Here is a 57,671-nt window from a genome sequence, read left to right as displayed (position 1 = left end):
TTCGCCGGGAGCGTCCGGCCAGAGGGCGGCGCTGAGGGTTTCGCGTCGGCACCCGTCACGGTGTAGCGCCAGGTAGACCAGGATCTCGCGTTGCCGCGGAGCGAGAACGTCGATGAGGTCACGGGGTTCGGGGGTCGCTCTGGTCAGGTGCAGTCGGCCGAGCACCTGCAGGTGCAGCGGCGGGGCCGGGGCTGGATCTGTGGCCGGGCGCGGCGCGGTCGTTGGGTTGTCGTCGCGCCGGGCGGCCGAGGGGCGCGGGTGGTTGCTGACCTCCGGCGGGGATGGCTCGGGCGTTTCTGATTCAGCTGGTCCGGACGGTCCGGTTGTCGGGTTCTCGCCGCGGTTGTCGCTGGCGGTCTCCGTCGGTGGGGTCACGGCTGCGGCGTCGGGTGCCGTAGCGAACTCGTACTCGAAGACGAGTGGCTCGGCACTCGCCCTCGTGCTCTCAGCCCGGCTTTGCCGCTGTGTGCCCGGTTCCACGGCGCTGCAGGCGACGGTGCAGTCTCGGATCGGGCCGTCGCTGCCGGGCTCGGCCGCATGCAAGAGTGCGAGCAGGTCACGAGCATCGGCGTCCAGCAATGTGAAAAGTCGGGCGCCGGCCAAGTCTTCGCTCAGGGTGGGGCTGGTCGCTTCGACGGTGCCGTCGTCGCGAACGCGCACAGTGCCGCCGGGGCGCCAGGGGCCGAGGAACACGCCAGCCAGACCAAGGTGCGCGCCGTTGTCGAGGACGGCGTGCGCGCGCCGGTTCGTGTCCGCGGTGGGCGTGGCCACCACCACGGCAGGTCCAGTGTCTCCGCCCTGAAACGCTGTGTTCGCTGGTGGGTCGTCGCGCGTGAGGTCGCTAGTGTCGGTGCGGGCGACCAGCTCGGCCTCCAACGTCGCCAGCGCTGCGGGCAGATCATCGACGATGAGCAGCCGGTCCGGGACGGGATCGGCCAGGTCGTGTCCGAAGAGTGCGCGGGCATCGTCGGCGGGCATCACGATCATGGCGTCGAGGCCGTCGCTGGTGGCCTGCGCGAGCAGGGTCATGATCAAGGCTCGTGCGGCGGCATGGGCACCGGGACCGGTGAGTCCTAGTCCCCGCGTGCTGGCGAGGTCGAGTGCGATGGCGTGCCCGTCGCGTACGCCGAGCGCGGTGTTCTGGGGTGCCGGGAGCACAGCACGGACCGTGGCTCGGGCTCGGTCGCGGATGTGGATGTCGGCCAGTCGTGCGTGGCCGGGTGCTGCGGGTGCAGCGGTCGGGTTGTCGTCGCCAGCGGGCGTGCTCGTGGCGGTGTCGTGAGCGATGCGCAGTGCGCGGACGACTGGAAGGCCGGCAGGGTCAGCCTCGTCGCGTACGCCAGGGTGGTACCAGCGGCGGCGCCGAAGTCGGACGGTGATCATCGCGAGGGTGATCAGGGCAGCCAGTCCGAGGCCGACGAACGCACCGGTCGGCAGGGCGATACCGGTTCCGGGCTGTGCCTCGGGCAGGTCCGGCGGTTCTCCTCGAGGTGCGTCCGGCGAGGCGGGCTCCTCGGCGGAGGTAGCCGGGCTCTCTGGGGCGGGCGCGGGCGTCGGGCTGTTCGGTGGCGTCGCGGGCTGCTCTGGTGGCGGCGCCACTTGGGCGGGCAGGACGAGGTGCCAGCCGGGCAGGATCTGGTCGGGGTGGCGCAGCGCGCGGCCGTCGGGTTGGGTGCGGCCGGCGTTGAGGTCAAAGATCGCGGGCCAGGCATCTGGGTCGCCGAGTTCGCGTTCCGCAATCGCGGAGAGCGTGTCGGTGGGCTCGACGGTGACGGTGCGCCCGCTCGCTGTGATGATGCCCGCAGGACGGTGCAAGGCGATGGCGTCCGGCGGGAATAACAGCGTCCACCCCGGTTCCAGGTCTCCGGGGCTGTCGGCGAGCAGGGCGGGGTTGAGCCGCACGATCTCGTGGTAGCGGGTGCCACGGCCGAGGTGACGTTCGGCCAAGTCCCACAAGGTGTCGCCGTGTACCACCGTGTAGGGCACAGCGTCGTCTGTTCGCGCCGCCGCGAGAACCGGCGTGGTCGCGGCGCCGACGGTCCCCGCAGGCTGATCGGTCGCGGAGCCCCGTGCTGCCGCAACAGAGTGTTCGTGTGGCCATGGCGGCGCGGTGGCCGCAGCGGGTGTTGCCGAGGCTGTCGATGCCCCTGCGGTACCGGTGGAGGTGGCCACGAGAACGGCGGCCACAAGTCCGGCGATCCATCGGCCACGCGGTACTCGGCGCAGCAGACCGCGGGCGGTACGGACGCCGTGTCCGGTCTGGCGGATCACTTCGACGATCACGGACAGGGTGAGTGCCAGCCAGCCTGCCCATGCCACGGCGACGACCAGCCAGATCATGAGGTCACCGGTGATCCATGCCCAGCGCAGCGTGGCCCAGATCTGTTCGGGCCAGCGGTCGATCGGTACCGGGTCAGGCCAGCGGTCTGGAATCAGGCGGGCGGGATCAGCACCGAGGACGAAAAGTCCATTCGGGATGCCGGCGACGAAGGCGAGCAGCGCCAGCGCGGCGAGCACGCCGCGAACGCGCTGTGCCGTCGGGGAGGTCATGGGAAGCCGCCGTCGCGGGTGCCGACGCCGAGTTCGGCCAGCGCGGTTCCGGTGGCCTGGACGCTACGGCCGAGCAGTCCGATGGGCGCGGGCTCGGTGACGGTGACCGTCACGCGGACCGTGCGGGTTCCGCTGACGGTGACCTGGCCGGGGTGCCCGGCGCGGACAAGATAGTCGGCCGCGGTGCGGGCGGCTGTGCCGGTGTCGACGCCGACGTGCGGGCTGCGGGTGTCCACGGCGGTGTTCGCCGCGCGGGCGGCTTCGGCGGCCAGGGCGTCAGCGCGGGCGATGGTCCGCAGGCAGGCGGAGCCATCGACGACCAGGGCGAGCACGAACAGGAGCGCGGGCACCAGGATCGCGATCATCACGGTGACCGACCCGGCATCACGTGGCCGTGCCGGAGCGGTCATGGGGATCCTCGGTACGGATCAGTGGGGCTGGTGAAGGAACTGGTGATCGTGCGGGTCCCGCCAGGAAGAGGCAGCGCGAGATCGTGGAGCGCGACGCGGCATGTCACGCTGGCCCGCACCATGCCGGCGCGGCCGACGGCGATCTGGCTCGCGTCGACCGACACGCTGGTTTCCTGGCAGGTAACGCCTTCACGGCCGAGACGGTCGCGAGCCACAGCCGTTCCAGCTTGCTGTGCCGCGTGAGGGCTGCGGGCGATCGACGCGGCGCGTGCAGCCGCCGTAGCGGCGTTGTCGACTGCTTGCTGGGCGGAGCTGACACGAGCGCCGGCGATGATCAGCAGTCCGACGATGATGACGGCGGGCACCAGCACCGCGGCTTCGACGCTGACGGAACCCCTGTCTGTCCACAGTCGACCGATGCGATGCGCGCGTACCTGGCTGGTCACGAGCCACCCCCGGCAAGCGGCGTGGTGAAGCGCTCCTTGGCCGCCTGGGCGGTCACTTCGACCTCGATATCGAGGCCGGGGATCGGCAGCAGCCGGACGGTCTTACCGGAGACCGCGACCTGGACGATGTCAGCGGACACCGTGGCGCGGATCCCGGGTGTGGCGAGGACGCCGCGGCCGGCGCGTTCGGCGAACGACCGTGCGGCCGCGGCCGCGGTGGACTGGGTAGCGCCGACTGGACGTCCGGCGTCCACACCAGCCTGGGCTGCCTGAGCGGCCACGGAGTGCGCGTGCCACCATAACCCGCCTTGCACGGCCGCGAGAATCAGCAGCAGCACCAACGGGAACAGGACGGCCAGGCCGACAGACTCAGCTCCCCTGTCGTCGTACATCCGCGTTCGCCAGAATTCGCGACAGTGTGTCCACACTGGCCGCTCGCCTGCTCGCCGTGGAAGTGCTGGCGTGATCACGACGCCACCGCCGGTGTGGGCATGATGGCGTCGCGCGCGAGCGAAACATCTCGTGCTGTGGCGGGTTTTGGTTTCGCTGGCGAGTTGGGCGCATCCGGTTTCCGGGTTTGGACGGTCTTCGTGTGGCTCGTTCCGGCGTGTTTCTTCCGCTTGGTACGGCTGGGCTTGGTGTTGTCCAGCCAGCGGACAAGGTCGGAGGCGGGTATGTCGGTAAACACTGCCAGCTCTTCGATCTCAATGACGTCACCGGACTCTGACAGCACTTCACCCAGCTCTCGTTCGAGATCGCCGAGTTCCTCGGCGAGCTCGGCGTGACGCTCTGCCAAGTCGCCGACGCGTCGCGCCGCGGCAGACCTCCTCTCGCTCCGGGCAGCGTCGGCTGCTTCGACACGTCGTTCGATCTCCTCGGCGGTAGGCATGGTGGACTCCTTTGTTCTTCAGGGCTTCCGGTTGCGGAAGGTTCACTTGATCTGGCCCTGATAGGTCTGGACGGCGGCGCGGATCGCGAAGCCAAGCCCGATCGCCACAGCAAGGCCAATCGCAACGAGGACCGCTTTCTCCACGGACTCCGATCCGCGGTCTCGCGACGCGCGGGCTCGCGTGCACTGCTCTTCTGTAGCGATCACGAGAGCGAGCACCCACTTGGTCAGGATCAGTCCGAGCCGGGCGCCACGTCGCCGGACAGTGGTCACATAGCGGTTCACGATGTTGTGCATAGATATCGAACTCCCTCCCGACGATGCGGGTGTCTTGCAAAGCTTCTCTGTCTGGCAGGTGCTCATGGCCCTCTCCTGGCAGTCGGTGAGGTTGAGGATTCGTGTGATGGAAAGAGAGCGAGGTCGGTCCATCGGGACTGCGGCTGCTCCCACGGGAACGACCCAGCACGGGTGATATCCCGTGCTGCGGTTACGTGAGCGAACACGCTTAGCGGCAACACTTCGGAAGCTCGCGATAACCTGGCGAGGTGGTCCTGTCCTGGAACGGAGGCTAGCGTGTGGCCAGCCCGGGCAGCGAGGTCGTGTCGCCGCATTTTCTGTTCCCACGCGCGGCAGAGCACGACGCAACCACGCACATGCCGAGCTACCCCTCGCAGGCCGGCGTCGACGTCGTCGACCGCTCGTCGCGTGGCGGCGACCAGGTCGTCGCCCATGTCGAACTCGGAGTCGACTTCCCGAGCAAGAGCACGGGTCTCGCGGCTGCGGTCAAGGCAGTACAAGGCACGCCACACCACTGTGTGGACCTCACTCGGCAGAGCGGGGTCGAGCCAGGCGCGTGCCGGGCTGCGGTACAGCTCCTTTAGCCCCGTTAGCAATTCTGCTACCAGTTCACGAGAGCCGGTATCCAGGTCGTCGAAATCGTGGCACTGAAAGAACTCCCCTTTCCGGAGCCGAGGCCGTGGCGCTCCTTCGCGCTCGAACGGGTTCTCTCCAGCTGGGCGGCTAAGGACGCGCAATACACCCAGCACCAGGATCAAGGTCACCAGGCCGATGCCGAGTTTCTCACCGAATCCGTGGCCTGCGCTGAATATCTGCACGGCCAGACCAGCGGCGAAGAGTCCTTTGAGGATGGTCATGGGGCGGACGAGCCCGAGAGCTTGCCTGCGCCGCCACTGCCGCGGGGTAATCGAAGGATTGAGCAGCACGGTGTCGTAGCCGTCAGGGAGGACGCAGTCGAGCACCGGTGGCACCGTCGCAGGCGAATCGTGGTGGCGCATCAGTTTCTCCTTAACAAGAAACAGTTTTGTTCCCTGAGCGGGAAAGTTCGCGATGTCGGTGGCGTACCGGCTAGCCACCGCCTGCGGCCAGCCGGATCATGGCGGGGTACATGACCAGGAGCAGGAACGCGACCAGGAGCAGTGCGACGGGGAGTGCGAGGCGTTGGGATCGGGCGTTGGCGTCGGTTTTGTCGGTGGCCAGCGCGGCGGCGCGCAGGGAGCTCGATTTGGCGATCAGGGTGGTGTAGATGGCGGCGCCGTCGGCTGCGGTGGCGAGGATGTCGGCCAGGTCGCTGAGTTCGACGACTCCCATACGTTTCCCAAGCCGGGACAGGGCTTCCCACGGGGTGTGTCCGGCTCGTGTCGCGCGGCCGAGGGTGCGGCTGATCCGGGCGAATACCCACGAGTCCCCAACGGCGGCGGCCTCGCCCAGTGCCTGGCTGGGGGCGCGGCCGGTGGCGCGTTCCTGCGCGACGAGGTCGAGATAGGCGGCGGTGGCGCGACGGAATTCCTCCCGCGCCCGGGTGGCGTCCTCCTGCACGGCCAGGGCCGGCACCGCCGATCCGGCCGCCGCGCCGGCAATCACGGCCAGCACCACCACCGCGGCGGAAAGGTCGATGCCGCCGAACCAGCCAAGCCCGGCCACCGCGAACACAGTTCCGGCAGCTGCAGCACCCCAGGTCAGGCGGCGGGCCAGGTAGCGGTCGGCGGTCTGATCGAGGACGTCGAGGTCTGCGGCGGGAATGCCCCACCAGCGGTTCGACGAACGTCCGGAGACCCCGGCCAGGCGTTCGATCCGGGTCGACCAGCGGCTGCGTGGCGTTGCTCCGTCAGCACGGCGAGCGGCACGGTCGTCCAGCTCGGCGACCGCGGCGGCCACGTTGACCGGAGCCGGGCGCACCAGGGCCAGGAGCACGCAGACCAGAGCCAGCCCGCCCAGTGCGCCCAGCAGCGCAGCGGTGATCCCGGGATTCATCGTGGCACCTCCGCATCGAGGCGAGCGGCAGCGATCGGGCTGCGTCTCGGCTTCGGTGTCCCGGGCGGAATCCTCGAAGTCGCACCGAGCAACCGCGCCGGACGGCGAGTTCGGGTGAGCAGGTGCATCCACCACCCGGAAGCACCCAGCAGACCACCAATCCCGGCCATCACCAGCTGGCCGAGCAGGTCGTTGAACGGGGTGAGGAACTCGTGCGCGAAGACCACGAGGCCGGTGAGCAGGAGCGCGGTGATTCCGAGGATGGCGCGGACATCGGTACGGGGTTTAGCGCGGTCGGCTTCGATGTCGCGGCGGGCGACGACCTCGCGTTCCAGGGCGGTGGCCTTGCTGTCGAGAATGTCGACCAGTCCGCGTCCGCCCGCGCGGGCGCGCAGGATAAGGGCGAGCACGACTTCGTCGGCGGCTTCGTCGCCCACGTCCTCGGCGAAGGCACGGAGCGCGGCCTCAAGGCCACGGGTCCGCAGCCGTACCGCGAGGGTTTCGATCTCGCTGGCCAGGGCTTCGGGGGCGGTGCGGGCGGAGGTGGCGATCGCTTGCTCCAGTCCGCCGGCGCCGGAGGCAAGCACATCGGCGAGACGCCGGACCCAGCTCGCGAGGGCGTCCAGCCTCGCGATCACGCGGCGGGCGTCGTGTCCGCGGATCAGGATCGGCACCGTCAGCACCGCAGCGACGGTCAGAAGGATGGCGACCGGCCAGCCGGTGCCCCACCACACAACACCACCCGCGACGACCGCGACGACGACCCGCCGCCTCGGTATCCGCGCCGCGAACGTCCTCCAGCCCGCGCTGCGCGCCGTGGCCGGTGGCGTCGACCGCGCAGCGGGTGGGCGGAAAGCCGCGACGGCGCAGGCGATCGCCGCCACCGCGGCGACGCCGAGCACGCCGGCCCATACGCCCGTCATCGCCCGCCCCCGCCTGGCAGACCGTTGGCACGCCAGGTGTCTGCACCGGCGGTGTCGAACAGGTGGCGGTCGAACCCGTGCCTTGCCAAGCGTTCCAGCAGCTCACGAGTGGGTGCGTAGGCCGGGACGGCGCGGCCGTCGGCTGGGCGTGGGGCGAAGATTCTGGTGGTGTCCGGGCGGCCGGAATCGCCGACTGGGCCGACCTCGATGATCTCGGTGACGAACCGCTGCCTGCGCCGCCCGCTGGGTGTGTCGTGGTCGGCGCGGGCGACGTGCACAACGAGGTCGATCGCCGAGGCGGTCCACTGGTGAGCGGCGTCGATCGCCAACGGCGGATGAGCGAGCTGTCCGAGCGCGCCGATCCGGTCGAACACCGCGGAGGCGCTCGTGGCGTGCAGGGTGCACATACCGCCTGTGGCGCCGTTCCCGAGAGCGCGCAGCATCGCGGTGACTTCCCCTGCCCGGACCTCCCCGACGATCACCCTGCTCGGCGAGTGCCGCAGCGTCTGCTTCAGCAGGTCGTCCAAGGAGATCTCCCCGATGCCCTCCGAGTTCGCCGGGCGGGCCTCCAAGGGGGTGACCAAAGGCCGGGCGCCGATGTGCAGACCGAGCTCGTACTCCTCCTCGACCGTGACGACGTGCTCGTAGTCCGGGATCTCCGTGCACAACGCGCGCAGCAACGTCGTCTTGCCCGCGGCCGGGCCACCGGACACGATCACGTTGCAGCCCGCCCGCACGGCCGAGCGCAGGAAGGACGCGAGCAGCGGATCGAGCGTGCCGTTGGCCACGAGATCGTCCAGGCCGACATCGACCAGGCGGTGGCGGCGGATCGCCACTCGCGGCCGGTCGGAAACCTCCATCACCGCGGCCACCCTCGCCCCCAAGGGGCCACCGGCGCCGATCCGAAGGTTTCCCAACGGGCGGCCGGCGTTGAACTCCCGGGAGGTCTGGCCCTGGCGGGCGAACATCGCCGCCAGCATCTCCACCAGATCGGCATCGGTGTCGGCCACCGGGTGCGGCCACTGCTCGACCGAGCCGTCCGCCAGCTCCAACAGGACCCGGTCACAACCGTGCACATGAATGTTCTCGACATCGTCACGCTCCAACAGTTCCTCCAGTGCGCCCAGCCCGGATAGCGCCGCGACGACCGCTCGGTTCAACCGGCGTTCCTCGGCCACCGGCAGCGGCGCGTGTCCGGCGGTTGCGCGGCGTTGCACCCAGCCGGCGACCTCGTCGGCCACGTAGGCACGCATCCGCGCCTGCTGCTCCTCGCTCGTCAGCGGTGTGTCCACATGGGACTCGCCCGCGGCGATGCGCTCCAGCCGGGCAGCGACCGCTTCCCGGATCTCCCTGACAGCCTCGGGGTCGAGCCGCCCTGTCTGCACACTGTCCAGCTGCGGTGTCCGCGGTATCGCTGTTGCGGGTCCCGCCGAGGTGCTGCGCGGTGGCGGCAACGTCACTGGATATGGCGACACTGCCGGATCATGTGGTAAGCGGAACCCGTTGCGTGGCAACGTCATCGTGTTCCTCCGGAAAGTAGGCGGGACGGTGCGGCCGCGGCCGGAATGCGCGGCTCGCTTGGCGCGTAGCTGTGGTACGTGCTGTGGAGATGGCGTGCGACGCGGCGTGCGGTGCGCTGCAGCGGTGACCGGTGCGGAGGCGTTCCTCCGTCGATGCCGTCGGAGAACACCGCCGCCGTCCGCGGGGCCATCGGGACTTCCACCGCGGCTTCCCGTCCCAGCGCCACGCGGACTTCGCGGGTGCCTGCGGGCGTTGTCGCGCAGACGGCCAGGCCCAGCCGTTGAGGCAGAATCCTCTCGGCGAGCTCGGCCAGGACGGGGCGCGCGGCCAAAACATGCCTCTGCGTCGGGCGCACCGCCACCAACACGAGATCCGAAGCGAGCAGCACCGGCCACGGTGTCGCCGAGCTGAAGCGGCCAAGGTCGACCAGCGCGTCGGCCGGATGCCCGGCCGCGGTCCTGAACGCGGCCAGAGCGACGGTCAGACGGGTCCATCCGGCCGTGCCGATCGCGGTGTGCTGGCCCGGTGTACTCAGCCCGGCCAGCAGGCCGACATGCCGCGCCGACGGCACCGCCTGGACGTGCTCAATCAGCGACGCCGGATCCCCGGCCGTCGCGTGCCGGGTCGCGATGAAATGCGACAACACACCGACGTCAGTACGGAGAAACCCGTTCACCACCCAATGCCCCAACCAGCCCAGCGCCAGGTCACCCCCCGCCGGGTCGCAGTCGGCCAACAGCACCGGCACGGGCCAGGCCGCAGCCAACGCGGCCAGCGTCGTCGTCCCGCCCGGCGCCCCCTTGCCCGACACGATCGCGATCATCGCCATCTCACTCACCACTCCTTCGGAAGCCGATCTTTTTCACGCGCCCGGCCCGAGCTGGACCACGACGACCTGCTCAGCGGAGGCGCTGGTCGCGGCGTGCGCGGCATCAGCACCGACGACGACATCGACCGTGACCGCTCCGGCGGAATCCGGCGGGCCGACGCCGAGCACCCGCGCACGAAACGGACCGGACGTGTTCGCCGGAGCCTGCCCAACGTCCGGCCCGCTACTGGCCGCGATCGGGGTGACCTGCACCAGATCCCCAGCCGACAAACCACGGGCGGGCAGGTGGCCAGGCGAAACGGAAAGCCCCACCAGCCGCTCCCCAGGTCCCGGAATCGGCTGCCCGGACAGCTGCCCAGGCACCAGCACCGTCCCGGCGGGCAGAATCGACCGCGCGACCTGCCCGACGACGCTGGCTTTGTCACCGACCGGGATGAAGGCCAGCGGCTGGTCCGGGACGGCCTTGGCCACATCGAGATCGCCCTCTACGATCGTCTGCCCCCAACCCACCTCACGGGTGAGCACGAGGACATCGACCCGGTCGTCCTGCCCCGCGATCAAGGCGTAGTTGCCGAACGCGACGACCGCGGCCAGCACCACCGCGACCCCCAACAGCCACCAGCGCCGTCGCCGTGGCACCCGCGGCGGCTCGTCGTCCTCGGGCTGGCCGACGAACGCCGAATCACGGCCGTGCGCTTTCGGCGGAAGCGAAAAAGACAAAGCGGTACCCATAGCAGCATTCCTTCAATACCAAGAATTGCGTTCCGCTAACTCAGAACACAATTAAGTACGGTTTCCCAGAGCACGTTTCTAGTTCGCGCGCAAGGCCTGAACCTCGGCGACAGCGAACGTCGCCCTCGCCCGGGACTGCATCAGCGGGAAGTCACCGCCCACCGAACCAGTCCCGTCCGAGCCGATCCAGCTCACCGACCACTGAATCGCCCACTCCGCGGTGGTCTGATCATTCGGCTGCCCGACCGAGCTGCGGGTGTACACGAAACCGCAATCAGGGCTGGCGGCGTGCAGCCCGCGGGACCGGTCATACGGTGTTCCCGGCCCCGAGCAGGACATCGACCCGCCGTACCCCGAGTTGAAGGTCATCCCCGTTGGCGTCGCGGTCACCTCGGCCCACACCGGACCGGCCTGTACCCGCTCGACCGCCGGTTTCCACACGCTGCGATCGGTCCAGATCCAGGTGTTCTCCCCCACGATCGTGGCGGTCCTGCCATCGGGCAACCGCACATCCGGCGAATGCCGAGGAACGGGCAACGGTAACTGCAGCTGCTCGAATGCGCGCGCAGCAAGATCCGCCGGAGTCGGCAAGGGCGGAGCCGCCGGTCCACCTGACGCCGCGAGTTCGTCGACCGGCAGCGAGGGGACGCAGCGGATGCCGAACGCACTGCCACCCGGCCGACCAACGCCAGGTGCACCACCCACACCGAAACCACCGAGCGAACAGCCCGCAGGAAGCCCGTCCGACGACTCCGGTGATCCGCTCAAACCAGCCGCCTGCCGACCCTGACTGCTCGGCTTCCTCCCCGGTCCGCCTGGCCGCACAGGTGCCTGACCTCCTAGGTCTAACGCCCGCATGTCAACACGTGGCGGAGCGTACTGACCGAACTGATCCGTGTTGTTAGGGACGACAATGACTTGGCCGTCGTCCTGCGGACTGGGCTGACTAAGGGCAGCCTCTGCCGACGCTGCCGCATGTCCAACCGTGCCACCGACAACAGCGACAACCCCTGCCGCATAGGCAACTGCGTTCCGAATTCTCATCAGCACGGCCCGCCTGGGTAGTCAAGCTGTGACACTTTCCAACGCCCGTCCGCCATATCGCGAACCATCTGGGCGTGGATGGGGATACGAGGGGAACCGACGGTCTTGCGGTCACCGGTAGTCGCGTCGGCTTGCCCCGAGCGAGATCCGTCCTGGCAGTCCTGCACCGTAGCCCGATCGCCGCGAACATCAACGCTGTTGATTCGCGTGGTGACATCCCCATACGGCTTAACCCCAACCAGCTTGTTTCGGCGCATGGCTTCTAGGGTCGTAGATAGTTGCGGGTCTACCGCGAGCGCAGCCATTGCATCCCGCCACGTGTCCTCCGGAGAATTCGGCACGGCCAGCGACCGCGGCCAAAATTGGGTATAGGCCGCTTCGACAGCCTGCCGCTGATCCTGACCGGATGACGTCAGCGTCGAGGGCGCCTGTGTTGGAGCCGACAACGTGGGCGCGGTCGACGATGTCGGCTCGCCGTCGCCGCCACACCCTGCGGAGACCAGGACGACCATGCCGCTCGAGACGAGGGTTAGCCAACAACGCGGGCCGAGGTTGCTCACAGATTCCTCCCCTAGTGCTTCCGACGCCGTGCCAGACCTCGCCAGCACGGTCACAAGACTGTCTATGCCATGAGGACACTCACCAGCGCTCCGCCGAGCAGTGACGGTCCAGCAGCGAAGTTGGAATTCACGCTCTTGGACGACACCGCGACCACGAGAGCAACCGCTGCGGTAAGCCCGCTGGCGATCAGCAGGCCCCGCAGTAGGCCGTCCCAACCGAACCAACCGAGGAACAGCGCGAGCGCACCGTACAGCGCCGTATCGCCTCCGCCGGTGTGGTCCGGCGCGAAGACCTGGACTAGAGACGCAAGAGCGAACGCGACCACGGCGGACGCGCAGGCGAAACCGAATCTCGACCAAGCTCCGTCCATGAGCGCGATGCCGAGGAACGCCACGGCACAGCCGCCTGCCAGCGCCGTCACCATCGGAAACGGGAGTCGTCGGCACCGGAGATCCGTGAGCGCCAGGCCGCATCCCAGCGCGCAGACCCAGCACCAGACCAGCCAGTTCGGCGTCGTGCCCAGACGAAGCCAGCCGATCCAGCTGCCCGCCGCCGTAGCGACCGACATCGTGGCCGCGACCGCGAACCGTGTACGGGGCCTGGTCACCAGAACCGTGCTCGTCGAGCGCTCCGCAGCGGCAAGCAACGCCGGCCCTGCTGCGAAGCTCCCGACTCCGATTACGTACTCCACGATCGGCACTGTTGGCACTCCCCGGCGAGGTGCGCAAGCACGAGCGAATCGTCATGGCCTCGCCCTCCTTGTCGGTGATGGTGACCGGCTTGGCCCGGCGCGCTCGCCGGCTGCGGGCCGAGCCGGTCACCTACCTCCGTCCCCGGAGCGGAACGTCCGGGCCAGTCCGTTCTAGCTGGTCAGCCCCGACTATCTGCAAGGTAAGTACGTACTGAGCCTTGGCTCAGTACGTTGATCTTCACTCGAACAGTGGACATCGGACCGCATATTTGCACCGGCGCAAGTTCTCTCGTGGTAGGTAGGGGCCGTGACCAATGACTGGGACGTCCCGTACCGCCAAAGCCTGCACGAGGCACTGGCCGTGCTCTCCGGTCAATGGACGGTGGCGGTCTTGGCCACGCTCGCGCTGGGCGAGAGGCGCTACAAGGATCTGATGGCGGAGGTGAACGGCGTCGAGGAGCGCGTCGGATGGGTGTCGCACCCGAAGCCGGTCACGGACAAAGTGCTGACCGACACTCTTCAACGGGCTCGGGACAACGGGCTTGTCGTTCGCCGTGCCGAGGGAAGCCAGATCGGGGGCAGTGTCTGGTACCGGCTCACTCCCAGCGGCAAGGAGCTTCTGCGCGCCCTGCGGCCGTTGGCGACATGGGCACAGCAGAACCGCGACAGCCTGGCGAAAGACGCCTCCCCCAGCACGGACAGGACTTGATCAAGCAGTCGACGTCATCATGCGAACCTGGTTTCGCCCACCGTCCTTCGCGGCGAACAAGGCCAGATCGGCAGCCAGGAGCACATCCTCGAGACTCTTCCCGGTATCCGGGTATAAGGCGGCTCCGATCGACGCACTGAGTGGGTGCTGGTCGCCCGCGGCGTGATCGTGGATCCCGTCGACGCGCAAACCGAAGATGGCCTCGCACGTCCGGTCGGCAATGGCTCTGAGCTCGTCCTGAGTTACGTCGGGAAGAATCACGACGAACTCTTCGCCACCGAACCGACCGCTGCAGTCTTCCCCGCCGACGCTCTGGAGAACCTGGCCGACGGCGCGAAGTGCTCGATCTCCGGCTTGATGACCGAAGGCGTTGTTGATCCGGCGGAAGTGATCCAGGTCGATCATCAGGACACCGACCCTCGTGCCGTTGCGTTCAGCTCGCGCGAACTCAGCTTCAGCGAGGGCGTGCCAGGCGGTCGAGTTCAACAGGCCGGTCTTCGAGTCGATGGTGGCCGCGTGCTCGAATTGTCGGATCAGCACCGACCGGTGCAGCGCGTACAGCGGCACGAAGATCAGCACCACGAGCGTGGGGTGCATGCTGAGCAAGAGAGCGGTCACGACGCCCATGCACAACGTCGCGAGTTCGAGCGCGTTCTCGCTAAACGGTCCGAGGAGCCTCGTAGCCGTCCTGTCGGGACGCACGATCGCGATGGTGATCGCGGCGATCAGCGAGTTGACGGCGAAGTACACGACGACGACCGCGGCGCACGCCAGCGCGTCCGAGCCGTCGAACTCGTGCGTCATGGGCACCAATTGCATCTGCTTGGCGAGCCACCCAGCCACCTGGCAGGACAGGATCACGTTGGCCGCGTTGAAGGCGAACCTCGAGACGAAGGTCCCGGCCACGCCGCGCGAACAACGGAGCCAGAGGTGGACATAGAGAACGACGGCGAGGACGGCGGCGAGAGACGGGGAGAGGATAAGAGCACCAGCGAGCGTCCATACCGACGAGAAATTGACGTGCGGTGTGTCCGCGAAGCGCCGGCGACGCCGTTCGACGCTGCGCGCCAACTCGGCCGCGATCACCCCGAAGGCCATGACGAACAGACAGACGCGGACGTCCGCCCACGCGGGCGGATCAAGAGCCGCGCTGACGCCGACGGCCGCGATCGCGGCCATTTCGATGAACAAGATGAATCCACGCGCATACAGAGAGTGAGACCAAACAGACCAGCCTACGCGTCCGTTCGGGCTATCGCCATGCGCGCTCTGTGACTTCCCCGGCATACTGACCGCACTTCCGTTCCCTTCGGAGGAGGGGCCGGTCTCCGAAGTCGCCGCTTCCTGGCCGGTCGTGCCTCCTCCTTCAGCCGGACGTCCCGGGAGGAGGCCACGATGCGTAACAAGGAAGTCTGATGGTCTTCGCGCTGCCCTATCGGCCTGCGCAGGCTCGTCCTCGGTGACTCTGCCTCGTCGAGGGCGAGCCATCTTCCAGGCCGCTCCGATGGTCACGACCAAGGCCGTGGCCAGCAAGCCGGCCGCAGCGACGGTATAGGTCGGGCCGATGAGTTCGGCGACGACACCGCCGCTCAAGATCGCCACGCCTTGCCCGGCGTAGACGGTGGTGCTGAACCGTCCCATGACACTGCCACGCCGAGAATCAGGCACGAGGGAAACGATCATGGGCTGAAGGCGGATCAAATAGATCGTCGAGAAGACGCCGGATGCCGCCCACAACACGATCGACCACACGATTCCCGGGGCGAACGCGCAAGCAATGAGTGGCACTCCGGCGAGCGCGGCCGGCACTACGACGGCCCGTTGAGTCGGCGTGGTCGAGGTGCTGGTCTTGGCTGCCCACCAGGCCCCGATGACGCTGCCAACAGGATCCGCCGCCATCAAGAGACCGATCGCGACCGCTCCGAGTCCGAGAGCTTCCGCATATGGAGCTGCCAGGCCTTCGGGCACCACGAAGAGCCCGATCAACGCCCCCAAGATGAACGGCGCCGCCAATCTGAAATCGACCCCTCGGGGCTGCGCACCGCCATCAGCCTCGGCCGACGTGCGTTCCTTCGCGGCTCTGCCGGGTCTCACGCCTACTGCGATGATCATTGCGCTGAGTACGAAAGTGAAGGCATCGAAGACGAGGGCGCCGGACGGGCCGAGCACGCCGACCAAAATCCCGCCGAAGCCGAAGCCCACAACCTGAGCGATCTGGACCGTCATTTGGCGAAGGGCGAGGCCAGGTTGATACCGCTCACCTCCCAGCACGTCCGGCAAGAGCGCCAGCTGGGCCGCTTTGAACGGCGCCGAGGCCATGGTCAGCAGACCGACCAACGCCCAAAGCAGCCAGAGCGGCATACCGGGGACGGCCATCGCCGCGGCCAGTCCCGCACGCACCAGGTCGGTCAGCACGAGAACACGTTTGCGCGGGAATCTGTCGGCCAATCCGGACAAGAGAAATCCGCCGAGAACGGCAGGAACGAAGGTGAGCGCATAAGTCAGCGCTGTGAGCACAGCCGACGATGTCCGGTCGAAGACCAGAACCGCCAGAGCCACCCTCGCAAGCTGATCACCGAGGATCGAAACACCTTCGGCCGACCACAGCGCACGAAACTCGCCGACTCTCAATGAGTCGACAAAGCCCGCCCCTCCCACACGCCGCACTTGGTCCCTCCAACCGCGCGGTTGTGCCTATCCAGTCGCCTTAACGGCGTCACACGTCTGGACCAGCCACGGTATGCCCGGAGAGTCGCCATCTGGATACCATCGGCGAACTTTCACCCGATCGCAGGCACCCTGTCACCCATCGTGAGCGCGAGGTTGATCGGCTACAAAGGACCGGCGCCAGTTCGTCTGCCGATGCGGAAGGCACGATTGATTTCGGCCAGTTCCGCCGATAGCAAACGGCACGATTCGCAAGCACTGAGGTGCTCCTCAACCTGGCTGGCCTCGCGCTTCAGCAAGCCGTCCCGGGTCCAAGCCCCGAGGCGTTTGACCGTGGGAGCGCATCGTTTCGCGTTGTCGACAGCCAAATGGGCCTGAAGATAACCTTGACGAAGGCCTTCTCGTGCTCGGTAAGCCAAAGCCGAGACACCACTGGCTGTGAGCCCTAGTTCGGGCGCGATATCCGCGGGCGCCCTACCTTCGATTTCGGTGCGCCAGAGGACGTCTTGCCACCGCGCAGGCAACCGCGCGAACGCCCTGGCCGCAAAGCCTCGCTCCAGGCCGGCTATCGCCGTATCGCTGAAGGGCACGCTAACCAGCACAGGATCGACAGTCGCCGTGATGTCCTCCGACAGCTCGACTTTCCGATCTCTACGCGTCTTCTTATAGGCGGTGTAACGCAGCGCCGTGAGCAGGTACGAGCGAAAAGCGGTGCTAGGGCCTCGGCCAGAACGAATTATCTTGAGAACCTTGCTGAACGCCTCGGCCACCAAATCGTCAGCCTCGAAGCTCGAACGAGCAAGCTGCCGGGCCAGGTTCTGAGCCGACGCGACATGCCGCTCGTAGAGTTCGCCATACGCCGTAATGTCTCCGTTCCGGACCGCGAAAATCAGCCGGGAGTCGCTTCTCTCCGGAACTTCGCCGATCGACGCCCGAGCCCCTGAACTGCTACCGCGCGTACAGCAAACACGCCTACGCCAGCCGCCCTTCTCGCCAGAACGATCAATAAGTTGAACCACGTCTGCGTACCCCAATTCCGTTCTGTGTCAACAAAAGCGCGTTTCTGCCTGCCTGCTATCAGGGCGGCGAATCGCCAGGTTCAGCAAGCTCGTGTCGTCCCGGCCCGGACGAGTCGAGCAAGGAGACAGCGAAGGCCGGGAAGAGAGCAGCCATGGCGCGCACGCAGCACAGCGGGCACAAGGTGTCCGGGACCGGTGGCCGCTGTTCCCAGATCTCTTCGATCGGAAGTCCGCATAGCCCGAAGCACTCGTCGTTCGGCCAGACGACGTGGACACGACCGGCATAACGGTCCGCGGTCCCGCCCTGCTGGTTGGTACCCCAGAAAAGTAATGGCTGCACCTGCGTCTGCTGCATGGTTCACCGAACCCACGCGGTTCGACGGACATATTGGTGACACCCAGCCGCCTGAGCCCACGAAATCAGCGAAGGCATCACCGTTGATCTTTCCTTCCATGGCGCCGCTTTCGTGCGCGAAAGAGCGGCAGAAGTTGGAACCGGTGGCCCGATCCGGGTCGGGGGCCACATCGGGCCACCGGAGTTGCAAAGCGCCCGCGGTGCCGCGGGAGCAGGTCTGTCACCGAGCGACGGACGTCGCCATCGCTCTTGTGGTGGCGATTACCGCGGACTGAGGTGGGAAGTCACCTCGCGCCGTCGGCTTGCACTCCCAGCGCCAGAGATCGAGCCGTTCGTCGTCCGGAGATGGCAGGACGACGTGGTCTCCCAAGGGAGCGACGGACGCACCGAACCGGAGCAAATCGGCGAAGACAGTCTCGTTCGGCTTATGGCCGGGCCCGGTGATGAACGTCCACCGCTCGGTATGGGGCCGCTCGATCACAGGTCCTGCAAGCATTCGAACGCGCAGACCTGCGAGCACTCGGCGACCAAGGTCGCGGGGCATGCTGACTGCGCCGAACAACCCTCCCATGGGAAGGAGGATCCGCCGCGCGAAGGGATCAACGGCAGCAGGCAGGCAATACTCGTTGCGATAGAAGGCGCACCGCTCTTCCGGAGTTGAGCCCGAACGTGTAGCTGGGCCGCCAGGCGTCGAAGTTGTCACCGCAAGCCACCTCCTTCTGCACAGGGGCGGTCAGAGAGCGCGGGTCGCTCGTTGCTGACGGATTGCCGTGGGCTGCGCGGCCGGGCGACGAGGTGCTCGAAACCCCGGGAGGCGAGGGTCGAGTCCGACGTCGTCAGCGGTGCCTCGGGGGCTGGGCGCGATGGCAAATGACGACAGCGCTGAATCCGGCGCTTCTCAGCCACGTACCACCAGCCGACACCGACTCCGACCACGCAGCCCACTAGAAGAAGGAGCGCCACTGCGATCGCCACCCCAGACCCCCTGGACATTTCAACGGGGGCTTCTAAGGCACTGGGGAGAACCGCGGCCGTCGCAGCGGCGATGTTAACTTGTGTACACATCGCTTCACGCTCCTTCGGGACCTGGTGTTACCTGCCCTGCCTCTCGACTGTAACTTGTGTACTCAAATTAACTAGCCCACCGAATGAGTGAATTGCGGATACGCTCCGCGACAGGACACCCTGTGGAGGTGAAGGACTCCGTGACGCAACACCTGCAGTTGCCGCCGCCCGTCATGAAGGTCGTCCTCGGCAACCAGCTGGCCAGGCTGCGGGAAGCCGCTCATGCGACGCAAGACGACGCGGCGACGGTTCTGGGCTGCACTCAACAGAAGATCGCTCATATCGAAAGTGGCAGCGGGATCAAGCTGATCGAGCTCAACGCGCTTCTCGACCGCTATGACGCGAACGAGTCAGACCGGGTCTACACGCGAGACCTTCAAGCCGAGAGCAACCGCCGAACCAAGCGCGGCGCCTTCAGCACCAGGTTCCGCCAGTACCTGCGGCTGCTGGTCGACATGGAACCGAGCTGCACCAGGTACTCCTCATACCAAGCGCTCGTCGTCCACGGACTTCTGCAGACGGAGGACTACATGCGCACGAACGCGCGTGCCTGGCGACCTTCGCTGACTTCCGAGGAGATCGACAAGTACGCCGCCAATCGGCTGGCGCGGCAACGAGTGCTGGACAACACCGACCAGCAGTTCTGGTTCATCCTCGACGAGGCCGCGCTCCATCGGACCGAAGGCGGTCCGGTCATGAAGGCGCAGATCGCGAAGCTCATAGAGGCCATCGATCGCCCGAACATCGAACTGCAGATCGTGCCGTTCGCCGCTGGCTACTACATGGGCCAAGGGCACGACTACACCATCTTCGGTTACGACACGAACCCTGCGGTTGACATCATCTATCTCGAGCAACACGACGGCGGCGAATACGTCGACAACAGCAAGCGGACGGCGCGGTACCTGACGCTCTGGGATCACCAGAAGGCAGCTGCCAGCGGGCCAGAGCAGACGCGCCGCACCTTGCTCGACATCGCTTCGTCGCTGTAGCCGGTTGCGGCCTCGTCGAGAGCAGAAGGGCACGAGCAGGTAGATGGACATCCAAGACGCCCATAAAGACCACCTCGATACCGATTTCAAGGAGTGGCACAAGTCCCCCCTGAGCAATCCGCCGGACAACCAGTGCGTCGAGGTCTCGATCACCAAGGACGCCGTGGGCCTCAGGGACAGTCGGAACCCGGACGGCTTCGTGCTGGTCTTCGATCACGGTGAGTGGGAGGCGTTCGTCGGCGGCGTGGCCAACGGAAGCTTCCGGTTGCCGAGGCCGAGCTGATACCTGGCCGTAGATCCGCGGAGAACGGGCCAGATTCGGCCCGTTCTCCGAAGACCTCGGGCCTACGGTTTCGACGCCATCCGTTCCGCGAGGTTCGCGGCGACGTCGGCGAACGCGACCTGGCTCTGTTCGCCGGACTCCATGTCCCGCACGGTGACCGTCCCCCGTTCCTGCTCGTCCGGACCGTAGAGCAAGACCCAGCGGGAACGCTGCTCGTTGGCCCACTTCATCTGCTTCGCCAGCTTGCCGGAGGAGCCAAGGTAGACGGCCGTGCGCAACCCGCGGGCGCGGAGCTGGCCGGCCAAGCTCACGATCTCCCGTTCCGAGCCAAGGACGGTCAGGGCGACGTCGAGGCCCTGTTCCATCGGGGCTTCGGCCTCCTGGATCGCGAGGATGCGTTCCAGGCCGATCGAACCGCCGCAGGCCGGCATGTCCGGCCCGCCGAGCTTGGCGACCAGCTGGTCGTAGCGGCCTCCTGACGCGATCGAGCCGGGATACCCCGCTGCGGAGACTTCCCAGATGGGACCTGTGTAGTAGTCCAAGCCGCGCACCATGCGCGGGGTGAACCGGACACGGCCTGCCGGGAGATCCTCGGTCAAGGCGAGCAAGCGGTCGACCTCGGCCAGTCCGGCGCGGCCCCGCTCGGTGGCGCCAAGCTGCTGGCGCACCCGCTCGCTGTCCGGGGCGATCACGTCAGCGACCAAACTCTCGGCGACGGTCGCGGTCAAGCCGCGTTCGACCAGCTCGGCGATCACGGCCTCTGGGGCGGCCTTGTCCAGCTTGTCCAGTGAGCCGAGCACGCGCGTGCCCAGCTCGTCCGGGATGCCGTAGGCCTCCAGTAGACCTGCCAGGGCCAGCCGGGAGTTGAGCTGGAAGACGAACTCCTTGACGCCGAGTGCCTCGAGTCCGCTGTTGATCGCCCACACGATCTCGGCGTCGGCCAACGGAGACCCCGAGCCGAAGATGTCGATGTCGCATTGGACAAACTCACGGAATCGTCCGCGGGCGGCGCGATCCGCCCTCCACACGTTGTCGATGACGTACCGCTTGAACGGCAGCGACAACCGGCTCCCATGAGTGACCACCGCGCGGACGGCCGGGACGGTGTGGTCATAACGCAGGGCCAGGTCGGCTTCTCCGGTGGCCTCGTGGACACCGCGCTTGAGGATCTTGAAGATGAGGCTGCTCGCCTCCTCCCCGAGTTTCCCGGCGAAGACCTCGAGCCGCTCGAACACAGGCGTGGTCAAGGGCTGGAAACCATGATGCTCGAAGATCGTGCTCACCCGGTCGAATGCGAGCTTCCGGCGACGGACCTCGTCGCCCACGAAGTCGCGGGTACCTGATGGTGGCTCGACCTTCGCCATGAACCAGCCCTTCACACGTAGTGGATTGAGTGGTCATTCTCGCCGAACACCCGACCTGGTGACGGGACCGGCCCCAGTCAGAATGCTTCGTGCCAGTCCCCGAAGAACTCCCGCAGCAGGCCGAGCACCTGTCGCTCGCTGTTCTCGTCGCTGAGTCCGGTCCGCATCATCGGCGTGCCCTCGATCGGGTTCAGCGGTTCCCAGCCGCCGACGTCGTTCATGAGCTTCGAGACACCTTTGAGCAGGGACAACGACAGCTGCGGGTTGAGCGCGTCGAGAGCATGCGCCAGGACGTAGATCGCCGACCGCTGCGGTGTCGTGGAGTCCACCCGTTCCCGGTAGTTGCTCGCGCTGTAGCGCGGATAGCAGGCGTCCAGCAGGTACTTCGGGATCTCCCACAGCGGGAACAAGCAGTCCACCGTGCCCATCCGCCGAACCGGATACGGGAGGGGCTTACGGCCGTTGAATAGACAGAACAGGAGCTCGGCCGCCAGGTCCTCCCGGTTGTAGCCGACCGCCAGAGAGCGGGCTCCCCGATCCGTGCACAGGCGCCGGCCGACCAGGTTCACGAAGAACGTCCCGAAGAAGTGCACGGTGTCCGGGCCGAAATCCCTCCTGAACGACTCCCACAGCTCCGCCGGGGACTTCGTCATGCCGAGCAGATCTGCCATGTCCTGCGCGTACAGGACCACATGCTCGAACCCCGCGCTCTCGCACAGCTCCCGAGCACGATCGACCGCGGACTCCGGCCACAAAGGCTCCATCGCCAGCGTGAAGCAGACGACGTTCCCGGCCGACTGCCCGGTCGTGGAAACGAACTGCTTGAGTCCGTTCACCAAGGTATTGCTGTCCCCACCGCCGGAGATCCCGGCCAGGATCGGACCGGTGACTTCGTACTGGGCAAGGAAGTGCCCGATCCTGCTCGCCACTATCTCCCGCAACGTCGTTTCGTCGACCAGATACGCCCGGGCCATCGGCTCGTGACTGCCCACGTCGAGGTCGGGCAGGGCGACGACCGGACTCTCGTCGTGGGCGACGAGTTCGACTTGAGGGGCTCGAAGCGTCGTGATGTCGGTGTTCCGGATGCACCGCAGCACGACCCGGTGAGCCGCCGGCACCTCGTTCAGCACCGTCGTCATCGGCGTTGGCCGCAATCCCTCTTGATCGTCGACGACATAGGCTTGAAACAACGACGGCGGCAACTGGTTCGCCAACAGCATGTCCGCCAGCGACCAGGTCTCAGGTGGCTTGAGGGACCGCGGGCCGGCAGTGAACTCCAAGCTGACACGTTGCCGATCAATAGTCATCAGAAGAACGTCCTCCCAGCTCGCGGTCCCATCGCCCTACAGGTGCGCGGTCAGCGCGACCGGCGTCATGAACTCCTCGAGGCGCGACGGCGTCATCCGATCCAGACCGTTCCGGACGGGAATCGTCTCGGCGACCAGGGCCGCCAGCTCGGTCACTTCAAGCCGCTCGTCTGACGCAGCGACCGCCTCCGACTGGGTAACAAGGGATGCAGGCACAGCAGGACCTCCAATGGGCTCGGGAAAGCTCGACTCCATCGAAGGTAATGAGGCGATCACCACCTGTGAACACTGCGCAGTTGAAGCGAAATCAGTACGTCGGTGAGGCTTACGGCAAAGCACGCCAACCGGGCCAAGGGCGCTCTCCGTGCTTGCCCTGGAGACATTCGAGACGCCATACCGCCTGCTCCTGTGCCGTACGGTTCTGCGCTGCGACTTGCACCGCCATGCACGTCATCCGGAACTCACGGATGTCTCTGAACAGATCGAAACCGTCCCACTGACTCACGTCGTGTCCGTAGGTGGCGCAGAAGCCGTCATATTCTTCCCGGCTTATCCAAGCGAAGGATCGGTACTTGATCGCCGTGTGCACGAGGTCCCATTCGGGCGGACCGATCGCGGCCCGCTCGAGGTCGAGGAAGACGACGCGATCATCGGCGGTCGACACGACGTTGCCCACCCAGGCGTCGCCGTGTACGACACACCATGGCAAGCCGTCTGGACGACGGACCCAGCGGTCTTTGAGATCTCCGAGCAAGTCCCGCATCCAGTCCCGGTCCGACGAGTTGAGCGTCGTTGCCCGGTCGATCCGCTCGGCCAACCTCACGAAGGGCTGGATCTCGGAGAGTTCGAAGGTTCGGGGCGGGTCGGCATCATGGAGCCGCCGGAGCGCCTTGGCGACTTCTACGGGCGTTCCATGTTTGTGCGGCGGCAGTTCTCGCCAGAACGTCACCGCGTGGCCATCCACGACCACAGGCTGGTCTTGAGGGCCCGCCAGCTCGACAGCTGGGATGTGCGCCTCCTCCAGCCATCGAGCGACCTCGACCTCCTTGCGAGCTGAGGCGACCTGGCCGGTACGGGCGATTCGGGCGACCAGGCCGTGCGCCACGCTGATGATCGCGTTTTCGCCAAGGCGGATGACCTCTGCGTTCGACGTATCCAGTCCCGCGGTCGCGCACGCGCGTGTCAGCAGATTCAGGGCGTCCTGTTCGTCTGTCAGCTCGGTCACGCGACCCCGAGCCGATCACCGATTCCACTCTGCAGCTCAGCCACTTCGGACACTCGCCGGTGATCGTGTGCGAATGTGCGCAGCTCCCGCAGGTCGTCGGCGGCTCGTTTCGATGTAATCGTGCCTGCCTCCTGCAAGGCCCGGGTCCCGATCTGGGCCGCTTCAACAGGATCGCCCGCGCGCATCGTCAGCGAGGCCAGCTTGATCCCGGAGATAGCGCGCGACCGCGCGTACGGTTCAGAATGGCCGGCGACGGCGAGCGCGAGGCGATCGCGTGCCTCACCGACGAAACGCCCGTCGACAGCGAGATCGAAAAGAGCGTGGCCGGTGTCGCCAGCATGCTGAGCTTCGTCGTAGTACCGCATCCAGACAGGGTCGTTGTCAGGCGAGACATTGGCGAACTGCTCATCCGCGAGGCCCACCGTGTATGCGGCTTCAGAGACCCGGTGGAGCTTGGCGAGTGCTCGAGCGCGCGCGGTCAGCAGCATGGCTCGTTCGGATGCCGTGAGCCTGTCAGCACGGACCATGGCCAGCTCGACCAGCGTCAATCCGGCGTCGGGATCTCCACACCAAATTTCTTGCCTGGCCATACTGGACAACACCTTCGCGCGAAGATGCCAGTCGTTGGCTTCCTCGGCACAACCACGAGCGAACTCGAACATCCGGCGAGCGTCGTCGTGGGCGTAGGCATCGAACGCCATGAAGGCCGCGGTGTGGCCGAGAAATCCGACAGCTGAGTGCAGGTCGCTGTGGAGTCGCTCGCTGTATCGCGCGTTGAGAAGGCCGGCGGAGTACCGCAGCTGGGCTGCGACGGCTTCACGAACCAGACCGCCCCCATACGTATGGTCCCAGGTGCCGAAGAGCTGCGCGGCCGTCCGGACCTCTTCGATCTCCTTTTGGCCGACGACGGAGGGAACCGGTGTCGGCTGCCGCGTCAGCAGCGCCTCACCCAGCGGGGCCACCACGGCTCCGGCCGTGACCCCCAGAGCGGCACGCAAGAAGTCGGAGCGTTTCACGGTGTCCAGGCTAGCCAGCCGCGACCGCGACCGGCGAAAGCCGAGTTCGGCGTCCGTCGCGACGCCGAGCACAGCGCGAAGTCCGTCTCGGTAGTCCGCCTGCGGCCACCTGATCGCCCCGCGTTCAAGCTTGCCGATGTAGTTGCCATCGAGCTCGATCGTCCGGTTCAGATGATCATGCACCCAGGCATTGACCTGCTCGGCAAGCTCAGCCCGGCTCAGGAACTCGCCTGGCACTTGCGCCGATTCCGTGCGCATTCGAAGTTGCCGAAGTTGATCGTTCGGTCCAGACACGACCGCCTCCCCGGAGTGCTCGTCTCTCGTGATGATCGCACAGTAATCGGCCCATTACTCCTTTGAACTCTCCCTGTAAACCTCCCCCGATCCTCCCCTTGACATCCCAGGCATCCGGCGTTCCGCCAGGTGGCAACTCGAAACCAGGGTGGACGTATGACCACTCCGAGGACAAGAGCGATGGGTGAACAGCCGACCTGCACCCTGCTGACGCCTGCCTTCGAGCGGGGAGCGGACACGGGGCGTCGGCAGGATGGGATGCAGCCGTGCCCGCGGGCCTTGTCCTTGGCGGGCATATGAGCGCGCCCGAAGCGGAGCGCCGAGCAGTTGAGGAGTTCCCGGTACTGCGTAAGCTGATCGATCTTCGAAGTACCGCCCAGTGGTCCTTCTTCCCTGTCGTCACGGCGAGCGAAGTCACCGAGATCCGCGGAGTACGTGCCTGGGTGTACGGATGGGCCGACGCGCTTTTGGTTCGCTACAGCAGCGATGCTGCCGCGCTTCGGGTAAATCCCGACGACGAGATCGTCTGGCAGCAGGACGGCGGCCTCGCGGACATTGTGGACCGATTGAACGAACTGCCGCCCCCGGAATCTTCCCGGGCGCCCTCCCTCGCCATTGCCCACGCGGGCCGGCTCCTCTGGACACCAGGTCGAAGTCTGTAGCAACGCAGCGTTCGCGTTCACTTTCGCGCTGTCGTACGGACTCATCGAGAGGATCAATGTTCACCAGCGGAAACTCCTCGTCGACGCACTGCGCCGAGGCCCAACGACCAGACATTCAGGTGCCGAGCAGGACGCGTCCGACGTTCGACCTTGACTGGGCATTGGTGAACCTTCCGTCCCGCGAGGTACGAGCACACCACGTCTACGGCCCCCAATTACAGAAACGTGTTGCACGGGAGTACGAGCGCGACTACAACCTCACCGCGGCGAAACTCGCGAAGACTTACGGGACGTCGCCCTCATGGATACAGAGGGCAATTGAAAAGTCTGGCGTCGAACTCCGTCCCAAAGGAGCTAGACGCAAGCCCAGACCATACACCGACGCGCAACTACGAGCCGAGTACGAAATAGACCAGAAATCAGTTCTGGCCATTGCACAGAAGCACTCTGTCGGGCTCAACCTGGTATATCGCGATATGACCAGGCTGCAAATACCGCTTCGCAGCGTCAGAGAGCAGCGACGGTTGGATCAATCATGAACTGACACCCTGCGCACGTTCGGGCAGCAAAAGGAAAGACAGCTATGAGCAAAGATGACCCATCCCTCCCAAGCCGACTTCTCGGCAGCGAGCTACGTCGCATACGGAAGCGCGCAAAGTATCAAGCAGTCGACATTAGCCGCATGACCGGCATCGGGTCATCAAGCATTTCGAGACTTGAGAAGGGCGCCCGAAGCCTGGACAGTTTCGAGGTAGCGTTTATTCTCGGACTCATCAAAGCAACACCCAGGGAATTCTCAGACGCCATGGCCCTGACAGGGCTTGCATCCTCAAAGACCTGCACATTAAGGCACCCTGCAAGGTTCCCCGATCAAGTCGGCCCGCTGCTCGCGCTCGAGGAGCAAGCGGCGAACGCGATGATCTTCGACCCTGCCGGAGTACCAGACCTTCTCCAGACGGAGTCGTACATTCAAGCTGAACTCTCGATACTCAACACGCCTGTTTGCAACCATGAGCCCTTGCTTGAAGCACGAAAGCTCCGTCAGCGACGGTTCTCCAACGTCAACGGCATGCAAGCAACCTTCTATCTCGATGAGCGAAGCTTGTATCGTCATTCAAATGTCGCTTCGATGATGCGAGACCAGGTATTACACCTGACATTCATGGCATCGACTTCGCAATGTCACATCAGGATCGTGCCTGCCGAGATTCCCGTTCCAGCCATGCCCGGGACAGTAGGGCTTTTTGAAGACCCCGAACTCCCCACGCTTACGAAGGTCGAAACCCCCTTCGCGACCATATTTTCCCAGAACGAAAGCGATGTCCGGTACTGCAGCCAGGAGTTCAAGAAGCTCCAAAACTACGCGCTGGACGAAGACGAATCAATCGTATGGATGACCACACTGGCCGATAATCTCCAGCCGCTTACAGCCGATTGAGCCACACTCGACGTTGCAGCCAAGCCGGAAGCCGGCTTACGCGACCCCAGCTCGCCTCAGTGAGGTTTCGAACACTCACCAGCAAGAATGTCGCCGCGCCGCCAGGCTGGGGCGCAGCGGGCGCGGCCCGTCTCTGTCTCCATCGTCGAACGGCGCAGTCTCCGTCGCAGCCCTTCCGCCGCCCTCAACGTCCTCTAGCGAAACCCTCGGAGGACGTCAGGTCTGGGTAACCGTCCGGAGCGCCCACCACCCGTTCACCGATGACGTGGACTTCGAAACGCCGGAGGTCGTAGCCTCCGGCTTCCCACGCCATGTCACTTGTCTCGACGCGCCACTCACGCCCGGTGACACGCTCCCGCACCAGCCAGCTCAGCCCGCCCACCTCCTTGACCTGCACGTCACGCTGCGCTTGACCACGAAACCTAGCACGACAATAGAACATATGTTCGCATCCCGGTTCGGGAGGGCGGCCCGCCGACGGACACCTCGGCGGCCCGACATGCTCGAAGGCTGACGGAAAACATGACACCCAGCGCCGGATCCCTCTGACGCTAAGTCCCCCGGGGCGCGACGTCGTCTTCAGCCATGGTGACGTGCCATTCCGCGCGAGCAAGGAGCTCGTCGAAGGTCACGACTTCGGGTTCGTGGAGCTGTCGCCGATACAGCTCGAAGGAGCGGATGCGGTCGCGATGATGCCCGCCGTCGCGCCCGAGGAGTTGGTCAAGGGAACCGATGACCAGGAAGGCCCGGGGCTTGAGCATGTAGGTGAACCCGCCTGGCACATCCGAGCCGTCAGGAGCGACGTCACCGAGGCGTTCACCGATCTCGTTCACCGCTCGATGCACCGTGCCCTGCACCTGTGCCACCCCGCCTGCCAACTCGTCGGAGGGCGGCCAGCACCCTGACCTGTACTCGGTGGCGGACAGCAGTGCGGTGCGATGGGTCTTGATCTCGGCGAACACCATCGACTTGATCCGGCCGGAGGTACGGAGCAGCGCGTCGGCCCGCTTACCCACACTTACGACCGATGCGCCGGCGACGACCTGTTCCAGCTTCTGGTCACTCCATGACGTGAGCAACTGGCCGGCGAGCGGCACTCCGAGTATCCACGGATTGTCTTCGAAGAACCGTTGCCACACTGCCTCCCGCCGTGTCCCAGGTGCTTGCTCGACCTCGGCGTCGAAATAGTCGTCGTCACTCAGCAGGCGTCGGAACTTCTGTAGCTGACCGCAGCGATGCGACAACGCGATCACATCGCGCGCGGACTCGTCGTCGGAGATCAACTGCCGCAGCTGCGATGGGTCTTCGCGGTAGATCCGCGTCAACGACTCCGGATTGGCGAACAGCTCCCGTACCAGGGAGTCATCAACCCGTACGGATTGCTCACCGTCGACCGGGATGCACTCGAGGGTGCGCAGCAACTCCACCAGCCGTCCCGCCTCCGGCTGCCTCAGGTTCAGCCTCGTCTCCACTTTTCCCTGACCTTTGACCGGCACCCGCTGCACCCAGAGCTCACGAACATTGCCAGCTTCCCGCGCAATCAGCAGCTTGACCTGATACCGGCCAGCCGGCGACTCGGAGACCAGCCACTGCTCTCCATCAAGTTCCGCAGTTGTCTCTACCTCGGGATCGAACACCTTGTACACGAACCGGGCAGGTTGACCGTTGTCTGCGGAATTCGGCCATGAGATCGGGAAGCTGGCCGACGCGTAAGTCCTGCTTGGAAGCCTGCCCTGCGCGTACATCGTCTCGTCGACGTCTTCGCCCCACGGGTCCACATCCACTAGTCGCACCCCGCTCTCTGCCCGGCCTCGAGTGACCTCTGGCGACCGCTAGACCATTGCCCACAGGGGTCGGCGGCCCGCTACCCGCCGTTACGGCGGTTACTTCACCGAGACCAGATGTGCGACAGCGAGACCGGAGCTGATGGAGGACAGGGCCCGGCTCGTGTCGCTGACCCACGTGCCGACCAACGGCGGCCTGGTCAACAGCCGGCCGAGGTCGGCAGGGTGACCCGCGCGACCGGCGTCCTGCATCTGCTCAAAACATTCCCGACGCGTCGTCATCACCGCATCCACCAGCCCTCGGCAGGGATCACGTCGACTGCCAGGGTCTGTCACCAGAATAGGCGGAGTAGCTGCCTCATCGGGCTCACTGGACTGGAAGTAGGGCATCCCGGATCGCCTTGTTTCGGCTGTGTCGCGCTTAGGAGCTTGGCGGCAGGTAGCCGTGGAGGAAGGCGTGTACTCCGGCGGTGATGAGTTCGTTCTTCTCGGTGTCGTCGAGGGGCGGGAGCCCGGTGTGGGCTCGGCTGTTGACTTCGCCGAGGACGAGCCAGATGTAGTGATTCGCGGCGCGCTGTGGGTTGTCGAGCTGGAGCAGGCCGCGGTCGGCCAGGTGCTGGAAGTGGCGGGCGAGGGCGTCTTCGGTGCGTCGTGGGCCGTTGTCGTGCCAGGCGGCGAGCAGGGCGCTGGGGAGGTTGGTGGACTCGGCGGTGAGGTGGCGGACCATGGCGAAGTGGTCCGCGAAGTCCGGTCGCGGCGTGACCCAGTCAGTGCCGAGCTGGACGAGAGCGGCCTGCAGGTCCGTCACGTGGTCGAGATGGCGTTGCATGATCTCGGCGAGCGCGGCGGTCACGTGGTGCGCGCTGTCCTGGACCACGGTGGCGCAGAGGTGTTCTTTGCCGGCGAAGTGGTTGTAAATCGTGCGGGTGGAGACCTCAGCATCCGCAGCGATCGTCTCGATGCTCGCGCGGAGGTAGCCGTCGCGGCCGAACACGGTGCGCGCGGCTCCGAGGATCGCGTCGCGTTTGGCGACACGTCCTCGCGCCTGGCGTACAGCATCGTCCTGATCGGTCATGACACCTCAAAGTGCAATCGCTGTTGTACAAACTTGCCATGCCGATTGTACTTTGGTGGGTATGGGGTCAGGACTGGGGATCGGGAAGCCGTCCGACGTCGGCGTGCGCACCCGTTGGGGCGCGGTGGGGTTGCTGGCGGTGGCATCGTTGATCGTGGGGAGCGAAGTCAGTCTGGCCGGGTTCGCGCTTCCCTTGGTCGGCACGGAGTTCGGGGTCGGCGCCGGGGCGACGGCATGGGTGCTGCTGGCGTATTCGTTGCCGATGGCGGCGTTGGCGATTCCGGCCGGGCGGTGGGTGGACCGGGCCGCGCCTCGGCAGGTGTTCCTGCTGTCGCTGGCGGCGGTCGGCGTGACTGGGGTGGTGTCGGCGGTGGCGCCGTGGTGGTGGCTCGTGCTGGCGAGCAGGGCACTGCAGGGGGTGGCGGCGGCGGCGTATCTGGCGGTCTACCTGCCTCTGGTGACGGCGACGGTGCGAGAGAATCAGCGGGGCCGCGCGTTGAGCGTGATCGCCACGGTGATGATGATCGGCAGCATGGCGGTCGCGCCGCTGGGCGGGCTGGTCGCCGAGGCCTGGGGATGGCGTGGGCTGTTCGTGGCGAAGGTTCCCCTGTTGATGCTACTGATCGGCCTCGGCCGCCTAGGCCTCCCCCGCGATCCGGAGCGCGGGGGTCACGCGTTGCCGGTGCCCGACCGTTCCCTTTTGGGCGATGCCGCCCTGGTGGGCGTGGCGGTGACGGCCGGGCTGCTGGCCGTGGAACAAGGCACGGACCGGTGGTGGCTCGGGGCCGGTCTCGCCGTGATCGCCGTTGTCGCCGCGGCGTGGTGGTGCCGGCTGCGCACCTCCCGTCCCGTGCTCGTCTTGGTGCGGCGGCGGACCTTCGGCTTCCCGGTGGTGTCGCTGATGATGATGGCCTCGGCCGGCGGTCTGGTGGGATTCTCGCTGCCGTTCCTGATCTCCGAGGTCTGGCGACGCGGACCGGAGGTGCTGGGCGTGGCGATCCTGGTCTTCGTCGCGACGGCATCGGTCGTGTCACCGCTGGCCGGTGTGCTGGCCGACCGGTGTGGGGCACGGCCGGTCGCGGCGGTCGGCGTGACGATCACGGTGGCGGGCATGCTGACCATGCTCAGCGTGGACGGCGCCACCGATATCGGCGGGCTGAGTTGGCGGATGGTCGTGATCGGGGTCGGAATGGCGCTGGCCAACTCGCCGATCATGACGCTGATCCTCGCCGCCGCACCAGCCGACCAGACCGGCACCGCCGGCGGCGTCGCCAATCTGGGGCGCACCCTCGGCAGCACGATCGGCCCGGCCGCTGCCGCGATGGCCTGGAGCCTCACCGGCGGTGGCCTCGGCGGATTCTATGCCGGAGTCGTGGCACTCTCGATCCTGGTGCTGACCGGGTTCGCCACGCTGCTCGCCGCCCGTGCCAGCACGGCAAGGGGCCGGGCGGCTGCGTCCTGACTCAGTGAAACCGGTGGAGACCGAGCGGTTGTCGGTCGGTCCGAAGCTGGTGCCGCAGCATTTCGTAGGTCGCGGCTCGGCTCAGGTCTTTCGTGCGGGGGCGGGTGGGCAGTCTGTCCAGCACTTCGTCCGGATCGCAAACCCGCACGGGCACCCCGAAAAGGTTCAACCTGGTCGCTCCGAGTCGCAGCCGGCCGTGGGTTCCGGTGATCTCCGGTGGCACGTCGAGCATGCCCAGCCGTGTGACGAACAGGTGGTCCAGCTGCTGCAGGGTCGGTGGTTCGGGCAGCCAGGCACGACACTGCTCCACGCTGGGGCTGTCGGCCCAGTCCGGGAAGTAGGCCGGTACTGCGTCGAGCTCCACCAGCAACGCAGCGAGACGGCGCAGATTCGCCGGTTCCGGAGACGGAACCACGTCGAGGTCGTTGGGTTCGAGGTCGGCACCGTACACAGCCAGCACCGTGGACCCGCTGAGCACCCAATCGATCTCGCGATCGTGCAGCGACCTCAGCAACTCCGGCATCCGGAGCGACGGTCGAGCCAGTGGATCCAGCACGTTCACCACACTAGCCGGGCGGGCGCGGCACCACCCCGGAGATTTCGCGTAGCCGGTAATTCCGTTGCCCTGCCAGGAATACCGGTGTGAGATGAGAATTCCGCAGGCACCAGACTTCGAGGAGACGCCCCGTGGCCGCCGGGTTCCCCGTGATCAACCGCCCCGAGCTGAAGACCGTTCTGGTCTCCACCCACGACGTGGACACCGCGGACCATCAACGAGTCACAGCCGATTCCCTTGTCGCAGCATGGAAGGAGAGTCCGTGGCCGCCGGATGTCCTGTCCTGGAGCTGTTTTGTCAGCACGGATGGCGCGCATGTTCTGAGCTACACGCAAAGCACGGCCGACCATCCGCACGCCGCGCTACCCGGCCTGAGCGGCACCAGCGAGCAGCCGACCGTGTACCGGTTGTACCGCAGCCTCATCACCGCGGAGGAAACGCGGGTTCCAGGCTGTTTGGTGACCGCGTTGTTCGCCACCGACGGCCCGCGCCGGCAGCGCGAATTCGTCGACACGCTACTCGCCGCCCTACCCGAGGACGAGGGCCATCCCGGTGCCATCTCGGCGCATTTCCACCTCAGCGTCGACGGTGCCCACCTGCTCAACTACACCGAATGGACCTCGCAGGACGCACACAGCGAGGCCGCGGCCAGCGGCGCCCACGACGAGCTTCACGACCTCTTCGCCAACACCCCAGGAGTGCGCCCACTCGGCGGTCGGCGCTACCACCTCCACCACAGCCGGTCGGCTACCGGATGACGCCGTCTCGTTGTGACGGCAGGGTGTAGGCGAGCGCGGCCACGATGACCATGAGTGCCGCGATCACCACGAACGCGCGGCTGTAGGCGGCGGAAAGCGCTTCGGGGGTCGAGGTGTGGTTGCCCGCGACGGTGACCAGGACGGCCAGGCCGAGCGCACCTCCGACCTGTTTGGTGGTGTTCATCAGCCCTGAGGCGGCCCCGGCGTCCGCCGTGTCGACGCCGGAGGTGACGGTGGTGGTGATCGGTGTGTTGAGCAGGCCGCCGCCGATCGAGAAGACGATCGCCGGGCCCAGGATCCCGGTCAGGTAGCCGCTGTCCGGTGTCAGCAGGCTCTGCCAAGCGAATCCGGTGGCGGCGAGGAGAGCGCCGATCGCGATCAGGGTCCGGCTGTCGACGTGCCGCATCAGCCACGGGGTGACGCGGGCGGCGACCAGGATGGTGACGACGGTGTGCGGCAGGAACGCGAGACCGGTCAGCAGCGGGCTGTAGTGCAGGACGTTCTGCATCGACAGGGTCAGGAAGAACCACATCGGGTTGAGGCAGGCCCCGGCCAGCAGCATCACCACGTTGCCGAGACTGATCGCCCGTGCCCGGAACAGGCGCAACGGAATGACCGGGACGGCGGCGAAGCGTGCCTCGACCACGACGAATCCCGCCAGCGCCGCGCCCCCTGCCAGCAGGCTCGCCACCGTCACCGGGGCGTCCCAGCCCGCGTCATGGAACTGCGTGATGCCGTAGGTCAGCGCGGTCAGGCCCAGTGTCGCCAGGACCGCGCCCGCCAGGTCGAGCCGTGGGCGTGCCGCCGGACGGTCGCCACCGGAGAGGTACCGCAGAGCGAGCACGATGGCTCCGGCGCCGATCGGGACGTTGATCAACAGGATCGATCGCCAGGAGAGGTACTCGGTGAGCACCCCGCCGAGGAGGTTCCCCGCGGTACCGCCGGCGACTCCCACCGCGGTCCACAGCGCCAGCGCACGAGTACGCCCAGGGCCTTCGGGAAAGGTGGCGGTAAGCACCGTCAACGTGGCCGGAGCAAGGACGGCGGCACCCACGCCTTGCACCGCGCGAGCGGCGATCAGCAGCCCCGCGGTGTCCGCCAGCCCGCCCGCCAGACTCGCACCGGAGAACAACGCGAGCCCGACCAGGAAAACCCGCCGGCGGCCGTAGAGATCCGCCAGCCGCCCGCCGAGCAGAAGAAGCCCGGCGAACGTCAGCGCGTAGGCATTGACCACCCACTGCTGATCCGCGTTGCCGAAACCGAGCGACCGCTGGATCGACGGCAGGGCGACGTTCACCACCGAGATGTCGAGCACGACCATGAACTGGGCCGCACACGCCAGCGCGAGAACCACCTGCGGCCCGGCAGTCCTTACCGCCGGGCCACTCGGATCGACATCACGAAAACCCACCGCGCCTCCCGGCCTCATCGTGATACATGGGTATCATATACGCTTGTATCATAACTCGTTCGCGAAGGAGGCCGCCTGGTGCCGAGGACCGTCGACCATGAGGAACGGCGTGCTCAGATCGCCGATGCGCTGGTCCGCGTCGCCGCGCGAGAAGGGCTGCACGCGGTCACGATGCGAGCGGTGGCCGCCGAGTCCGGAGTGTCGCTGAGGCTCGTTCAGTACTACTTCGACACCAAAGAACAGCTGCTGCTGGGTGCGTTGAGGCACCTCGAACGACGGAGCCGTCAGCGGTGGGCAGCGCGTCTCGCCGGCTTACCGGATCCGGTGCCACCGCGGTACTTCGTCGAGGCGTTCCTCGCCGAAGCGCTGCCGTCGGACGAGGAAAGCCGTGTCTTCCATCTGGTCGGCGCCTCGTACGCGGTACTGGCGATGACCGATCCCCAGCTGAGCGCCGAGCCCTTCGCCTCCAGTGTGGACGACCTCCACCGGCAGCTCGCTGACGCGCTGCGGCGAGCGCAGGACGACGGACAGCTGACCCCGGGCGTGGACGTGTCGCTGGAGGCCGCACGGTTGGTGACGCTCAGCCATGGCCTGGGCACCAGTGTCCTGATCGGACAACAGGATGTGGACGGCGCGACCGCGGTGTTGCGGTATCACCTGGACACCCTGTTTTCGACCCACAGCGGGGAAACCGTGGCGGCTTTGCCTCACTCGACCGCCGCATCGGACCAGTGAGGGGCGGAGCCGTGACGGCTCCGCCCTCACTGTCCGGCCTGTGTCAGTGGCTGCCGGCGAGTTCGCCGGTGAGCTTTCCGTGCATGCGTGCGCTGTGCTTGTTCAAGCCGACGATCTCGACGGTCTTGCCCCGTGACTCGTACTTGGTGGTGATCGCGTCGAGCGCGGCGACGGTGGAGGCGTCCCAGATGTGGGCGTCGGTCAGGTCGATGACGACCTTGCCCGGGTCGTTGGCGTAGTCGAACTGATAGACCAAGTCGTTGCTGGACGCGAAGAACAGCTCTCCGGTGACGGCGTAGACGACCTCGGTGCCATCCGGATCGACGACGGCGGTGACCTCGACCAGGTGCGCGACCCGGCGCGCGAAGATCACCATCGCGGTGAGGCAGCCGACGATCACGCCGATCGCGAGGTTGTGGGTGATCACGACGACGGCCACGGTGACGACCATGACGGCGATCTCGCCCGTGGGCATCCGCTTGAGTGTGGCGGGAGCGACGCTGTGCCAGTCGAAGGTACTGAAGGCCACGAGCACCATGACCGCCACCAGCGCGGCCATCGGGATCTGCGAGACCAACGGCCCGAAAGCGATGCACAGGACCATGAGGAACACGCCGGACAGGAACGTCGAGAGCCGGGTCCGGGCTCCGGCGGTCTTCACGTTGATCATGGTCTGACCGATCATCGCGCAGCCACCCATGCCACCGAAGAACCCGGTGACGACGTTGGCGACGCCCTGACCGATCGCCTCACGGGTCTTGTTGGAATGCGTGTCGGTGATGTCGTCGACCAGCTTCGCCGTCATCAGCGATTCCATCAGCCCGACCAGCGCGAACGCGAACGCATACGGGGCGATCAGTGTGAGGGTGTCGAAGGTGAACGGGATACCCGGGACGCCCGGCGTCGGGAGCGAGGACGGCAGCGAACCCTTGTCACCGACCATCGGAACCGCGATCCCCGCAGCGATCGTCAGCGCGGTCAAAGCCACGATGGAGACCAGCGGCGCCGGAATCGCCTTGGTCACCTTCGGGAACAGCACCATCAGCGCGAGACCGCCCGCGAACAACGGGTACACCGGCCACGGCACGTCGATCAGCTCCGGCACCTGCGCCATGAAGATCAGGATCGCCAGTGCGTTGACGAAGCCGACCATGACACTGCGCGGCACGAACCGCATCAGCCGGGCGACACCCAGTGAGCCGAGCACGATTTGGAAGAGGCCGCCCAGGATCACCGCGGCGATCAGGTAGTTCAGCCCGTGTTCACGTGCCAGGGGCGCGACCACGAGGGCCATTGCGCCGGTCGCGGCGGAGATCATCGCCGCACGGCCGCCGACGACTGAGATCACCACGGCCATGGTGAAGGACGCGAACAGCCCGACGCTGGGGTCCACGCCGGCGATGATGGAGAAGGAGATCGCCTCGGGGATCAGCGCGAGCGCGACCACGAGGCCGGCCAGGACCTCGGTGCGGGCGACCTTGGGTGACAACCAGGACGGACGAGTGCGCAGGCGCGCGGACGCCATGGACAACAGATTCGACACAGACGAACAACCTGACATGATCGGGCGCCACGCAGGCGCGTTACAACGTCACGCCCTCATGGCGTGCTGGAAGGACAGTGGCGGGCGAGGCGCGCAAGCGCGGGCATCGGCCCGGGGCATTGCTCGACGGGCGCGGACTAGCTCGGGTCGGTCACAGCACCTGCTCGATAGGCAAGGGAAGCTCCTCGGCTCGGACAAGGGAGTCGGGGGCTTCGGTGACCCCGGCGGCCCGGCGGCAAGATCGCCGCCGTCGTCGGCAACTCTCACCTAACGTTAGACGAGAGATCACCACTCCGCGGAGCCCCTGCCGCCAAATGAGTGCGGGATCACGTCCACGCCAGCCCCTATCCACGGACATGCCTTCAACTCTTCCCTAACGTGAGTGTAGGGTTTGGAGGAGGTCGCCGCTCGTCGTTTTATCGCGACATGTCCGACGGGAGCCGTGAACGAGTGAGTACCGACGGCGTGGTGCAGGCATCGGCATCACTGACGTTGCCGGAGTTCTGCGTCCATGTGGAAAACGCGTTCCTCGCCGATCGGCCGGGGATAGCGGACCTGCGCGAGGCGGCATTGGCCAGCCACGCGTCACCCGCGGTGTTCGCGGCCCTGAACAGTCTGCCGGATCGCCGGTTCGAGTCCTTGATGGACGTGCTGGCCGAGTTGCCCGAACTGTCCTTCGACGGTGGCGCCGAATGAGGGGCCGTCGCTACGCCACTTGGTCGGAAACCTCTCACTGGCGTGGGCAAGCGCATGATCGCGGCCGGGCGATCCGCACGGCGTTGACACAGTTGGTGGGCAACGGCCAGCCACCGGCCGCGTCGGCGCCACGGATCGCGTTGATCGGCGGGTTCGACCGTGGCAGCCGCACGATCCGTGCCGCGGTCACGTCCGTGGTGACGGAGCACGGCTGGAGCCTGCTTGATCTGCCGGCTGTTCCGGCGTTCGGTGCCATTCCCGCGGGCGGTGACATCACCATCGTCGTTCCGGCGAATCACAGAATGCGGGCCGCGGCACGCCGGTGCGCGGCAGCCTGGGCGTGCCGTGTCGTCGATCCTGCCGACGTCGTGGCCCATCCGTCCCCTCTCGCGGCCCGGGCTTGTCCGGCGGTGGCCATCACGACTGCGGACGGCCTGTCGGACCATTGCGCGTCGCGCTGGGAGATCCGGGGTTCGTTGACGTACCGCACCCGGACCGGGCCTGAGACGCCGGTGACGACGCTCGCCCTCGAACCTGCCGACGACGGGATCGTGCTGGACCAGGTGCGGGACCACGACCACAAGCACGCCCGTCTGGGGAGTACCTCCGTGATCTTGCGTCTCGACCTGCCGACCGAGGGAACGATCGATGGCCACGCGCAGATGTTCCCCGCCGGCAGGTACACGTTCACCGCGCAGCCGCGGCGCTACGAGCACCTCACCGGCACGGACGGACTCGACTGACCCACTCAGGCAAGGCGGTCGGCCAGTGACCGCAGTCGCCCGGCGACGTCCAGCCGCCGGAGCCACTTCTCGGGCAGAGAGCCGGCTCCGGAGCGGGCGCCCGCGAGCGCTCCGGCCATGGCGGCGATGGTGTCGGTGTCACCTCCGGCCCGCACGGCGTAACGGATGGCCTCATCCGGCCGGTCGGGATAGGTGAGGAAGGCCAGCAGGGCCGTCGGGACCGAACCCAGCGCCGAGGCGTCATTGCCGAGCGCCCGACCGGCGTGCTCGGGATCGGGGCGGTGGCGGACGAGTTCGGCGACGCGGTCGAATTTCTCGTGCCATGGGGCCGAGCGCACCACGCGGGCGAGGTCGTGCAGGAAGGCGGGCACGGCGAGCGCCCGCGTCGGATCGCTGTGCAGCGCCAGGTAGGTCGCGGCGGCCTGGCACGCGGCGCCGTGTTGTCCATGTTTGTGGGCGTGAGTGACCGCCGCGGTGCGGCTGGCGAGTTCGGCGGTGTGGTGCAGGCTCGTTCCCACGAGGGCGACCGGGGCGACGCGCATCGCCGCGCCGTTGCCGAACGATCCCTGTCCTTGATAGAAGGCGCGAGCGGCGTCGGGCCACGGGACACCCGCGTTGATCAGTCCGAACACCTTCGGGGTGCCTTCGCCGTAGCCGCGCCACGGTTCGGCGCGCCACGCCTCGGCGAATTCCCGGGCGAGGACGTCCTCGTCGAGCAGGGTGGTGTCACGGTGCTCGGCGAGGTGGCCGGCCAGGACGAGGGCGAGCGCGGTGTCGTCGGTGTGGACGAGTCGGCTGGGCGCGCGCTCCTCGGCAAGGACATCGTGGGCGCCGACGCTGGCCCTGCCTTCGAAGGGAGCGCCCAGGGCATCTCCCAGCGCGAGGCCGAGGAGCAGTCCGCGTGCTTGGTCGCGGGTGATGGGGTTCATGGCGATCGTCATCTGGTTCGTCCGGTCTCGGGTCGGGGGACCGACTCGGCGTGGAGCCGGTACAGAGGTGGCTGGGCCAGAGCGATGCGGTAAGTCCCTGGCTTCAGGGTCCGGGAGACGCCGTCGACGGTCGCCACGGCCGGAGCGGGTATGCGCACTGTTCGCGGGCCGGGGCAGAAGCTGACCGCCGCGCCGATGTCACCGGTGACGCCGAGCAGCAGACCGTTTTCCGAGGGGCGCGCGAATACCTCCGCGAGAGCCGGATGCTCCTCGGCGAGCACACCGCGAAGGTGAAGGTCGTGCAGGATGATCAGCTGCCGATGGCTTGGGCCGGTGAGCGTGAGCGTCGGAACGGGTCGCAGCCACAGGCGCAGGGGGCCGGGCGGGCTACAGCGGCTGTCCGGGAGCAGGACCGGGGCATGGCATGACATCGCACGGCGTTGTGCGGCTGATGCGACGGAATGGTGCGTGGCGAGAACCAGGCTTACCCGGCCTACCGGCAGGCTCCCGGGAGAGTCGTCGATCACGGTGACGCCGGCGTTTGTCGCACTCTCGAGTAGTGCGTCGCGGGTCAGGGCGCTACCTCGATCGCCGCCGCTCACCACGACGACCACGTCGCCTGCCCCCAGCGCGAGCGGACTCGGACAGGGCGGCGTGGGATCAGCGGCACGGAAGAGGCAGCGGAAGGCGAGCAGCAACCCTTCCTGCAAGGAGCCCAGCTGCTGAGTGATGACCTCTGTCCGCGCACCGGCCATCACCACCTCCATACCACTACCCTACTCTAACGTGACAGTAGACTCTAGCGAGGAGTCCGAACCGGAGGTGGCTTTGACGGACGTGCAGACACGCGACGAACAGCACGAGCGTGCACATCTGGCCGAGACGGTGCGTCTGCTGACGGCCGAGCTGGAGCGTCTCATCGGTTCGATCGACAAGTCCGCCAGCTCCATCCAAGAGCGGAAGGAGTTCATGTGGGAGAACTGGCGTGACATGGACAGCGCCGAGAAGGCCGGTTTCCGCACCGACGTGAACATGTCCGTCGTTCTGGGCGAGCACGCGGTGATGCTCCGGAAACGTATCGAGCGGCTGCTGCAGTCCCCCTATTTCGGGCGCGTCGACTTCCGCACGGACGGCGATGAGCACGCCAGGGACTACTACATCGGCGTGCACAATCTCTCGGATCCCGAGACTCAGGAGGTCGTGATCCACGACTGGCGGGCTCCGGTGTCGAGTCTCTATTACGACTTCGAGTCCGGCGAAGCGCATTTCGAGGCGCCCCAGGGCATCGTGCGCGGCGACATCACCGGTAAGCGCCAGTATAAGATCCAGGGCGGGCGCCTGGAGTACATGTTCGACAGCTCGCTCAACATCGGCGACGACGTCCTGCAGCGGGAACTGAGTCAGTCCGCCGACGACAAGATGAAGAACATCGTCGCGACCATTCAGCGGGAACAGAACGCGGTGATCCGCAACGAGACGGCGCAGGTTCTCATCCTGCAGGGTGTCGCGGGGTCGGGGAAGACGTCGATCGCGCTGCACCGGGTGGCGTTCCTGCTCTATCGCTTCAAGGACACCCTGTCCTCCGACAACGTCATGATCCTCTCGCCGAACAAGGTCTTCGGTGACTACATCGCCGATGTGCTTCCCGAGCTGGGTGAGGAGCAGGTCGCGGAGATCGATTTCGACAAGATCGCCGGCAGGTTCCTCGCCAAGGTCACCGGCTACGAGACGTTCAGCGAGCAGGTGGTCAGCCTGCTCGACCACACCGATGAGGCGGCAGCCGAGCGGATGCGTTACAAGGCGACGCCGGAATTCGTCACCTGCCTGGAGAACTGGCTCGCCGAGCGGGCGGAGAAAGACTTCGTGCCGACCGACATCGAGCACAAGAGCACCCGGCTCTCCGCGGATTGGGTCGCGGACGCCTTCGACGAGTCCCGGGCGCTTCCGGTCTTCACCCGGCTCGACCACGTGGCCAACACCGCTGTCCACCTGCTCAAGAACCAGGTCGTGGACAAGGGCGGCAAGTGGTCGGCTGCCGACACCGCCAAACTCCGCAAACAGGTCCGCGCCATGTTCCCGCACAAAGACCCGTTCGGGATGTACAAGGCGTTCTACGCCGATCCCGCGCGCCGCGGCCTGTTTCAGCCGCTCGGCCGGAAAAAGATCGAGTACGCCGACGTGTTCCCGTTGATCTACACCATGATCAGAACCGCGCGGCAGGAAAGCTACGGCCACATTCGCCACCTGCTGGTCGACGAGATGCAGGACTACACACCGATCCAGTACGCCGTGCTGCGCGAGCTCTTCTCGTGCAAGATGACGATCCTGGGTGACTCCAACCAGTCGGTCAACCCGTTCAGCTCCTCGTCACTATCGGCAATCCGCGACATCTTCCCGGACGCCGACTGCCTGGAGTTGTGCAAGAGCTACCGCTCCACGAGCGAGATCACCGACTTCGCCCAGAACATTTCCCGCAACGACAAGCTCGTCCCGATCGAACGCCACGGCCTGCCGCCCCAGGTCATCGCCTGCGCCAGCCCGCGAGACGAGACAGCGCGGATCGTGGACCTCATCGAGCGGCACCGGCACAGCGATCAGCGATCTCTCGGCATCATCTGCAAGACCGTCGCCCAGGCACGAACGCTCCACCGGGCCTTGTCCGAGGCCGGCGTCGAGCTGACTTTCCTGGACTACGACAGCACGGCCTTCGCCGCCGGCGTCGTCATCACTTCGGCGCACATCTCCAAGGGTCTGGAGTTCGACGCCGTGATCGTGCCGCACGTGGACGAGGAGAACTACGCGAGCGACATGGACAAGAGCATGCTCTACATCGCCTGCACCCGGGCCATGCACGAGCTCCACCTGACCCACACCGGACCGCTCTCGCACCTCCTGGCGTTCGCCGGGAAACCCGAACACCGTGTCGGCGCCGCCGAAGCGCGCGTCGGTTGACCCGGCGAAGTACAGCCACGACCACCACACTGAGCGAAACTTCACCGAATACAAGGGATCACGATGAGCAGGCGTTTCCAGGAACTTGATTGGCGCCCGACCCTGATGGGCGAACTCGTCCTGCGCCGTCGCTGGGATCCCACCGCGGACCGGGACGTACTGGAGATCAAACTCGGCGACGAGTTCCTGATGTCGAACCTGTTCACCGTCGCCGAGGAGGAACTCGCACGGCGGGGACTGGCCGAAGTGGACGGCCCGGACCTCGACATCGCCGTCGGCGGCCTCGGGCTCGGCTACACCGCGCAGACCGCGCTGGCCGACCCGCGAGTGCGGTCCTTGTCGGTGGTGGAGGCGCTTGAGCCAGTGGTCGAGTGGCACCGCAACGGCCTCATCCCCACCGACCCTGCCTTGACCGCGGACACCCGGTGCACCTTCGTAAACGGTGACTTCTTCGCACTGCTGCGGTCACCGGGCGGACTCGATCCGAATACACCGGAACGGCGGTTCCACGCCATCCTCCTCGACATCGACCACTCCCCCCGCCACGTCCTGCACCCGAGCCACCAGGAGTTCTACCAACCGGCCGGTCTCCGCCGCCTCACCCGCTGGCTGCACCCCGGCGGAGTATTCGGGCTCTGGTCCAACGACCCGCCCGACGAACAGTTCCTCACCGCACTGGCATCCGCCTTCACCCAGGTACGCGCCGACGTCATCACCTTCGCCAATCCGTTGCAGGACAACGAAGCGACAGCCACCGTCTACGTGGCATCGACCGGCTCCGACACGCCGGGCTCCGTCTGACCCGCGGCCTGGGGCGGCCTTGCTCAGTCCAGTGATTCCAGCGCCGCCCGCACTCCGGTGAGTTGTGTCGGCCAGGCGTCGATGATCGCCCGCCACGCCGCGCGCAGGGACACGTTCTCAGCCAGCACGAAAACGGGGCCCTGGCCCCAGCGGGTCGCCACGACCGTGCCGACACGATCCGCCCCGCCAGGCAGCGGAGCACCTCCCGGCAGGAAGTCCACGATCAGCGAGTACTCGGATTCGTCCACATCGTCCTGCACACCGGCCATCGCGGCGTGATAGCACCGAAGCCCGTTGAAGCCGGCCGGATCGGTCGGAATGGACCGCTTCGGGAAGGCCGCGTTGTACGCCTGCACGGAGAGGAATCTCGCCGGCCTCCGCCGCTCTGCCCTGGTCGCGGTGCCCGTGCCGGCCACCGGCCGGGGTGAACTGTCACTGTTCAGCATGCGCCAACTCTACCCTCACGTCACAGAAGAGTCGCCGGTCATTTTCGGCGCCGGACCGGTCAGGCGAGCTGGACGAGGTCGAGGTAGTCATCGGACCAGTGGTCCTCGGTGCCGTCGGGGAGCAGGATGACCCGTTCGGGCGTGAGGGCTTCGACAGCGCCCGGATCGTGGGTGACGAGCACGACCGCGCCCGGATAGCGACGTAACGCGTCGAGGACCTGCTGGCGACTGGCCGGGTCGAGGTTGTTGGTGGGTTCGTCCAGCAGCAGCACGTTCGCGGCGCCGCAGACCAGTCCTGCCAGCGCGAGGCGGGTCTTTTCCCCGCCGGAGAGGGTTCCGGCGGGCTGGTCCAATTGTCCGCCGGCCAGCAGGAACGCGCCGAGCAGACTGCGTAGTTCCGGAGCTGAGGCCTCCGGGGCCGCGTGGCGCACGTTCTGCCACACCGTGGCGTCGGGGTCGAGGGTTTCGTGTTCCTGGGCGTAGTAGCCGATGCGTAGCCCGTGGCCGGCGACCACCTCGCCGCTGTCGGGATCTTCCTGTCCGCTGAGCAGACGCAGCAGCGTGGTCTTTCCGGCGCCGTTGAGCCCGAGCACCACCACCCGGGAGCCTCGGTCGATGGCGAGGTCGACACCGGTGAAGATCTCCAAGGAGCCGTAGGACTTCGACAGTCCCCTTGCTGTCAGCGGGGTTCTTCCGCACGGCGCGGGTGCGGGGAAGGCGATCTTGGCGACCTTGTCGGAGCGTCGGGTCTCGTCGAGGCCAGCGAGCATCCTGTCGGCGCGTCGCACCATGTTCTTCGCCGCGGTGGCCTTGGTGGCTTTCGCGCCGAGCTTCGCGGCTTGCTGGTGCAGTGCCGAGGCTTTCTTCTCCGCGTTCGCGCGTTCCCTGCGTCGGCGTGCTTCGTCACCGGCGCGGGCGGAGAGATAGCGTTTCCAGTCCATGTTGTACACGTCGACCTCGCCGCGCACGGCGTCGAGGAACCACACTTTGTTCACCACGTCGGCCAGCAGTTCCACGTCGTGACTGATCACGACGAGGCCGCCGGTGTGGTTGCGCAGGAAACCGCGCAGCCACGACAGGGAGTCGGCGTCGAGGTGATTGGTGGGCTCGTCCAGCAGCAGTGTGGTGCCCGAGGGCCCTCCGGCGCCGGTCTCCGACGCGGCGAACAGGATTCGAGCCAGTTCCACGCGGCGGCGCTGCCCGCCTGAGAGGGTCCGCAGGGTCTGCTCCAGAACACGGTCGTCGAGGCCCAGGTTGGCGCAGATTCGGGCGGCGTCGCTTTCGGCCGCGTAGCCGCCGAGCGCGGAGAAGCGCTCTTCGAGTCGTCCGTAGGCGCGCACGGCGTTGTCCCGCTCGCGCTCGCTGGCCAGTTCCGCCATGGCGGTCTGGGCTTTCGTCATTCCGGTGAGCAGTTCGTCGAGCCCGCGCGCCGAGAGCACCCGGTTTCGCGCGGTCGTCGACAGGTCGCCTTCGCGGGGGTCCTGGGGCAGATACCCCGGTTCGGTCGCGGCGTGGACCTGCCCGGCGTAGGGCATGCCCTCACCTGCGAGCACGCGCAGGGTGGTGGTCTTCCCGGCACCGTTGCGCCCGACCAGTCCGATGCGGTCGCCCGGCTGGACGCGCAGCGTGGCATCGGACAGCAGGACGCGTGGGCCCGCACGCAGTTCGAGGTTGGTCGCGGTGATCACACCGAACTCCCAGGGGATCGGAGAAGTGCAAATACTGATGAGCTGAGCCGGTGCTCGAGGGCTGATCGCGATTCAGGCGTCGATGATGACGGGGATGACGACCGGCTGACGGCGCAGCGTCTTGCGTGTCCAGCTTTCGGTGGCACGCACGATCCGTCGTTCGAGGTCAGCGTTGGCGGTGACGTTGCGTTCGGCTGCTCCGGCGAGAATCTTTTCCAGGACCGCTCCGAGGGTGTCGAAGGCGGAGTCGTCGTGCGCGAACCCGCGGGCTATGTAGTCGGGCTCCTCGGCCAGCAGCCCGGTGTCGCGGTCGATCAGGGTGATGACGGTGAGCACACCGTCCTGGCCAAGAGTGCGGCGTTCGGCCAGGGAGTCTTCGGTCAGGACGCCGACGGTGTGGCCGTCGACATAGACCTCGCGAACCGCGACCGCACCGACGGCCGTGGCACGGCCGTCGCGCAGATCGATGACGTCGCCGTTGCCCGCGACAAGCACACGGTCACCAGCGATTCCAGTACTGCGGGCCAGATCCGCGTTCGCCTTGAGGTGCCGTGCTTCGCCGTGCACCGGCAGGACGTTGGCCGGACGCACGATGTTGTAGCAGTAGACCAGTTCCCCCGCGCTCGCGTGACCGGACACGTGCACTTTGGCGTTTCCCTTGTGCACGACGTTGGCGCCTCGCCGTGTCAGACCGTTGATGATGCGGTAGACGGCGTTCTCGTTGCCGGGTATCAGCGAGCTCGCCAGTAGAACGGTGTCGCCGTCACCGACATCGATGGTGTGCCGGCCGCTGGCCATCCGCGCGAGCGCGGCCATCGGCTCCCCTTGCGATCCGGTGCAGATCAGGGTCTGTTCGACCTCCGGAACACGGTCCAGCTCACCGGCCTCGACGATCAGCCCGTCGGGCGCGGTGAGATATCCCAGTTCGCGGGCGACACCCATGTTGCGGACCATCGATCTGCCGACGAAGGCCGCCTTCCGGCCGTGGGCGTGGGCCGCGTCGAGGATCTGCTGGATGCGATGCACGTGGCTGGCGAAACTGGACACGATGATCCGGCGCGGCGCGGTGCGGAACACGGCGTCGATGGCAGGCGCCAGCTCGCGTTCGGAGGTGGTGAAACCGGGCACGTCGGCATTGGTGGAGTCCACGATGAACAGATCGACACCCTCCTCCCCGAGGCGGGCGAACCCGCGCAGGTCGGTGATGCGTCTGTCCAAGGGAAACTGATCCATCTTGAAGTCACCGGTGTGCAGGACCAGACCCGCCGTCGTCCGCACCGCGACCGCGAGACCGTCCGGGATGGAGTGGTTGACCGCCAGGAACTCCAGCGCGAACGGGCCGCGGTCAAGCCGGTCCCCTTCCCGGACTTCGACCGTGGTCGGGGTGATGCGGTGCTCGGCGAGCTTGGCGGACAGGAGACTCAGGGTGAGCCGGGAACCGATCACGGGAATATCGGGTCGCTCCCGCAACAGGTACGGCACCGCGCCGATGTGGTCTTCGTGCCCGTGCGTCAGCACGATCGCCTCGATGCCGGGGAGCCGGTCCCTGATCGCGGACCAGTCAGGCAGGATCACGTCCACCCCGGGCTGATGCTCCTCGGGAAAGAGAACCCCGCAGTCGACGACGAGCAGCGCTCCCCGATGCTCGAACACGGTCATGTTCCGGCCGATCTCACCGAGCCCGCCGAACGCGACGATACGCAAGGCATCGTCGGCCAGGCTCGGAAGCGAGACGACCGGAGGGCGATCCACAGAATTCATACTCTCACGTTACGGTAGGGTTTGACTGCGCCGCGTGGGCCGGGGTCCAGTCAGTCACCAAGCGGCACCTCCGGCAGGTGATCCCAGAGGTCGCGAACGTGGCCGAAGGTGCGCACGGGGAGCCGATCGAGCAGTTGCAACACCTCGTCGCGACTTCCACGTTCGACCGCCGCGGCGACGATCTCCTGTTTCGTCGCCGACGAATCGACAAAAGCGCCACTCACGGCGTCGATGATCTCGATCCTCGTCACTTCAGCCGCGTGTTTCTCGCTAAGGTCAGTCACATCGCGCACACTACCCTGACGTTAGGGTAGGGTCGCGAGGGCGGCCGGTACTTCCGCGGGCACTGCCCCGACGGTGGCCGCGGGTCGCGTTCAACCCCCAGCGCGACGTACCGGCCGTCACCCACAGCCCACCTGCCGCGGTGGCGGCCGATCGCGGGCAGGGAAGGAGACTCGATGTGAGCGACCACATGCAGATCGGCGAGGTCGCCGAGCGCACCGGCCTGTCCCTGCGAACGATCCGGCGATACGAGCAGGTCGGTCTCGTCACCCCCGACACGCGAAGTCAGGGCGGGTTCCGGCTCTACACGGCGGCCGACGTGGACCGGCTGCGCCTCATCCGGCAAATGCGGGCGCTCGGCTTCGACGTCGAGGAGATGCGGGACCTCATCGCCCTGCTGCCACCGGATACGACCGGGTCCGAGCTGGCGCGTGAGCAGCGGCTCACGTTGCTGCACGATTTCAGTGTTCTCACCGATCATCGGTGCGCTGATCTGCGCGCCAGGCTCGATGCCGCGTGCGAATTCGTCACGACCTTGCGTGAACGCCGGGCCGCGCTCGTCGCCGACACCCACGAGGACAAGGTGCGCCACAGCCTCGTGACAAGACAAGGACACGGTTGAGCACATCGAATCCCATGGTCGAGATCCCCTCGATAAGCGTGTCGTGGTACCGCGAGATGACCGAGTTCGCCATGGCCATGCCCGCCTGGGCGCGACTCATCACCGCAATCGGGACCGACGTCGTCCTCATCGCGTTAGCCGCCAGAATGGTGTGGTCGTGGTGGCGCGCGCGACGGGATGACACCAGCGCGCTGTCCCTGACTCTGCTGGGCCCAGTCGCCACCGTGGCGGCGTATGCGGTGAGCGAGGGGATCAAAGCCGCGCTACAAGAGGAACGCCCCTGTCGTTCCTTGTCACAGGCGACGATCGTCGCCTGTCCCGTGCAGGGTGATTGGTCGTTTCCCAGCAACCACTCGGTGATCGCGGGCGCCGCCGGGGCCGCGGTCGTGCTTGCCCGCCACTCCGCCGTGTTCTGGGTCGTTCCGACAGCGTTGCTCGCGGCGGCATCGCGCGTGCTCGTCGGCGTCCACTACCCACACGATGCGGTGGCCGGCCTGGCATGTGGTGTAGGCATCGCACTTCTGGTCATGCTGCCGCTGCAGAGGCCGATGGCCCGGCTTGTCAGCCATCAGCGCTCGCGTCAGCGCTACCAGTGGCTCATGGCGGCGCCCCGAGCGCAGCACGTCAACGACGACAGGAGACCCGCCATGACCGGTAGCGATCCCCCGACCGTGCACACGAGAGAAATGGCGCTGGCGAGCAGCCGAACCGTTGAATCGCCCGCGGAGCCCGAACCGGCCGGCCCACCCCGGCCCGCACAGGGACGAAACGAGGACGGTTCCCGATGACGATCCGACTGCACGTGGCCTGGTCCGACGCCGGACGCAACCGCCACCTTCATCTTCAGGCCATCACGCGCGCCGTATCCCTGCTATTGAAGGCCGAGCCGGACCATGCGGTGTGGCCGCCGGGCATCGGGTCCGGCCGTGTCGCGGTCGTCCGGGGCCACGACCGCGACAGCCGCCAGGTCCGCGACGCCGTACGCGCGGCCGTGCTCCATCACGAGTGGTCACTGCTCGATGTGCCGGCAGTGCCGGAGTTCGGCCGGATCCCTGTCGCCGGTGACATCCGTTTCGTGGTCGCCGGACATATGTCCCTGCTCGCCGCCGCTCGGCGGTGCGCCGCCTTCTGGCGGTGCGGGGTGCTCACTCCCGCCACGGCCGCGGCGATCGCGACCACGGAGACTCTCACCCTGCAGCCGACTCCGGCCGCAGCCATCTCCACCTCGTTCGACTGGTACGACCATTGCGCCGACAGCTGGACACTCACGGGCGACATCGGCCTCCGCCCGGCCACCGGCGAGTGGACACGAGCCACCGATGTTCTCCTGGGCCCGAGCGCTGAAGGACTCCTCGTCACGACGTCAAACGACGACACCGTCCAGCAGATACGTGAGCCACTGACGATCCAGATCGAGCACTCCACCAGCGGGACGCTCGACGGCCACCAACAGACGTTTCCCAGCGGGGAATACACCTGCGCACCCCAGACTGCTCGGTTCTACCAGCTTCTCGGACCCGCCGAACAGGCCTGGGATTCCGACGGGAAGCCGGTGAGGTGAAGGATCACCTCACCGGCAGGTGCTCCCGTCATGAGCAGACCCAACCTACAATACTCTAACGTGAGGGTAGATTCTGGGTGTCGGGAGAAACCCTTGATCGAGACCCGGAGGAGCGAGTGTGACGACAGGTAACGCAGTCCAGGCCGAACGGTCCGAGGTGGTCGCCGAGGCGGGCCGTCGCCGGACGTTCGCGGTCATCAGCCACCCCGACGCCGGCAAGTCGACGCTGACCGAGGCGCTGGCGCTGCATGCCCAGGTGATCTCGGAGGCGGGCGCGGTGCACGGTAAGGCCGGACGGCGCGGGGTGACCTCGGACTGGATGGAGATGGAACGCGCACGCGGGATCTCCATCACCTCCGCCGCGCTGCAGTTCGTCTACGGCGACACCGTGATCAACCTGCTGGACACCCCGGGGCACGCGGACTTCTCCGAAGACACCTACCGGGTCCTCTCGGCCGTCGACTCCGCCGTCATGCTGCTCGACGCCGCCAAGGGCCTGGAGCCGCAGACGCTGAAGCTGTTCGACGTCTGCCGCTACCGCGGGATCCCGGTGATCACCTTCATCAACAAATGGGACCGGCCCGGCCGGGAAGCCCTGCAGTTGTGCGACGAGCTCACCGACCGGATCGGCCTGCAACCCATGCCGCTGACCTGGCCGGTCGGGACGGCCGGACACCTGCGCGGCGTCCTCGACGTCTCGAACGGGGAGTTCGTCCGGTATCGCCCCACCGCCGGCGGGGCGACCGTGGCGCCGGAGGAGCGGTTCAGCGCGTCGCAAGCGGCGACAGATCTCGAGACCGAGTGGGCACAAGCCGAGGAGGAGTCGGAGTTGCTGCGCTCCGCGGGAGGCGAGTTCGATGTCTCCCGGTTCTTCACCGCCACCGCGACCCCGGTGCTGTTCGGCGCGGCCGTCCGTAACTTCGGTGTCCGCCATCTGCTGGATCTGCTGGTCGAGCTCGCGCCGCGGCCTGCACCGCGCGCGGACGCCGACAGCCGGATCCGCGCCTTGGACGCGCCGTTCTCGGCGTTCGTGTTCAAGGTCCAGACCGGAATGGACCCCGCGCACCGCGACCAGGTGGCGTTCGCCCGGGTGTGCTCCGGGGTGTTCGAGCGCGGCATGGTCGTCACCAACGCCACCACCGGCAAGCCCTTCGCCACCAAATACGTGCAGCAGGTGTTCGGTCAGCAACGCTCCACAGTGGACACCGCCTATCCCGGAGACGTCATCGGGCTGGTCAACGCCACCGCGCTGCGAGTGGGCGACACGCTGTACTCCGGCAAGCCCGCCGTGCGGTTCCCTGGCCTGCCCAGCTTCGCGCCCTCCCATTTCGCCGTCGCCCGGCCCACCGACCTCGGCCGTGCCAAGCAGTTCCGCAAAGGGGTCGAACAACTGGGCGCGGAGGGTGTGGTCCAGGTGCTGCGCTCGGACCTGCGCGGTGACGCCGCGCCGGTGTTCGCCGCCGTCGGGCCGATGCAGTTCGAGGTCGCCGCGCACCGGATGGCCGCCGAGTTCGGCTCACCGATCCGGCTGGAACCTCTGTCCTATCAAGTGGTCCGGCGCCTCGCCGAGCCCGGCCAGCGTTCCATCGTCGACAACGGACGGCGCAGCGAAGTCCTCGCCCGCCTCGACGGCACCGACCTGGCCCTGTTCGCCGACGAACTGGCCATGCGGGTCATGCTGCGAGGCAATCCCGAGCTGGTGCTGGAATCCTTGGTCGCGGAAGGCGGCTGAGCAACGTGTCAACCGTGTTCAGCGGGATTATTTTCCTGCTGCGGCCGGGCGTTTCCGCTGGGGGCGGGTGGTTGTGAGGTGGGAGCGCAGCAGTGCGGCGAACTCCTCGGCGATGGCCAGTTTCGCCCGCAATTCCTCACATGCCTTCTCGGCGGTCTCGCTGAACTCCGCCAGCCGGGCGGCCGGGTCCTGGATGTCCGGGCTGCCGGGGGCAGGGTCGAGGATCGCGAGCAGGTCACGCATCTCCTCCAGCTGGAACCCCAGTGGCTTCATGCGCTTGATCAGCTGCAACCGGTCGATGTCCGGCTCGGTGTAGAGCCGGAACCCGCCCTGGCTGCGCGCGCTGGGAACGACCAGCCCGACTTCCTCGTAGTACCGGATCGTGCGCAGCGACAGCCCGGTGCGCTCGGCCACCTCGCCGATCTGCATCTGCTCGCCCACACCGATTCCTTCCTTCGACCGAGTCATCCACGATAATGCACGCGACGGCCCGGCTACGACGCCTTCAACAGTACTCTCACGTAACAGTATTGCCGCAGGTGACAGCAGCCCGCTCCCGACGAGCGGAACCTCACCCGAATCGTCGGCGAGACGTCCATCACGACGGCGGCACGAGCCGACCGCGCACCGCGCTACCGTGATCATCGCCCTGGACACGGCCATGCGCCCAGGAACCGCAGGCGCCTGAAGGCTGCGGTACCCGGTGTGGCGATCAGCACGCCGTGCCGGACCACCCGTGCGGAGCCCGACAGCTCGCACCATCGGCCGACCGAACCGTCTCCGAACCTGCCGGAGCACCGCCGCCACCGTGCGGTCAGTGTGCCCGTGCCCGGCCACGACCAGGAAGGATCACTTCGTGCCCACCGGCCCTGCTCCCGCCGTGGCGTCCACCGTTCCGGGGCGGGCGCACTTGCCCCGGGTGATCGCCGCGGCCTCGGTCGCGCTCGCTCTGACCGCACCCGGGCAGACCGCGGCGGTGTCGGTGTTCGTCGACCCGATCATCGCCGACCTCGGCGTGTCCCGATCCGCGGTCTCCACCGCCTACCTGATCGGGTCCCTGTCCGGCGCGTTCGTCATGCCCTTCCTCGGCCGCCTGATCGACCGCTACGGGCCCCGCCGGATCATGGCCGCGATCGCGGCCTGCTTCGGCGCCATCCTGATCACCGCGACCGCGGCCAGTGAGATCACCGGACTGACCGCCGCGTTCATCGGCATCCGGATCGGCGGCCAAGGCGCCCTCAACCTCGTCGCCACCACCACCGTGGCCATCTACGTACACCGCCGCCGAGGCTTCGCCATCGGAGTCGCCTCCGCGGTCGGCACCGCCGGGATCTCCCTGGCGCCGATGCTGCTCGAACGGCTGATCGCCGACTGGGGTTGGCGCTCTGTCTGGGTCGCCGAGGGATTGGCCGTGTGGATCCTGGTCATTCCGGCCGCCCTCTTCCTGCTACCGCGTCGGCCTCCCACACCCCCGACCGGCGACGAGGCGATCGAGGCTTCGCGTGGGAGCGCTCTGCCGCCGGTGGACTGGACTTTGGGCCAGGCGATGCGCACCGGCATGTTCTGGGTCGTCACCGCCGGAATCGCCGTGTGTGCCCTGGTCACCACCGGGCTGAACTTCCACCAGCAATCCCTGCTCGGCGAACGTGGCCTCACCGCCACCGAAGCCGCCGCGACCTTCCTGCCCCAGACCATCGCCGGCCTGATCGCCACCTTCGGCCTCGGCTGGCTCGCCGACCGCTTCTCCGACCGCGTCCTGATCATCACCACCATGGGCACCCTCGCCCTCGCCACCGCCGGAGCGGGCTGGCTCAGCCCAGGATTCACCGCCGTGCTCTACGGTCTCGCCCTCGGCGCCTGCGGCAACGGCATCCGCACCCTCGAAGCCGTCGCCTTCCCCCGCTGCTTCGGCTTGCGCCACCTCGGCGCGATCCGCGGCGTGGTGCACTCGGTCACCGTCGGCGCCTCCGCCTTCGGGCCCCTCCTGCTCGCCCTCGGCCGCGACCACGCCACCACCTACCGCCCCATCCTCTACGCCATGACCGCACTCCCCCTCGCGGTCACCATCGCCGGAGCGCTCGTGCGCACCCCGCCACCGGTACCCCGTGCTCGTCAAGCGTGACAGCGACAGGGAATCGCCTTTAGGATCGTCGGCACGGCATCGCACGTCGGTTACCGGCTGGGTGAGGCGCGGAGGTGCCGGTGACATGCCCGTTGGAGGCATCGCACTGTGTCAGCACAAGTCGAACTGAACCACACGATCGTTCCCGCACTGGATCGCCAGAAATCCGCCGAATTCCTGGCACATATCCTCGACGTGGAAATCGGGACGGCCTGGGGACCATTCCTCCCGATCGAACTGAGCAACGGCGTCCGGCTGGACTTCGCGACCATCCCGCCCGAGGACGTCAAGCTCCAGCATTACGCGTTTCTGGTGCCAGAAGAGGACTTCGACGGCATCCTGGAGCGGATCAAGCAAGCCGATATCGGCTACTCGGCCGACCCCCAGGGCACCCAGCCCGGACAGATCAACCACAACCACGGCGGCCGTGGCGTGTATTTCCTCGATCCCGCAGGCCATGGCCTGGAAGTCATCACCCGCCCTTATGGCTGGGATTTGACCGAAGCCGCAGAACGCTAACGCGGATACCGTGCCGGGACGTGAGTTGCACGTCCCGGCACGGGCTCCGCCTTCCGGCCGTTACGCGGCGACCGCGGTGTTCTGGATGGCCGCGACCCACCACTGTCCATCCTTTTTGGACAAAGTCCAGGTACCGATGTTGCTGCGCGTGCCGTGCTCGGTTTTCACCGGCTGCCGGACGAACGCGAGAGCGACGCCTGCCGCGGGGAAGGTGATGCGGTCGATCTCGTACCAGGTGCGGATGCCTTCGGCATGGTGTTCCAGCCGCTCCTGGTGATAGGCGTGGATGTCGTCCCAGCCGGTGAACCGCACGCCGTTCACCGCGGTGAAGACGATGTCGGCGGTGAACCGGGCATCGAACTTCGCCGCGTCGTGTTCGGCGAACGCGGCCTCCAGCTCCGCGAAGATCGCGGTGATCGCGCGGATGTCCTCCTCGCCGCCGGGGATGTCATGGGCGAGCGGGCGAACCGTCATCAGGACTCCTTCGAATACGTCACGGATGCTGAAACCCTCGTGGCCAGCAGGATGAGCAACACGATGCCGGCGAGACCGGCCGCGGCGAGGAACCCGGTGGTGATCGTGGTCGCCCCGATCAGCGGCCCCAGCAGCAACGGGGAGCAGAACTGCCCGGCGAACGATCCGGTGGCCGACAACGCCACCGTCTGTCCCCGCAACTCCGGCGGCGCGGCCTCCCCGACCAGCACGGTCAACGCGGGAAAGGCCAGCCCGTTCCCCAGCCCGAACAGCATCGGCGCCACCGCGATCACCGCGGGCGTGTCCGTGACGCCGAGAAGGACGAACGTGCTCACCCACAACGCCGCCGACACGCGCAACAGGACGTCGTAGCCCAGCCGCGCCTGGACTCGCGCATACAGCAGCCCGACCACGCTCATCGCCACCGCCGAGCCCACGGTGAACAACGAGACCAGGAACGGCTCGGTAACCCCGACCTGCGCCAGCCGCTGCGGCAAGAACACCGCCAGCGCATACATCAGCAGCGCGGTCGTGATCATCAGCCCGTACAAGCCCAGCAGCGCCGGACGTGCCCGCAGCAGCGCGAGGACACCTCCGGTCGCCGTGCGCTCCGACGTCTGCGGGCGGGAGTTCGGCAGCGCCAGCAGGGTCGCGACACCCAGCGGGACACCGACCAGGTAGACCGCGAACGCGGCGTGCCAGGAGACTCCGCCGACGGCGCCCGCCAGCAGAGGCCAGACCAGCCCGCCCAGGCTCGTGGTGGTCGAGCGCCAGCCCATCACCCGATCCCGCACCGGCCCGCGATAGAGCGCCAGCAGCGCGACCGTCGTGCCGCTGAACACCGTCGCCGCCCCGACGCCGAACACCAGGCGGCTCGCGATCAGCACCGGATACGAGGTGATGAACAACCCCGCACCACCCGCGAGCCCGTAGAGAACCAGCCCGCCGGCCAGCACCGGACGGACACCGAGACGGTCGATCAGCCAGCCCACCAGCGGGCTGGACACCGCGATCGCCAGCCCGTGCGCCGTGATGATCAACCCGGCGGCCGTGCCGCTGACACCGAGATCGGTCCGGATGACTTCGAGCACCGGCATCACCGTCGATCCGGCCATCACCCCGAGCGTCGACCCGAACAGCAACACCACCAACGCCGGGCGGTTCCCCACCGCGTGCTCGACCGGGGCCGAGGTCGTCATCCGCACACCTCCAGCTACTCAGTGCAAAAGTACACTCAGTTGCAATTGTTCTCCAGTGTCGTTTGATTCCGAGATGCGTTCGGCTACGCTGACCAGCGATGACGACTCCGATCGACCGCACGCTCCCGCTGCGCGAGCGCAAGAAGCTGCGTACACGCCGCGCGCTGGCCGACGCCGCCTTGCGGCTGTTCCTGGACAGGGGCTTCGACTCCGTCACCGTGGATGAGCTGGCGGCCGAAGCGGAGGTGTCCAAGCGCACCTTCTACGCCAACTACACGTCCAAAGAGGACGCCGCCCTGTCCGCGGAACTCGAACTCTGGGACGCCTATGTCGCCGAGATCAACGCTCGGGACCTCCAAGGTCCCGTTCTCACCGCACTGCGCGAGTCGTTGAGCTCCGCGCTGTCAGGCCTCGGAGAGGACTGGGCACGCCGCTTCCTGCCCACGCGCGGACTCGCCGCCCGCACGCCCGCGCTGCGGAACCACAGCGTGCTGCTGTCCATGCAGGTCCAGGACACCCTCGTCGAGATTCTCGAAACCAAACTCGGAATCGACAGCCGCGACGACGTCCGTCTCCGGCTTCTCGGCGAGTTCGCCCTCAGCTCTTGGCGCTGTGGAGCCAAAAACTGGATCCGTACCCTGCGCGGCCACCACGACTTCGCCAAAGCCGGCGGCATCGACACACTCGTCCAGCGTGTCGAGGAAGCATTCGACGCGATACCGGACAGTTTGACGCTGACCACTCAGGCCTGAAGAGAACAGCGGCACGGTTGTTAGAGTTGCGTCAAGACAGGTAGACGGAAGGAGACGGTGATGTCCAGCCGCTTCTCTTCGACGGTCTTGCGAGTTCTCGCCTCTGCCGCGGCACAGCTGGAGCAGCTGGAGCACCGGCCGATCGGCACGAACGGCTACGTCAGCACGTGGGGCGCGATCACCAGCGTCTGCCCACCGTACGAGCGCTGAGCCGACCGCTCCCCCGCGGCGGCCTGCCATCGGCGGAATAGCCGATGCGCGCCATGCTCCCTTCCGCATCGTCACGGAGACGCTCTCTTCATGCTTTCTGCTTCCCGGATCACCCATGCCCTGCGTTCTGACGCGGTCAGCGGTTCCTTGCTCATCGGTGCCGCCGTACTCGCGCTGGTCTGGGCGAACTCGCCGCTCGCCCCGGCCTACGAATCGTTGCGTTCCTTCACCATCGGGCCAGATGCCCTCCACCTCAACCTGTCGGTCGAAACATGGGCCGCGGACGGACTGCTGGCCGTCTTTTTCTTCATCGTCGGCAACGAACTCAAACAGGAGCTCGTCCACGGCGAACTCCGTGATCCCCGCCGCGCCGCGCTACCGATCGCCGCCGCGCTCGGCGGAGTCGTCGTGCCCGCGTTGGTGTTCCTCGCCGTGAACGCGGCCACCACCGGCGAAGAGATCGGAGGGTGGGGAATCCCGATGGCCACGGACATCGCCTTCGCCCTGGCCGTGCTCGCCGTGATCGGCAAACACCTGCCCAGTCCATTGCGGACGTTCCTGCTCACCCTGGCCACCGTGGACGACATGTGCGCGGTCCTCATCATCGCGATCGCCTACACCAGCGGCCTGAACCTCATCGCCCTCGGCGCCGCCGTGGCAGGGCTCGCGGTCTTCGGCTACCTGCAGAACGGCACAGGTCGAGCCGTCACGTGGATGCGGGCGCGCGTGCCAGGACGGCTGTTGTTCGGTCCGCTCGCGGTCGCGATCTGGGCCTTGATGCACACCTCAGGCGTACACGCCACCATCGCCGGGGTCGCCATGGGACTGCTCATGCGCACCCGCCCCCGCCTCGGCCAGACCATTTCTCCTTCCCACCGCACGGAAACGGCGCTCCGACCGTTCTCCGCCGGCATCGCGCTACCCGTGTTCGCACTGCTGTCGACAGGCGTGTCCCTGACCGGCGCGGGCGGTTTCTGGACCTCCACCATCACATGGGGAGTACTCGCCGGACTCCTGGCCGGGAAGTTCGTCGGGATCTTCGGAGTCTCCTGGCTGACCGCCCGTTTCACCAACGTCCATCTCAACCCCCGGCTCGCCTGGACCGACATCGCCGGAATCGGGATCCTCGGCGGAATCGGCTTCACCGTCTCCTTGCTGATCGCCGAACTCTCCTACACCGACGACACTCACCTGACCGACGCCAAAGGCGCCATCCTGCTCGCCTCGGCCGCTTCCTCGATACTCGCCGCCGCCGTACTCGGACGCCGCAGTAGGCACCACCGCAGGCTCGCGCACCCCGCTGGCGACCAGACGGAGCCGGCAACGCCGACACAGACATAAAACCCATGCACCGCATCCCCTCAACCTGCCGAGGTCGCCAGACCATCCTCTGCGCGACGGAGGTCTGGGGGCATGTTCTGCTGGATCCGCACTCTCCTCGGCCACCGCCACGACTTCGCCAAAGCCGGCGCCGTCGACACACTTATCCAACGCGCCAAGGGGGACTGTAACGCGAACGGTGTTTCCGGCCGTGGTTGTCAGTAGGTCTCAGCGCCCGGCCAGCGGTCACTGAAGGTGATCGAGAAAGCGTTCAA

The 57,671-nt window shown here is 67.0% G+C and carries 56 protein-coding genes (1 of these 56 running past the window's edge); 21 read left to right on the top strand and 35 right to left on the bottom strand.

The window, feature by feature from the left end; genetic code table 11:
• The 14 genes from AC0685_RS20355 to AC0685_RS20290 all read right to left on the bottom strand — a co-directional run.
• Positions 1-2,550, bottom strand: partial view of a BTAD domain-containing putative transcriptional regulator gene (locus tag AC0685_RS20355; RefSeq protein ID WP_478226970.1) — the 5' portion only. The gene continues 588 nt to the left of window position 1, outside the view; 2,550 of the gene's 3,138 nt are visible here — the first part of the coding sequence; its start codon is at positions 2,548-2,550; its stop codon lies off the left edge, out of view.
• Positions 2,547-2,960 (bottom strand): pilus assembly protein TadG-related protein, encoded by a 414-nt coding sequence (locus AC0685_RS20350; protein WP_478226969.1) that lies wholly within the window; start codon positions 2,958-2,960, stop codon positions 2,547-2,549. Before AC0685_RS20350 ends, AC0685_RS20355 begins: the two co-directional genes overlap by 4 nt.
• Positions 2,957-3,406 (bottom strand): TadE family protein, encoded by a 450-nt coding sequence (locus tag AC0685_RS20345; RefSeq protein ID WP_478226968.1) that lies wholly within the window; start codon positions 3,404-3,406, stop codon positions 2,957-2,959. The genes AC0685_RS20350 and AC0685_RS20345 overlap by 4 nt, the downstream gene beginning before the upstream one ends.
• A complete protein-coding gene (locus tag AC0685_RS20340) occupies positions 3,403-3,798 on the bottom strand; it encodes a TadE/TadG family type IV pilus assembly protein (protein WP_478226967.1) in 396 nt (131 codons plus the stop codon). Before AC0685_RS20340 ends, AC0685_RS20345 begins: the two co-directional genes overlap by 4 nt.
• A gap of 74 nt (positions 3,799-3,872) precedes the next feature.
• Positions 3,873-4,295 carry a hypothetical protein gene (locus tag AC0685_RS20335; protein ID WP_478226966.1) on the bottom strand — a complete coding sequence of 141 codons (423 nt, stop codon included), beginning with the start codon at positions 4,293-4,295 and terminating at the stop codon, positions 3,873-3,875.
• Between the two features lie 42 nt (positions 4,296-4,337).
• Positions 4,338-4,592, bottom strand: coding sequence for a hypothetical protein (locus tag AC0685_RS20330; protein ID WP_478226965.1), 255 nt, complete (start codon positions 4,590-4,592; stop codon positions 4,338-4,340).
• Positions 4,593-4,654: 62 nt separating this feature from the next.
• On the bottom strand, positions 4,655-5,590 hold the full coding sequence (locus AC0685_RS20325) for a hypothetical protein (RefSeq protein ID WP_478226964.1): 936 nt from the start codon (positions 5,588-5,590) through the stop codon (positions 4,655-4,657).
• Between the two features lie 70 nt (positions 5,591-5,660).
• Positions 5,661-6,566 carry a type II secretion system F family protein gene (locus tag AC0685_RS20320; protein ID WP_478226963.1) on the bottom strand — a complete coding sequence of 302 codons (906 nt, stop codon included), beginning with the start codon at positions 6,564-6,566 and terminating at the stop codon, positions 5,661-5,663.
• Positions 6,563-7,489, bottom strand: a complete 927-nt coding sequence (locus AC0685_RS20315) for a type II secretion system F family protein (RefSeq protein ID WP_478226962.1) — start codon at positions 7,487-7,489, stop codon at positions 6,563-6,565. The genes AC0685_RS20320 and AC0685_RS20315 overlap by 4 nt, the downstream gene beginning before the upstream one ends.
• Positions 7,486-8,874, bottom strand: coding sequence for a CpaF family protein (locus AC0685_RS20310; protein ID WP_478226961.1), 1,389 nt, complete (start codon positions 8,872-8,874; stop codon positions 7,486-7,488). Before AC0685_RS20310 ends, AC0685_RS20315 begins: the two co-directional genes overlap by 4 nt.
• Positions 8,875-9,005: 131 nt before the next feature.
• A complete protein-coding gene (locus tag AC0685_RS20305; protein ID WP_478227116.1) occupies positions 9,006-9,839 on the bottom strand; it encodes a CpaE/TadZ family protein in 834 nt (277 codons plus the stop codon).
• A 33-nt stretch (positions 9,840-9,872) separates the two neighbouring features.
• Positions 9,873-10,571: an SAF domain-containing protein gene (locus AC0685_RS20300; RefSeq protein WP_478226960.1), complete on the bottom strand. Its 699-nt coding sequence runs from the start codon at positions 10,569-10,571 to the stop codon at positions 9,873-9,875.
• Between the two features lie 78 nt (positions 10,572-10,649).
• Entirely contained in the window at positions 10,650-11,081 is a 432-nt protein-coding gene (locus AC0685_RS20295) for a hypothetical protein (protein WP_478226959.1), read from the bottom strand.
• A 1,156-nt stretch (positions 11,082-12,237) separates the two neighbouring features.
• The gene (locus AC0685_RS20290; RefSeq protein ID WP_478226958.1) at positions 12,238-12,867 is read right to left on the bottom strand and encodes an A24 family peptidase; all 630 of its coding nucleotides are present in this window, start codon (positions 12,865-12,867) and stop codon (positions 12,238-12,240) included.
• A 307-nt stretch (positions 12,868-13,174) separates the two neighbouring features.
• Between AC0685_RS20290 and AC0685_RS20285 the strand changes: the two genes are divergently transcribed.
• Positions 13,175-13,576 (top strand): winged helix-turn-helix transcriptional regulator, encoded by a 402-nt coding sequence (locus tag AC0685_RS20285; RefSeq protein ID WP_478226957.1) that lies wholly within the window; start codon positions 13,175-13,177, stop codon positions 13,574-13,576.
• On the opposite strand, the gene AC0685_RS20280 is transcribed toward AC0685_RS20285, so the two are convergent.
• From AC0685_RS20280 to AC0685_RS20270, 3 genes are all read right to left on the bottom strand, one after another.
• On the bottom strand, positions 13,577-16,243 hold the full coding sequence (locus tag AC0685_RS20280; RefSeq protein WP_478226956.1) for an MFS transporter: 2,667 nt from the start codon (positions 16,241-16,243) through the stop codon (positions 13,577-13,579).
• Positions 16,244-16,407: 164 nt separating this feature from the next.
• A complete protein-coding gene (locus tag AC0685_RS20275; protein WP_478226955.1) occupies positions 16,408-17,277 on the bottom strand; it encodes a sigma-70 family RNA polymerase sigma factor in 870 nt (289 codons plus the stop codon).
• Positions 17,278-17,320: 43 nt separating this feature from the next.
• Positions 17,321-17,617 (bottom strand): hypothetical protein, encoded by a 297-nt coding sequence (locus tag AC0685_RS20270; RefSeq protein WP_478226954.1) that lies wholly within the window; start codon positions 17,615-17,617, stop codon positions 17,321-17,323.
• 1,193 nt (positions 17,618-18,810) lie between these two features.
• On the opposite strand from AC0685_RS20270, the gene AC0685_RS20265 reads away from it, so the two are divergent.
• Positions 18,811-19,674 (top strand): helix-turn-helix domain-containing protein, encoded by an 864-nt coding sequence (locus AC0685_RS20265; protein WP_478226953.1) that lies wholly within the window; start codon positions 18,811-18,813, stop codon positions 19,672-19,674.
• A 43-nt stretch (positions 19,675-19,717) separates the two neighbouring features.
• Complete coding sequence (locus AC0685_RS20260) at positions 19,718-19,957, top strand: DUF397 domain-containing protein (RefSeq protein ID WP_478226952.1); 240 nt, start codon at positions 19,718-19,720, stop codon at positions 19,955-19,957.
• A 62-nt stretch (positions 19,958-20,019) separates the two neighbouring features.
• On the opposite strand, the gene hisS is transcribed toward AC0685_RS20260, so the two are convergent.
• From hisS to AC0685_RS20240, 4 genes are all read right to left on the bottom strand, one after another.
• Positions 20,020-21,321: a histidine--tRNA ligase gene (gene hisS, locus AC0685_RS20255; RefSeq protein WP_478226951.1), complete on the bottom strand. Its 1,302-nt coding sequence runs from the start codon at positions 21,319-21,321 to the stop codon at positions 20,020-20,022.
• Positions 21,322-21,398: 77 nt separating this feature from the next.
• Positions 21,399-22,601, bottom strand: a complete 1,203-nt coding sequence (locus tag AC0685_RS20250; RefSeq protein WP_478226950.1) for a tRNA lysidine(34) synthetase — start codon at positions 22,599-22,601, stop codon at positions 21,399-21,401.
• A 352-nt stretch (positions 22,602-22,953) separates the two neighbouring features.
• Entirely contained in the window at positions 22,954-23,853 is a 900-nt protein-coding gene (locus tag AC0685_RS20245) for a phosphotransferase (protein WP_478226949.1), read from the bottom strand.
• Positions 23,850-25,163, bottom strand: coding sequence for an XRE family transcriptional regulator (locus tag AC0685_RS20240; protein WP_478226948.1), 1,314 nt, complete (start codon positions 25,161-25,163; stop codon positions 23,850-23,852). Before AC0685_RS20240 ends, AC0685_RS20245 begins: the two co-directional genes overlap by 4 nt.
• Before the next feature lie 296 nt (positions 25,164-25,459).
• Here AC0685_RS20240 and AC0685_RS20235 point away from each other — a divergent pair, with 296 nt between their 5' ends.
• Together AC0685_RS20235 and AC0685_RS20230 are read left to right on the top strand one after the other, a co-directional pair.
• On the top strand, positions 25,460-25,825 hold the full coding sequence (locus AC0685_RS20235) for a hypothetical protein (RefSeq protein WP_478226947.1): 366 nt from the start codon (positions 25,460-25,462) through the stop codon (positions 25,823-25,825).
• 682 nt (positions 25,826-26,507) lie between these two features.
• Positions 26,508-27,263 (top strand): DUF5753 domain-containing protein, encoded by a 756-nt coding sequence (locus tag AC0685_RS20230; protein ID WP_478226946.1) that lies wholly within the window; start codon positions 26,508-26,510, stop codon positions 27,261-27,263.
• Between the two features lie 551 nt (positions 27,264-27,814).
• Here AC0685_RS20230 and AC0685_RS20225 read toward each other — a convergent pair.
• Together AC0685_RS20225 and AC0685_RS20220 are read right to left on the bottom strand one after the other, a co-directional pair.
• Entirely contained in the window at positions 27,815-29,047 is a 1,233-nt protein-coding gene (locus AC0685_RS20225; protein ID WP_478226945.1) for a Shedu immune nuclease family protein, read from the bottom strand.
• Between the two features lie 421 nt (positions 29,048-29,468).
• The gene (locus AC0685_RS20220) at positions 29,469-30,122 is read right to left on the bottom strand and encodes a TetR/AcrR family transcriptional regulator (RefSeq protein ID WP_478226944.1); all 654 of its coding nucleotides are present in this window, start codon (positions 30,120-30,122) and stop codon (positions 29,469-29,471) included.
• A gap of 61 nt (positions 30,123-30,183) precedes the next feature.
• Here AC0685_RS20220 and AC0685_RS20215 point away from each other — a divergent pair, with 61 nt between their 5' ends.
• Positions 30,184-31,584 carry an MFS transporter gene (locus AC0685_RS20215; RefSeq protein ID WP_478226943.1) on the top strand — a complete coding sequence of 467 codons (1,401 nt, stop codon included), beginning with the start codon at positions 30,184-30,186 and terminating at the stop codon, positions 31,582-31,584.
• A gap of 1 nt (position 31,585) precedes the next feature.
• On the opposite strand, the gene AC0685_RS20210 is transcribed toward AC0685_RS20215, so the two are convergent.
• Positions 31,586-32,140 (bottom strand): hypothetical protein, encoded by a 555-nt coding sequence (locus tag AC0685_RS20210; protein WP_478226942.1) that lies wholly within the window; start codon positions 32,138-32,140, stop codon positions 31,586-31,588.
• Between the two features lie 131 nt (positions 32,141-32,271).
• On the opposite strand from AC0685_RS20210, the gene AC0685_RS20205 reads away from it, so the two are divergent.
• The gene (locus AC0685_RS20205; RefSeq protein ID WP_478226941.1) at positions 32,272-32,898 is read left to right on the top strand and encodes an antibiotic biosynthesis monooxygenase family protein; all 627 of its coding nucleotides are present in this window, start codon (positions 32,272-32,274) and stop codon (positions 32,896-32,898) included.
• Here the strand turns inward: AC0685_RS20205 and AC0685_RS20200 are convergent.
• Positions 32,888-34,309: an MFS transporter gene (locus AC0685_RS20200; RefSeq protein WP_478226940.1), complete on the bottom strand. Its 1,422-nt coding sequence runs from the start codon at positions 34,307-34,309 to the stop codon at positions 32,888-32,890. The two genes, AC0685_RS20205 and AC0685_RS20200, sit on opposite strands and share 11 nt — an antisense overlap.
• A 78-nt stretch (positions 34,310-34,387) precedes the next feature.
• Between AC0685_RS20200 and AC0685_RS20195 the strand changes: the two genes are divergently transcribed.
• Positions 34,388-35,044, top strand: coding sequence for a TetR/AcrR family transcriptional regulator (locus AC0685_RS20195; protein ID WP_478226939.1), 657 nt, complete (start codon positions 34,388-34,390; stop codon positions 35,042-35,044).
• A 43-nt stretch (positions 35,045-35,087) separates the two neighbouring features.
• Here the strand turns inward: AC0685_RS20195 and AC0685_RS20190 are convergent, their stop codons facing one another.
• Positions 35,088-36,569, bottom strand: a complete 1,482-nt coding sequence (locus AC0685_RS20190; protein ID WP_478226937.1) for a SulP family inorganic anion transporter — start codon at positions 36,567-36,569, stop codon at positions 35,088-35,090.
• 444 nt (positions 36,570-37,013) lie between these two features.
• Between AC0685_RS20190 and AC0685_RS20185 the strand changes: the two genes are divergently transcribed.
• Both AC0685_RS20185 and AC0685_RS20180 read left to right on the top strand, forming a co-directional pair.
• Entirely contained in the window at positions 37,014-37,283 is a 270-nt protein-coding gene (locus AC0685_RS20185; protein ID WP_478226936.1) for a hypothetical protein, read from the top strand.
• An 83-nt stretch (positions 37,284-37,366) separates the two neighbouring features.
• Positions 37,367-38,026 (top strand): hypothetical protein, encoded by a 660-nt coding sequence (locus tag AC0685_RS20180; RefSeq protein ID WP_478226935.1) that lies wholly within the window; start codon positions 37,367-37,369, stop codon positions 38,024-38,026.
• A 5-nt stretch (positions 38,027-38,031) separates the two neighbouring features.
• On the opposite strand, the gene AC0685_RS20175 is transcribed toward AC0685_RS20180, so the two are convergent.
• Both AC0685_RS20175 and AC0685_RS20170 read right to left on the bottom strand, forming a co-directional pair.
• A complete protein-coding gene (locus AC0685_RS20175; RefSeq protein ID WP_478226934.1) occupies positions 38,032-38,967 on the bottom strand; it encodes an ADP-ribosylglycohydrolase family protein in 936 nt (311 codons plus the stop codon).
• Positions 38,964-39,722 (bottom strand): hypothetical protein, encoded by a 759-nt coding sequence (locus AC0685_RS20170; RefSeq protein ID WP_478226933.1) that lies wholly within the window; start codon positions 39,720-39,722, stop codon positions 38,964-38,966. Before AC0685_RS20170 ends, AC0685_RS20175 begins: the two co-directional genes overlap by 4 nt.
• Positions 39,723-39,741: 19 nt before the next feature.
• Between AC0685_RS20170 and AC0685_RS20165 the strand changes: the two genes are divergently transcribed.
• Positions 39,742-41,907, top strand: a complete 2,166-nt coding sequence (locus AC0685_RS20165) for a HelD family protein (protein ID WP_478226932.1) — start codon at positions 39,742-39,744, stop codon at positions 41,905-41,907.
• 63 nt (positions 41,908-41,970) lie between these two features.
• A complete protein-coding gene (locus tag AC0685_RS20160; protein WP_478226931.1) occupies positions 41,971-42,708 on the top strand; it encodes a spermidine synthase in 738 nt (245 codons plus the stop codon).
• A 23-nt stretch (positions 42,709-42,731) separates the two neighbouring features.
• On the opposite strand, the gene AC0685_RS20155 is transcribed toward AC0685_RS20160, so the two are convergent.
• The 4 genes from AC0685_RS20155 to AC0685_RS20140 all read right to left on the bottom strand — a co-directional run bounded on the left by AC0685_RS20155 (position 42,732) and on the right by AC0685_RS20140 (position 46,896).
• Entirely contained in the window at positions 42,732-43,154 is a 423-nt protein-coding gene (locus AC0685_RS20155) for a hypothetical protein (RefSeq protein WP_478226930.1), read from the bottom strand.
• Positions 43,155-43,213: 59 nt separating this feature from the next.
• Entirely contained in the window at positions 43,214-44,842 is a 1,629-nt protein-coding gene (locus tag AC0685_RS20150) for an ABC-F family ATP-binding cassette domain-containing protein (RefSeq protein ID WP_478226929.1), read from the bottom strand.
• Positions 44,843-44,914: 72 nt separating this feature from the next.
• Positions 44,915-46,603: a ribonuclease J gene (locus tag AC0685_RS20145; protein WP_478226928.1), complete on the bottom strand. Its 1,689-nt coding sequence runs from the start codon at positions 46,601-46,603 to the stop codon at positions 44,915-44,917.
• Between the two features lie 50 nt (positions 46,604-46,653).
• Entirely contained in the window at positions 46,654-46,896 is a 243-nt protein-coding gene (locus tag AC0685_RS20140; RefSeq protein WP_478226927.1) for a DUF2795 domain-containing protein, read from the bottom strand.
• Positions 46,897-47,063: 167 nt separating this feature from the next.
• On the opposite strand from AC0685_RS20140, the gene AC0685_RS20135 reads away from it, so the two are divergent.
• The 4 genes from AC0685_RS20135 (at position 47,064) to AC0685_RS20120 (ending at position 50,800) form a co-directional block, all read left to right on the top strand.
• Positions 47,064-47,507 carry a MerR family transcriptional regulator gene (locus tag AC0685_RS20135; protein ID WP_478226926.1) on the top strand — a complete coding sequence of 148 codons (444 nt, stop codon included), beginning with the start codon at positions 47,064-47,066 and terminating at the stop codon, positions 47,505-47,507.
• Positions 47,508-47,521: 14 nt separating this feature from the next.
• Positions 47,522-48,295: a phosphatase PAP2 family protein gene (locus AC0685_RS20130; RefSeq protein WP_478226925.1), complete on the top strand. Its 774-nt coding sequence runs from the start codon at positions 47,522-47,524 to the stop codon at positions 48,293-48,295.
• Positions 48,292-49,068 (top strand): hypothetical protein, encoded by a 777-nt coding sequence (locus tag AC0685_RS20125; protein ID WP_478226924.1) that lies wholly within the window; start codon positions 48,292-48,294, stop codon positions 49,066-49,068. Before AC0685_RS20130 ends, AC0685_RS20125 begins: the two co-directional genes overlap by 4 nt.
• Before the next feature lie 118 nt (positions 49,069-49,186).
• A complete protein-coding gene (locus AC0685_RS20120; protein ID WP_478226923.1) occupies positions 49,187-50,800 on the top strand; it encodes a peptide chain release factor 3 in 1,614 nt (537 codons plus the stop codon).
• A 27-nt stretch (positions 50,801-50,827) separates the two neighbouring features.
• Here AC0685_RS20120 and AC0685_RS20115 read toward each other — a convergent pair whose 3' ends face one another.
• Positions 50,828-51,241 carry a MerR family transcriptional regulator gene (locus tag AC0685_RS20115; RefSeq protein ID WP_478226922.1) on the bottom strand — a complete coding sequence of 138 codons (414 nt, stop codon included), beginning with the start codon at positions 51,239-51,241 and terminating at the stop codon, positions 50,828-50,830.
• A gap of 415 nt (positions 51,242-51,656) precedes the next feature.
• Here AC0685_RS20115 and AC0685_RS20110 point away from each other — a divergent pair, with 415 nt between their 5' ends.
• Positions 51,657-52,922, top strand: a complete 1,266-nt coding sequence (locus tag AC0685_RS20110; protein ID WP_478226921.1) for an MFS transporter — start codon at positions 51,657-51,659, stop codon at positions 52,920-52,922.
• Positions 52,923-53,030: 108 nt separating this feature from the next.
• The gene (locus tag AC0685_RS20105) at positions 53,031-53,441 is read left to right on the top strand and encodes a VOC family protein (RefSeq protein WP_478226920.1); all 411 of its coding nucleotides are present in this window, start codon (positions 53,031-53,033) and stop codon (positions 53,439-53,441) included.
• Positions 53,442-53,501: 60 nt separating this feature from the next.
• Here the strand turns inward: AC0685_RS20105 and AC0685_RS20100 are convergent, their stop codons facing one another.
• Together AC0685_RS20100 and AC0685_RS20095 are read right to left on the bottom strand one after the other, a co-directional pair.
• On the bottom strand, positions 53,502-53,915 hold the full coding sequence (locus AC0685_RS20100; RefSeq protein WP_478226919.1) for an SgcJ/EcaC family oxidoreductase: 414 nt from the start codon (positions 53,913-53,915) through the stop codon (positions 53,502-53,504).
• Entirely contained in the window at positions 53,915-55,114 is a 1,200-nt protein-coding gene (locus AC0685_RS20095) for an MFS transporter (protein WP_478226918.1), read from the bottom strand. The genes AC0685_RS20100 and AC0685_RS20095 overlap by 1 nt, the downstream gene beginning before the upstream one ends.
• A gap of 98 nt (positions 55,115-55,212) precedes the next feature.
• Between AC0685_RS20095 and AC0685_RS20090 the strand changes: the two genes are divergently transcribed.
• The 3 genes from AC0685_RS20090 (at position 55,213) to nhaA (ending at position 57,417) form a co-directional block, all read left to right on the top strand.
• Positions 55,213-55,866, top strand: coding sequence for a TetR/AcrR family transcriptional regulator (locus tag AC0685_RS20090; protein ID WP_478226917.1), 654 nt, complete (start codon positions 55,213-55,215; stop codon positions 55,864-55,866).
• A gap of 60 nt (positions 55,867-55,926) precedes the next feature.
• Positions 55,927-56,076 (top strand): hypothetical protein, encoded by a 150-nt coding sequence (locus AC0685_RS20085; RefSeq protein WP_478226916.1) that lies wholly within the window; start codon positions 55,927-55,929, stop codon positions 56,074-56,076.
• Between the two features lie 90 nt (positions 56,077-56,166).
• The gene (gene nhaA, locus AC0685_RS20080) at positions 56,167-57,417 is read left to right on the top strand and encodes a Na+/H+ antiporter NhaA (RefSeq protein WP_478226915.1); all 1,251 of its coding nucleotides are present in this window, start codon (positions 56,167-56,169) and stop codon (positions 57,415-57,417) included.
• Positions 57,418-57,671 lie beyond the last annotated feature (254 nt).

The sequence above is a fragment of the Amycolatopsis sp. NPDC043889 genome (assembly GCF_056435645.1).
This window is presented reverse-complemented; position numbering and strand designations above follow the sequence as displayed.

Coding starts and splice junctions, on each gene's coding strand:
- AC0685_RS20350 (WP_478226969.1), bottom strand. CDS start 2,960: ATGACCGCTCCGGCACGGCCACGTGATGCCGGGTCGGTCACCGTGATG.
- AC0685_RS20340 (WP_478226967.1), bottom strand. CDS start 3,798: ATGTACGACGACAGGGGAGCTGAGTCTGTCGGCCTGGCCGTCCTGTTC.
- AC0685_RS20335 (WP_478226966.1), bottom strand. CDS start 4,295: ATGCCTACCGCCGAGGAGATCGAACGACGTGTCGAAGCAGCCGACGCT.
- AC0685_RS20330 (WP_478226965.1), bottom strand. CDS start 4,592: ATGCACAACATCGTGAACCGCTATGTGACCACTGTCCGGCGACGTGGC.
- AC0685_RS20325 (WP_478226964.1), bottom strand. CDS start 5,590: ATGCGCCACCACGATTCGCCTGCGACGGTGCCACCGGTGCTCGACTGC.
- AC0685_RS20320 (WP_478226963.1), bottom strand. CDS start 6,566: ATGAATCCCGGGATCACCGCTGCGCTGCTGGGCGCACTGGGCGGGCTG.
- AC0685_RS20315 (WP_478226962.1), bottom strand. CDS start 7,489: ATGACGGGCGTATGGGCCGGCGTGCTCGGCGTCGCCGCGGTGGCGGCG.
- AC0685_RS20305 (WP_478227116.1), bottom strand. CDS start 9,839: ATGGCGATGATCGCGATCGTGTCGGGCAAGGGGGCGCCGGGCGGGACG.
- AC0685_RS20300 (WP_478226960.1), bottom strand. CDS start 10,571: ATGGGTACCGCTTTGTCTTTTTCGCTTCCGCCGAAAGCGCACGGCCGT.
- AC0685_RS20270 (WP_478226954.1), bottom strand. CDS start 17,617: ATGCAGCAGACGCAGGTGCAGCCATTACTTTTCTGGGGTACCAACCAG.
- AC0685_RS20260 (WP_478226952.1), top strand. CDS start 19,718: ATGGACATCCAAGACGCCCATAAAGACCACCTCGATACCGATTTCAAG.
- hisS (WP_478226951.1), bottom strand. CDS start 21,321: ATGGCGAAGGTCGAGCCACCATCAGGTACCCGCGACTTCGTGGGCGAC.
- AC0685_RS20235 (WP_478226947.1), top strand. CDS start 25,460: ATGAGCGCGCCCGAAGCGGAGCGCCGAGCAGTTGAGGAGTTCCCGGTA.
- AC0685_RS20230 (WP_478226946.1), top strand. CDS start 26,508: ATGACCGGCATCGGGTCATCAAGCATTTCGAGACTTGAGAAGGGCGCC.
- AC0685_RS20220 (WP_478226944.1), bottom strand. CDS start 30,122: ATGACCGATCAGGACGATGCTGTACGCCAGGCGCGAGGACGTGTCGCC.
- AC0685_RS20215 (WP_478226943.1), top strand. CDS start 30,184: ATGGGGTCAGGACTGGGGATCGGGAAGCCGTCCGACGTCGGCGTGCGC.
- AC0685_RS20190 (WP_478226937.1), bottom strand. CDS start 36,569: ATGGCGTCCGCGCGCCTGCGCACTCGTCCGTCCTGGTTGTCACCCAAG.
- AC0685_RS20185 (WP_478226936.1), top strand. CDS start 37,014: ATGTCCGACGGGAGCCGTGAACGAGTGAGTACCGACGGCGTGGTGCAG.
- AC0685_RS20175 (WP_478226934.1), bottom strand. CDS start 38,967: ATGACGATCGCCATGAACCCCATCACCCGCGACCAAGCACGCGGACTG.
- AC0685_RS20170 (WP_478226933.1), bottom strand. CDS start 39,722: ATGGAGGTGGTGATGGCCGGTGCGCGGACAGAGGTCATCACTCAGCAG.
- AC0685_RS20160 (WP_478226931.1), top strand. CDS start 41,971: ATGAGCAGGCGTTTCCAGGAACTTGATTGGCGCCCGACCCTGATGGGC.
- AC0685_RS20155 (WP_478226930.1), bottom strand. CDS start 43,154: ATGCTGAACAGTGACAGTTCACCCCGGCCGGTGGCCGGCACGGGCACC.
- AC0685_RS20145 (WP_478226928.1), bottom strand. CDS start 46,603: ATGAATTCTGTGGATCGCCCTCCGGTCGTCTCGCTTCCGAGCCTGGCC.
- AC0685_RS20130 (WP_478226925.1), top strand. CDS start 47,522: ATGGTCGAGATCCCCTCGATAAGCGTGTCGTGGTACCGCGAGATGACC.
- AC0685_RS20125 (WP_478226924.1), top strand. CDS start 48,292: ATGACGATCCGACTGCACGTGGCCTGGTCCGACGCCGGACGCAACCGC.
- AC0685_RS20100 (WP_478226919.1), bottom strand. CDS start 53,915: ATGACGGTTCGCCCGCTCGCCCATGACATCCCCGGCGGCGAGGAGGAC.
- AC0685_RS20095 (WP_478226918.1), bottom strand. CDS start 55,114: ATGACGACCTCGGCCCCGGTCGAGCACGCGGTGGGGAACCGCCCGGCG.
- AC0685_RS20090 (WP_478226917.1), top strand. CDS start 55,213: ATGACGACTCCGATCGACCGCACGCTCCCGCTGCGCGAGCGCAAGAAG.
- AC0685_RS20085 (WP_478226916.1), top strand. CDS start 55,927: ATGTCCAGCCGCTTCTCTTCGACGGTCTTGCGAGTTCTCGCCTCTGCC.
- nhaA (WP_478226915.1), top strand. CDS start 56,167: ATGCTTTCTGCTTCCCGGATCACCCATGCCCTGCGTTCTGACGCGGTC.